Origin of the sequence: Streptomyces sp. S3(2020) (genome assembly GCF_013044505.1) — a bacterium.
Lineage (GTDB): Bacteria > Actinomycetota > Actinomycetes > Streptomycetales > Streptomycetaceae > Streptomyces.
In genome coordinates, this window is record NZ_JABERD010000030.1 from 1 (window position 1) to 55920 (window position 55920).

Genomic DNA, 55920 nt, shown 5'->3' on the forward strand with positions numbered 1-55920 from the left:
CCATGTCGGGCGAGGGCGGGGTGGCCCAGGCGGGGTGCCGAGGGCCGATCCTCGGGCTTACGCCGCGTCGGACCGGGCAGGCCTACCCGGGAGCCGAGCCAGGACGTACCGGATCGCACACCGGGGTTGGCAGGCAAGGGTCCGCTTCGGTGAGGTGCGGGAGGGAGGGCCCGCCCGGACGCCCTTGGGCCCCCGCCTCCTTGGGGCCCCGTACTGTCGCGGGCCCAGCCACACCGCAGGACCGGCCGCACCCCTCTACCCCGCGCATCCAGGCCCTGGCGTGCCCCCAGACCGGCGGAGCACCCCGCGTCCGCTCAGCCCCGTGGCTCGCGCCACATCGGCCACATCTGGGGGCCGGCCGGGAGGTCGAGGGCGGGGCCGATGGGCTGGAAGCCGAGGCGTTCGTACAGGGCACGGCTGCGGGCGCTGCTCGCCTCCAGGTAGGCGGAGAGGCCCTCGCGGTCGCAGCGGTCGAGGACCGAGGCTATGAGCGCGGTGCCCAGTCCCTGGCCCTGGCGCTCCGGTGCCACGCCGATCATCCACAGGTACTCGTGGGCGCGGCCGGCGGGGTGGATGTCCGCCGTCAGCCGGCCGATCAGCTCCACGCGCTCGTTCTCCGGGTCGACCTCCGCGCGCAGCTCGGCGGGGCCGTCGGCGTCCTCCTCGGCCGCGTGCTCACCGTCCGGCACCGGAAGCCACAGGGCGCAGGCCGTACCGTCCTCGGTGACGTCGACGCGCCCCTCGGCCAGCACGATGTCGGTGAAGGCGGCCATGAGCCGAGGATGGGCCGTACGACGGTGCTCGTCCCCCGGGAACACCCACCGGCTGACCGGGTCGTCCTGGAACGCCGTGTCCAACAGTCCGACGACCAGCTCACGATCCTCTTCGCTCGCCGCCCGGATCGCCACACCCATGTTCCGCCGCCCCTCAAGTCAACTGACCTCGACCGTACGGTCGTTGACTCTATCGGGGACCAAGTGGCGCGTGCGCCCGGGAGAAGGGGCGGGGCCCGCACGCCGTGGGGATGTGCGGGACCCGCCTGACCGGAGCCCTTCGGGACCGTGCGGGGTCAGGAGCCGCTCGGCCCCGAGGGCTCCGGGGTCTGGGGTCTAAGGTCTGGGATCTCTGGGGTCTCTGGGGTCTGGGTCGACTGCTTCGGGCTCGCTTCCGCAGAGCAGTACGGCCTGCTGACGCGCTGACGCTCAACTGGTGCGCCGTGTCACGAACTCGGCCAGCGCCAGCAGTCCCCCCGCCGCCGCCGGCTCGGGCACCGCACGGGACAGTTCCCCCATCGCACGGGCCATCCGGTCGGCCGCCTGGACCTGCGCCCAGTCACGTCCACCGGCCCGCTCTACGGCGAGTGCCGTCCGGTCCAGGTCCTCCCCCGCGTACGGAGACGCGTAGAGCTCCGCCAGTTCCGCGCCCGCCGGGGTGCCGGAGGCCAGCGCGGCGACCACCGGCAGGGACTTCTTGCGGACCGCGAGGTCGGCCCCGGCCGGTTTGCCGGTGTGGCGGGGGTCGCCCCATATGCCGATCACGTCGTCGATGAGCTGGAAGGCCAGCCCGGCCTCCCGGCCGAACGCGTCCAGCGCCTCGACGTCCTCCCGCGCCGCGCCCGCGTAGAGCGCGCCCAGTGCGCAGGCGCACCCGAGCAGCGCGCCCGTCTTGGCCTCGGCCATGGCGAGCACCTCGTCGAGGGTGACCTCGTCGGGGCCCTGTGTCTCCATGGCCGTGTCCGCGTGCTGGCCGGCGCACAGCTCGACGACACAGGCCGCGAGCCGGGCGGCGGCGGTCCCGGCCGCCGGGTGCGGGTCCTCGGCGAGCAGCCCGAGGGCCAGCGCCTGGAGGGTGTCCCCGGCGAGGATCGCGTCGGCGTCGCCGAACACCGTCCATGCGGTGGGCCGGTGCCGTCGGGTGGTGTCCCGGTCCATCACGTCGTCGTGCAGCAGCGTGAAGTTGTGGACCAGCTCCACCGCCGCGGCCGCCCGCACGGCCGCCTCCCGTGCCGCCGCTCCCCCCAGTGCGGCGGCCGCGGTGAGGACGAGCGCGGGCCGTATCGCCTTGCCGGGGTGGCCCGCCGCCGGGGTGCCGTCGGCGTGCTCCCAGCCGAAGTGGTAGAGCGCGATCCGGCGCATGGAGCCGGGCAGCGAGTCGATCGCCTCGCGCAGCACGGGGTCGACCGACGCCCGGGCACGCTCCAGAATCACCGCCGCCTCATGCCCGTCGAGCGGCTCGGTCCCGGCGGGGTGCTGTGTCGCCTCCCTCATGAGCTCGTCCATGGGGGTCTCCTCGGAGAGTCCGCGGACGGTGGCGTTTCCGCTGCGACTGGGCGCATACGACCGGGGTGTACCCGCCCGCGGGGGCGGGGACACGGTTCCCAGCTGCGGAAACGTCACCGCCAGCGGCCGATCTCGACGTTCTCCAGCACACCGAGCGCGTCCGGCACGAGCACCGCGGCCGAGTAGTAGGCCGTCACCAGGTACTTGATGATCGCCTGCTCGTTGATGCCCATGAAGCGCACCGACAGGCTCGGCTCGATCTCGTCCGGGATACCGGCCTGCTGCAGACCGATGACACCCTGCTCGGCCTCGCCGGTACGCATCGCGATGATCGAGGTCGTACGGGCCTCGGTGACCGGGATCTTGTTGCACGGGTAGATCGGCACCCCCCGCCAGGTGGGGATGCGGTTGCCGCCCACGTCGATGGTCTCGGGGACGAGTCCGCGCTTGTTGAGCTCACGCCCGATCGCGGAGATGGCCCGCGGATGGGCGAGCAGGAACTTGGTGCCGCGCCGCCTGCTGAGGAGCTCGTCCAGGTCGTCGGGGCTGGGCACACCGTCGTGCGGCTGGAGCCGCTGGTCGTACTCGCAGTTGCTGAGCAGCCCGAACTCCCGGTTGTTGACGAGCTCGTGCTCCTGGCGTTCCTTCAACGCCTCCACGGTCAGCCGAAGTTGCTGCTCGGTCTGGTTCATCGGCTGGTTGTAGAGGTCGGCCACGCGCGAGTGGATGCGCAACACGGTCTGGGCCACGCTCAGTTCGTACTCGCGCGGCCGGGCCTCGTAGTCCACGAAGGTGTGCGGGATGTCCGGCTCGCCGCTGTGGCCGGCCGCGAGGTCGATCGCCTTCTCCCCGTACCTGTTGGTGCTCTGCTCCGGGATCGAGCGCAGCGCCTGGAGGTGCTCGCGCAGGGAGTCGGTGCGCTCCGCGACCTGCTCGACGGCGTTCCGCGGCAGGACGAGCACCGTGCAGGCGGTGACCGCGCGTGCGGTGTACTCCCAGATGGCCTCGGGGTCGAGCAGCGCCTGGTCGCCGAAGTAGGCGCCGTCGGCGAGGACTCCGAGGACGGCGTCGTCGCCGTAGGGGCCCGTGCCGATCGTCTCCACCCTGCCGTGCGCCAGCAGGAAGACCACGTCGGCCTGGCTGCCGAACGAGGCGATCACGTCCCCCGCCGCGAATTCACGCTGCTCACAGCGGCGGGCGAGTTCGGTGAGCACCTCCTCGTCCTCGTACGACCGCAACGCCGGCAGTTCGCACAGCTCCTCCGGGATGACCTCGACCCGGTCGCCCGTCTTCACAAAAGTGACCCGGCCGTCCCCCACGGCGTAGGTCAGCCGCCGGTTCACGCGGTACGTACCGCCTTGAACATTCACCCAGGGCAGCATGCGCAGCAGCCAACGGGAGCTGATCTCCTGCATCTGGGGTGCGGACTTGGTGGTGGTGGCCAGGTTCCGCGCGGCCGCCGTGCCGAGACTCTGCTGCGGCCGGCCCTGCTCGGTGCGGACCTCTTCGCCTACCGACATATGAGAATTGCCCTCCCGGTCATGCCCCGGCGCCGGTCTGCACCGAGGCATCGAACTGCGGACCAGCCTTCCATCACGGAGCGTGCCGGTGCTATTACACGAAAGAGTTGGAATGGATCTTCGATAACTGGGCAATACCGAGATCTCGCACACCGTTCCCGGCCCGTTGTCCGAAACGGCTCGCACACCGTACGAACCAGGTAGTCCCGGTTGTCGGCCTCCGGTACAAGCAGCGGTACGAGCCGATCGCGAAAGGCGGTCGCCGCGCACGCGAAGGAGGCGGCATGGCCCCACCCATGTCCGCGAGCAGGTTCCTCGACGTACTCCAGGACGAGGGCGTCACCGTCGTCCAGGTCGGCGACTGGAGGCATCACAACCGCAACCACAAGGGCCCTTGGGGCCCGGTGCACGGCGTGATGATCCACCACACGGTGACCAAGGGCAGCGAACGCACCGTCGAACTCTGCCGCGACGGCTACGAGGACCTCCCCGGCCCGCTCTGCCACGGTGTGATCACCAAGGACGGCCGCGTCCACCTCGTCGGCTACGGCCGCGCCAACCACGCGGGGCTCGGCGACGACGACGTCCTGCGCGCGGTGATCGCCGAGAAGGCCCTCCCGCCGGACAACGAGGCGAACACCGACGGCAACCGCCACTTCTACGGCTTCGAGTGCGAGAACCTCGGCGACGGCGAGGACCCGTGGCCGGCGGCCCAGCTGGACGCGATCGAGCGGGTCGCCGCCGCGATCTGCCGCCACCACGGCTGGACGGAACGGTCGGTCATCGGCCATCTGGAGTGGCAGCCCGGGAAGGTCGACCCGCGCGGCTTCACGATGGCATCGATGCGGAAACGGATCAGGGACCGTCTGACGTAACGGCACGGATGTTCCGGGGGCGACCACACAGGCGACAATGAGGGTGTGACCAGCACCGACCTCGCCGCCCTGCGCCCCCGGCTCCCGTCGCCGTTGCAGGAGATCGAGGACGACCGGTTCTCCCGCCGGGGCGTGCGGCTGTCGTTGAAACGCGACGACCTGATCCACCCGGACCTGGTCGGCAACAAGTGGCGCAAGCTCGCGCCGAACCTCGCGGCGGCGGCCGGTCGTCCGATCCTCACCTTCGGCGGCGCGTACTCCAACCACCTCCGCGCGACCGCGGCCGCGGGACGCTTGCTGGGCCTGCCGACGATCGGTGTGGTCCGCGGCGACGAACTCGCCGACCGCCCGCTGAACCCCTCCCTCGCCCGCTGCACGGCGGACGGCATGCGCCTGCGTTTCATCGACAGATCGACCTATCGCCGCAAGACCGAGCGGTCGGTGCTGGAGGGGGTACTGCGGGCCGCGGGGGCCGAGGACGCGTACGTCGTACCGGAAGGTGGCAGCAACACGCTCGCGGTACGAGGCTGCCAGGCACTCGGCGAGGAACTACGAGGACAGGCCGACGTGATCGCGGCGGCATGCGGCACGGGCGGCACCTTCGCCGGTCTGACGGCGGGACTGGCGCCGGGTCAGCGGGCGTTGGGAATACCGGTACTCAAGGGCGGTTTCCTGACGGCCGAAATTGAGCGTCTCCAGCGGGAGGCATTCGAGGGCCGTCGCGGCGACTGGACCCTGGACGACCGGTTCCACTTCGGCGGCTACGCACGGACGACACCCGAACTCGACGCCTTCGCGGAGGACTTCGAGGGGCGGCATGGGGTGGGGGTGGAGCGGCTGTATGTCGCCAAGTTGCTGTACGGACTTGTGGCCTTGGCGGAGGAGGGGGCGTTCACGACCGGGTCCAGGCTGGTCGCGGTGATCACCGGCGCTCCGTTTCCCTGCTGATTATCGAGACTTCTTGCGGAAGCCGCGTTTCGTTGCCTTCTTGCCGGTCAGTTTCTGCGCTTGGCGGTGCATTCCCATCCGCCGGTAGACCGTGACCAGGGCGCGAACAGTGAGCTTGGTGTCCTTGTGGTCAGGCCCGAGGATCCGGCGCCGCGCGGCCAGCACCGCCTCGAGCAATACGACCGCTTCCCGGGACATACGCATCTCATGCAGGATGAGAGCAAGGTTGTAGCTGGTACGGAGTGTTTCCGGATGCTCCTCCCCGAATGCGCGACGTCGCCGGTCGAACGCCTCCTCCAGCACACGGCGAGCTTCCCCGAATTCGCGCAGCGCACCAAGAGAGATCGCGAGTTGGTTCATCGTCAGCAGGGTTTCGCCATGATCCGGCCCTAGGATCCGGCGCTCCGTGGCCAGGCTGTCCACGAGCAGACCGCGGGCCGCCTCGACCTCGCGCAGGTCGTGCAGGACGCAGGCGTGGACATACGCCGTCCTCATCGTGTCGGGATGGTCGTCGCCGTGAACACGACGACTCCGTGCGAACGCGTCCTCGACGATGCTCCTGGCCTCGTGACATCTGCCCATGTCCTTGAGCGCGTCACTGAGAGTCCGTGCTGCCGAGATGGTCAAAGGGTGGTCGTCCCCAAGAGTGGTCCGGCAACGTTCCCATGTCTCCTGGACCAGGCGGTGCGCGGCGCTCACCTCATCCACCTGCAAGAGGGAGGCCCCGAGCTGGAGGGCCGATCGGAGGGTTTCGGGGTGGTCGTCCCCGCGCAGGCGACGCCACCCGGCCAGCACGTCCTCCTCCAGTTCACGTGCCGCTACCAGGTCTCCCGCCGCGTGGAGGGACCCGGCAAAGTTGCAGGCCGACTGGAGAGTATCGGCGTGGTCGTCGCCCAGCCGGCAGCGTCGACGGGCAAGGGTGTCCCGGTCCATGTCCATCGCCGCCCGGTACTCGCCGTGTTGAAAGAGGATCGCGGCGAGGTCGTTTGCGGACTGCAGCGTGTCGGGATGATCATCACCCAGTGTCCGGCGGCGACGGGTGTAGGCGTCCTCGATGATCGGCCGGGCAGCCTGGCTGTCACCCAGATCCGACGTCGCGTGACCGAGGTACTGCGTGCAGGTCAGCACATCAGGATGGTCCGCACCGAGCTGGGCGGTCCATGTCTCGCGCAAGCCGGCGGCGAGTTCGGCTGCGGCCCTCGGCCGGGCGCTACGGATCAGGAAATACACCGCGTCACTCAGTGTCGGGCGGAGCTCCGCTCTGTCGACCACGTCGATGTGCTGCGAGACGAGATGCGAGGCCAGGCTCGCCCAGGCCGGCCAGTCGGTCGGCGTCTGCGGATCTCCCGGGTCGGCGGAAGCCAGAACGGCCGCCACGTCGTCGTGGATCGCCTCGATCCGCACCGGGTCGACCTGGTCTCTGAGGACGGCCTGCGTGAGGCGGTGGACCTGAAAAGTCCGGCCGTCGACACGGACGAGGCTGTAGCGGCGCAGAGGTTCGAGAGTGGACCTCATCCACGTCAGCTCGTCCAGGTGGGCCGGGACCGTGGACAACCCGGTGCGGGCGTTCACCATCCAGTCGATGGGGATCGGATCTGGACCGAGGAACGCGGTGAGCCGGAGCAGGGCCGCGGCGTCGGGGTGCTCGTCCGCGAGGTCCCCCGCCGCGATACCCACCGCGGCCGCCAGCGGCACCGGATAGTCCGGGTCCTCCCCCTCCCGCAGGATCCTCGTGTTCTCGCGCAGAAGCCTCAGATAGAGCCCGGCATGCGTGCCCTTCTCGATCATGTCCGCGGCCTGGGCCAACGCCAGCGGAAGATCACCGAGTTCACCGGCCAGCGCGTCGGCCTCGGCCCCGGTCACACTCGGGACACGGTTGTCGAAGTACGCCAATGAGTCCGCCCGCGTGAACACGTCCAGGGCCATCAGCCTTGCGAGCCGGCGCCAGTTGGGGTTGCGGGACGTGATCAGGACGTGCCCAGGGCCCTCCGGCAGCCAGCGTTCGACCTGTTCGGGGTCCTCCGCGTTGTCGAGGATGATCAGCCACCGCCGCCGGTCGCGCAGTGACGTCAGCAGCGTACGGGCGTTGTGCTCGGCGCCCGCCTCCTTCACCGCGACGCCCAGCCGGTCGGCCAGTTCCGTGTAGTGGACGGGGATCTGGTCGGACTGTTCCGCGTCGATCCACCACACCAGGTCGTACGCGTCGGCGAACCGGTACGCGTACTCCAGGGCGATCTGGGACTTGCCGATACCGCCCATCCCGTGCATGGCGATGACGGAGTGCCGGTCGGCGGGCAGAGCGTCGCGGAGTTCGGCGAGCTGGGCCGCACGGCCGGAGAAGTCGAGGTTGCGGCGGCGGCTCAGCTTCCGCACCCCGGGCTCGCCGGTACCGCCGGGCAGCGGCGGCCTCGGGCCATGCGGTACGACCGGCTCCTCAACCGTGTTTCCCGGGAACGCAGGACGTTCCGTAGGCCGCCGGTTCCCGTTCACCGCCGTCCGCAGCGCCTCGACCGCGGCCTTCTCGTCCAGCCCGTGGAGGTTCTTGCGGATCTTCGCGTCGAGCACGGCGGGTACGTCCACGCCGACGAGCGGCTCCACGGCCAGGGGTATCAGCCGGTCCCGCCGGGCGACCACGGCCGACCACTCCTCCTGCGTCCAGCGCCCCCGCTCGAAGTACGACGTGGAGAACAGCGCGACGACCGCGTCCGCCCGCCGCAGCCCCTCGTCCATGCGCTGGACGAAGTCGTCCCCGGTGTCCCAGTCCCACACGTCGAGGACCGTCGCGTGGCCGCTCTCCTCGAGGTGCCACGCCACCCACTCGGCCCACGGCCGGTCCGCTCCCGCGTAACTGATGAAGTAGGTGTCGGCCACTCCGCCCCCCGAGTCACCCCGTGCCGATCGTGTCCCGCCTATGATCCCCCGTCATACCGCCGCGGGAGTACGGAAATCGTCACGCCGCCTCGCGATACGCCGCCGCCTCCTCCAGGTCCAGCCTGCGCAGCAGGGTCCGCAGCATCTCGTCGTCGATGTAGCGCCCGTCCCGCAGCTTCACGAACACCTCACGTTCGGCGCCGATCATCTCGCGGGACAGTCGGCGGTAGGTGTCGTCGACGGTCTCGCCGGTCACCGGGTTGACCGAGCCGAGGCGTTCCCAGACGGCGTTGCGACGGCGTTCCAGGACCGTGCGGAGGCGGTCGGCGAGGGGTTGGGGGAGGGCGTTGCGTTCGTCGGCGAGGAGGTCGTCCAGGCGGCGTTCGGCGGCCCGGGAGGCCTGTGCCTGGGCGTTGGCCTCGGCCAGGGTCTCGGCCTGGGCGTCGCGGCCGGGGAGCTTCAGCATGCGGATGAGCGGGGGGAGCGTGACGCCCTGGACGACCAGGGTGCCGATGACGGTGGTGAAGGTCAGGAAGAGGATGAGGTTGCGGCCGGGGAACGGCTCGCCGCCGTGCATGGTCTCGGGGATCGAGAAGGCGATGGCCAGCGAGACCACGCCGCGCATCCCGGCCCAGGCGATGACGAACGGACCCTTCCAGGTGGGGTTGTCCTCGCGTTCCCTGATCCGCGCGGAGAGCAGCCGCGGAAGGAAGGTAGCGGGGTACACCCAGACGAACCGGGACACGACGACCACGAGGAAGACGGCCACCGCGTACCAGGCGGCGCTGCCGCCCGCGTACTCCCCGAGGCCCTTCACCACGACGCGCAGCTGAAGGCCGATGAGGGCGAACACCGACGACTCCAGGACGAAGGCGACCATCTTCCACACGGCGTCCTCCTGGAGGCGCGTGGCGAAGTCGACCTCCCACGCGCGGTGTCCGAGGAAGAGGGCCACGACGACGACCGCGAGGACTCCGGAGGCGTGGAACTGCTCGGCGGCGGCGTAGGCGACGAAGGGGATCAGCAGGGAGAGGGTGTTCTGGAGGAGGGGTTCCTTGAGGTGGGTGCGCAGCCAGTGGATCGGGACCATCAGCACCAGGCCGACCGCCACTCCGCCCACCGCCGCCAGCAGGAACTCGCCGATGCCGCCCGCCCAGGACGCGCCCTCGCCGACCGCGGCCGCGAGGGCGACCCGGTAGGCGGTGATCGCGGTGGCGTCGTTCACCAGGGACTCGCCCTGGAGGATCGTGGTGATCCGGGACGGCAGCCCCACCCGGCGCGCGACCGCCGTCGCCGCGACCGCGTCCGGCGGTGCCACCACCGCGCCCAGCACGAGTGCGCCGGTCAGCGACAGGCCGGGGACGATCTGGTAGGCGGCCCAGCCGACGACGAAGGTCGCGAAGAGCACGTACCCCACGGACAGCAGCGCCACGGGCCGCAGTTGCGCGCGCAGGTCGAGGTAGGAGCTGTCGGTGGCCGCCGAGTGCAGCAGCGGGGGCAGCACGAGGGGCAGCACGATGTCCGGGTCGAGGGTGTACTCCGGGACCCCCGGGACGTACGAGAACACCAGCCCCACGGCGACCAGCAGCAGGGGTGCCGGCACCGGGGTGCGCCGGGCCGCCGCGGCGACCGCAGCGCTGCCCGCGACCAGCAGCAGCAGTGGCATCACGTCCATGGTCCTCGCCCGCCCTCGTTCATCGTCGTCCGCCCGCCCTCGTTTTTCCGCGCGGCCTTCCGCGCGGCCGTCGTAACCTGGCAATCATGAAACAGTGCACGCACGCCGACGCGCTGCCGCACCCGGAACCCGTCCCGCTGAGCGACACATGTCTCGAGTGTCTGCGCGAGGGCCAGCACCCGGTGCAGCTGCGGCTCTGCCTCGACTGCGGCCACGTCGGCTGCTGCGACTCCTCCCCGGGCAGGCATGCCACCGAGCACCACAAGGAGGCCGGACACCCGATCATGCGCACTTTCGAGCCCGGTGAGAGCTGGCGTTGGTGCTTCGTCGACCATGTTCTCGTGTGAGCCGGGACGACTCCGGTTCTCGACGGTTCGACCGTCTGACGTCTGGGTACGTCAACCCGGCGCGCGTTCTTCCCAATTGGAGCCGCAGACCCCTAGACACGGAGCGTATCCACAGTTTTACTGTGAGTGACGCCGAGGGGTTGGGGTCCTGGGGACAGGAAAGTTGAGAGCGCGATAGCGTCACCGCTGAACCACACTTCGCGTTACCCCGGGGGGCGACCCTCGGCCCCGAAAAGCTTGTACCACCTTGGAGGTGAGGGTGTCCCAGATCGCAGGCGAGCCCGCGACCCAGGACTTCGTGGAAGTCCGGCTGCCGGCTGCGGGTGCCTACCTGTCGGTGCTGCGTACGGCGACTGCCGGCCTCGCGGCCCGTTTGGACTTCACCCTCGACGAGATCGAGGACCTGCGCATCGCGGTGGACGAGGCCTGCGCGATCCTGCTCCAGCAGGCCGTGCCCGGCTCGGTGCTCAGTTGTGTCTTCCGCCTTGTCGACGACTCACTCGAGGTCACCGTCTCGGCGCCGACCACGGACGGTCACGCCCCCGCGCGTGACACCTTCGCCTGGACCGTCCTGTCCGCTCTCGCGGGCAAGGTCTCCTCAGCCGTGGACGACGACAAAACCGTTTCGATCAGCCTCTACAAACAGCGCGGCGCGGGACCCGGGCCGGCGTGAGGACAGGGGACGGGCCGGTGCGTGACGAAGAGCGCGGCACACGGGAGCTGCCGGCCGAGGGCACAGGCGGGTCCCGACGCACAGGGGACGGCGTCAACGGCATCCCCGAACAGGCCCGGCCGCATCCGGAGGACGACTCGCCGGAGGCCGGCGTCCTGGACGACGGGCAGCGGGATCAGGAAGGTGCCGTGCAGAGCGTGCCTCTGGACGGACGGATCGGGGTCTCCCCTGTCCGAGCAGAGACGAGGGCTCGGGGAAGGGCGACGGGCGGGACGATGAGCGAGCACGAGCGAGACGATCAACAGGGCGCGCAGAGCAGGCAGAGCGGGCAGGCCACGCAGCACGACCCTCAGGACCGCAGCGGGGCGCGTGCGCTGTTCATCGAGCTGCGCAAGCTGCAGGACGGCAGCACGGAGTACGCGGACCTGCGCAACCGGCTGGTCCGTATGCACCTGCCGCTCGTCGAGCACCTCGCGCGCCGCTTCCGCAACCGCGGCGAGCCGCTGGACGACCTGACCCAGGTCGCCACCATCGGCCTGATCAAGTCGGTCGACCGCTTCGACCCGGAGCGCGGCGTCGAGTTCTCGACGTACGCGACCCCGACGGTCGTCGGCGAGATCAAGCGGCACTTCCGGGACAAGGGCTGGGCGGTCCGCGTCCCGCGCAGGCTCCAGGAGCTGCGCCTCGCGCTCACCACGGCGACGGCGGAGCTCTCGCAGCTGCACGGCCGCTCCCCCACGGTCCACGAGCTGGCCGAGAAGCTGGGCATCTCGGAGGAGGAGGTCCTGGAGGGCCTGGAGTCCGCCAACGCGTACTCCACGCTGTCCCTGGACGTCCCGGACACCGACGACGAGTCCCCGGCGGTGGCGGACACCCTGGGCGCGGAGGACGAGGCGCTGGAAGGCGTCGAGTACCGCGAGTCGCTCAAGCCGCTGCTTGAGGATCTGCCGCCGCGCGAGAAGCGGATCCTGCTGCTGCGTTTCTTCGGGAACATGACCCAGTCGCAGATCGCGCAGGAGGTCGGTATCTCGCAGATGCATGTCTCCCGGCTGCTGGCACGGACGCTGGCACAGCTGCGGGAGAAGCTCCTGGTGGAGGAGTAGGACCAGCTCCTGGTGGAGGAGCGGCCGAAGGCCGGGAGCAGTCGAGGGCCAGGAGCACTCGTTCGGCTGGGCCCTACTTCTCCGCACCGCCCGCGTTGCCGGGCCCGCGGATTCCGAGGGCCCGGGTCGTCTCCGGGTTGACGAGCAGGACGAGCGCGGTGACCGCGACGACCGCGAGCACGATCCCCGCGGGGATGGCCACGCTGTCGGCCTGGAGCAGGTTGTAGGCCACGGGCAGCGCCAGGATCTGGGTGATGACGGCGGGCCCCCTGCTCCAGCCGCGGCGGGCGAGCAGCCCCCGCGCGGCGAGCAGCGGCAGCAGGGCGAGGATCATCACCGTGATGCCGCCGGTGACACCGGTCGCCCGGTTGTCCGCGTCGCCCGTGAAGGCCGCCACGAGCATCCACACACCCCCGACGAGGAGCGCGAGCCCCTCCAGCGCGGCCAGCGCGGCCGCGTAGGTCAGCCGCCGCGGACGCGGACCGACGGTTTCCTCGGGAACGGGCGTCTGCTCACTGGTCACCCCTGAAGGGTATCGGCCGCCCACGGCTCCCCCATGGCGGGCCCGAGCGTCTCTCCGGCGGATCCGGACCCCGGCCGGCACCCCCTGCCACTCCGCGGCCCCGCTCCCCGGCGGACCCGGAAACTCCTCCGCGGACCCGGGCGCACCCGGCGGACGCGAGTGCCTCCGTGGCGAGGTTCACGTGGCGATCTCTTACTTGATCCCTACCTCGGCCTGTGCCGGGTACCACCCAGTAGGTACCCTGCAACTCATGCGTGCACTTCTCGTGGTCAATCCGGCAGCTACCACCACAAGCGCACGTACGCGCGATGTGCTGATCCACGCGCTCGCGAGCGAGATGAAGCTCGAGGCGGTCACCACCGAGTACCGAGGGCACGCACGCGACCTGGGCAGGCAGGCGGCGGAGAGCCAGGACGTCGACATGGTGGTCGCCCTCGGCGGCGACGGGACGGTCAACGAGGTCGTCAACGGCCTGCTGCACGCCGGACCCGATCCGGAGCGGCTCCCGCGTCTCGCCGTGGTCCCCGGCGGCTCCACCAACGTCTTCGCCCGCGCCCTGGGCCTGCCCAACGACGCCGTGGAGGCGACCGGCGCGATCCTGGACGCACTGCGCGACGGCAGCGAGCGCACGGTCGGCCTGGGCCTGACCTCGGGCACACCCGGCACCGAGGACGAGGCGGTGCCCGCGCGCTGGTTCACCTTCAACGCGGGCCTCGGTTTCGACGCCGGCGTGGTCGGCCGGGTCGAGCAGCAGCGCGAGCGCGGCAGGAAGTCGACGCACGCGCTCTACGTTCGTCAGGCCCTGCGCCAGTTCTTCGGCGAGGCACACCGCCGCCACGGCACGATCACTCTGGAACAGCCCGGCGCCGATCCGGTGACCGATCTGGTGCTGTCCATAGTGTCGAACACCTCTCCGTGGACGTTCCTGGGCAATCACCCGATGTACGCGTCACCTAAGGCGTCGTTCGATAAAGGCCTCGACGTACTCGGTCTCAGCCGGATGACGACGACCGCGATGGCCCGGTATGGCACCCAGTTGCTCACTTCGTCCCCCGAGCGTGGACCGCATGGCAAGCACGCGGTCTCCCTGCACGACCTGGACCGGTTCACCTTGCATTCCAAGGTGCCCCTGCCCCTTCAGATGGACGGCGACCACCTCGGGCTGCGTACGAGCGTGACGTTCACAGGCGTACGCCGGGCACTGCGTGTGATTGTGTGAGCAGAAAGGGCTGAAGTCCTTTCACTCGAACGTTTAGGCCAGGATCCACCCCATGGAAGTACGGCTGTGACCTAGTCGACACCGAGGAATCAAAAAAAACTTTCCGGAAGGGGTTGTATCCGCCGCTGAGGTTTGCGAGTCTCTACGTGGCGATCGGGACAGCCCGCAACACCGGCTCCACAGATCACCGGAACCCCTCTTCAATCACAGGACCTCGTCAGGGAAACCTGACTGGTGGCCCTTCACTTGTTGAGGGATTCGTGAAAGCGTTCACATTCACAAGCAACTTGCACGTAATACCAAGGAGAGGTAGCAGCCATGGACTGGCGTCACAACGCCGTTTGCCGCGAGGAAGACCCCGAGCTCTTCTTCCCCATCGGCAACACCGGTCCTGCGCTGCTGCAGATCGAGGAAGCCAAGGCCGTCTGCCGCCGCTGCCCCGTCATGGAGCAGTGCCTGCAGTGGGCGCTCGAGTCCGGCCAGGACTCCGGCGTCTGGGGTGGTCTCAGCGAGGACGAGCGTCGCGCCATGAAGCGCCGTGCCGCCCGCAACCGGGCCCGTCAGGCTTCTGCCTGATCCACCACCCCGCCTGAGCTTGGCGGCGCGTACAGCGAGTACGCATCTCCCGCCCCCGAGCCGCAGCGCGCAGTACCCCCGATGCGCAGCACAAGCTGGCAACGAGCATTCGAGCCCCGGACCACTTCAGGTCCGGGGCTTCTTGCTGCGCCCGTGCACTGAACACAGCCCGTTTCACTCCTACTTGTTGGCGCGCACCGGAACGTCCAGGATCACCCGGGTGCCCCCCTCCGGCACCGGAACCATGTCGAAGGTTCCGCCCAACTCGCCCTCCACCAGCGTCCGTACGATCTGGAGACCGAGGTTGCCGGCGGTGTGCGGGTCGAAGCCCTCGGGCAGACCGACCCCGTCGTCCTGGACCGTGACGAGGAGGCGGGTCTCCTTCGTCGTACCACCGCGGACGGCCGAGACCTCGACCGTGCCGGTCTCGCCCTCACGAAAGCCGTGTTCCAGGGCGTTCTGGAGGATCTCGGTCAGCACCATCGACAGCGGGGTGGCGACCTCGGCGTCGAGGATGCCGAAGCGGCCGGTGCGCCGGCCGGTGACCTTGCCGGGCGAGATCTCCGCGACCATCGCCAGGACCCGGTCGGCGATCTCGTCGAACTCCACACGCTCGTCCAGGTTCTGAGACAGCGTCTCATGCACGATCGCGATCGATCCGACCCGTCGTACCGCCTCTTCGAGGGCTTCGCGGCCGCGATCGGACTCGATGCGGCGGGCCTGGAGGCGCAGCAGGGCGGCGACCGTCTGGAGGTTGTTCTTCACCCGGTGGTGGATCTCCCGGATGGTGGCGTCCTTGGTGATCAACTCGCGCTCGCGGCGCCGCAGTTCGGTGACATCGCGGAGCAGGACCAGCGAACCGATGCGGGTGCCCTTGGGCTTCAGCGGGATCGCCCTGAACTGGATGACCCCGTCGCCCGACTCGATCTCGAACTCGCGCGGGGCCCAGCCGCTGGCGACCTTGGCCAGTGCCTCGTCCACCGGGCCGCGGGTGGGGGCGAGTTCGGCGGTGGTCATGCCGAGGTGGTGGCCGACCAGGTCGGAGGCGAGGCCGAGGCGGTGGTAGGCGGACAGTGCGTTCGGGGAGGCGTACTGGACGACTCCGTCGGCGTCGAGGCGGATGAGGCCGTCGCCGACGCGGGGGGCGGCGTCCATGTCCATCTGCTGGTTCGCGAACGGGAAGGAGCCTGCCGCGATCATCTGCGCGAGGTCCGACGCGCTCTGGAGATAGGTCAGTTCGAGACGGCTCGGGGTGCGCACGGTGAGCAGGTTGGTGTTGCGCGCGATGACACCGAGGACACGCCCCTCCCGTCGTACGGGGATCGACTCGACCCGTACGGGGACCTCTTCGCGCCACTCCGGGTCGCCCTCGCGCACGATCCGGCCCTCGTCGAGCGCGGCGTCGAGGAGCGGGCGGCGGCCGCGCGGGACGAGGTGGCCGACCATGTCGTCCTGGTAGGAGGTGGGGCCGGTGTTGGGGCGCATCTGCGCCACGGACACATACCGGGCGCCGTCGCGGGTGGGTACCCACAGCACGAGGTCGGCGAAGGAGAGGTCGGAGAGCAGCTGCCACTCCGACACCAGCAGATGGAGCCACTCGAGGTCGGAGTCGTCGAGGGCGGTGTGCTGGCGGACCAGTTCGTTCATGGAGGGCACGGGTGCGAGCGTACCTGGCGGTATGTGGATGGCCTAAAAACGATGGGAGGAGCGTCGACGGCCCTGAAAAACACCCGCGGGCCGCGGCGCCTGAGAGGGACCCTCAACCCTCTCGGCACCGCAGCCCGGAGCAATATCGGCCGCGGGGTGTGCGGTCCCGGTCGGCCGAAGGATGAGGAGCCGGGGCAGTCAGGGCAGAGAGCACCGGTTCCTCGGTCCGCCTTCCTGTGCGGGGAAGACGGAAGTCCGTGTATTCAGTTCGCTACAACTCTTACCAACGCATTGTGGACTAGACCACTCTGTGTGTCCATGCGTTGGAGGCTGTTCGTTGTTGTCAGTTCTCCGAGAGTCCCCGAAGTGGCTCGACCCCCGCTGGAGAACTGATCGGACGCCCTAGCATCCACCACGCAGCCTAACCCGTGTGGGTTCATGTGCGGGGCCAGATGGCCATGGCAATTTCCGCGAGTGCCTCCAACTCCTGCCGGCTCGCCCCGTCCCGCGCCTGTTGGGACATGCCGTTGATGATCGCCCCGGCGTGACGGGCGAGGGCGGCGGCGTCGGCGCCGGGCGGGAGTTCGCCGGTGGCGATGTCCGCCCGGATACGGCTCTCGAAGGCGGCGATGGTGGCGTTGCGCCGGTCGCGCAGGGAGTCCGCGACCTCCGGGGTCGCGCAGTTGACGGCCGCGTGGGCGACGAGACAGCCGTGCGGGTGTTCCGGGTCCGTGTACATGGCGGCGGCTTCCCGCAGGGTCCGTGCCACGACGGCGCGGGCCGTGGGTTCCTCGGCGAGGGCCCGGTCGGCGAAGGCGGCGTAGCGGACGGTGTAGACGCGGACGGCTTCGTCGAAGAGGGAGCGCTTGTCGCCGAAGGCGGCGTAGAGACTCGGGGCGCCGATGTCCATGACCCGGGTGAGGTCGGAGACCGAGGTGGCCTCGTAGCCGTGCTCCCAGAAGGCGAGGATCGCCTTCTCCAGGGCGGTCTCCCGGTCGAAGGAACGGGGCCGGCCGCGGGGCTTGACCACGGGTCCGGCCTTCGCCTTCGTCTCCTCGCTGTTCACCATGGAGTGCATTTTATAGCGGGTGCTAGAGAATTGTCGGCAGGCTGTTGTACGGTCTTTCTGTATCGATCGCTAGGGAATTTCGAGGGGGCGTCGGCATGGGTGGCACGGGTGTGCTCGCGGGCAGGACGGCACTGGTCACGGGGGCGAGCAGGGGGATCGGGCGGGCGGTGGCCGAGCGGCTGGCGCGCGACGGGGCGCGGGTCGCCGTGCACTACGGCAGCGATGAGGCGGCGGCGAAGGAGACGGTCGCCGCGATCGGGGCGGCGGGCGGGAGCGCCTTCGCGATCCGTACCGAGCTGGGCGTGCCCGGTGACGCGGAGTCCTTGTGGGAGGCCTTCGACCGGCATGCGCAGGGGCTGGACATCCTGGTCAACAACGCGGGCATGGCGCTCTTCGCGACCGTCGAGGAGACGGACGAGGAGCTCTACGACCGGACGCAGGCGGTCAACGCCAAGGCACCGTTCTTCATCGCCAAGCACGGCCTGCGGCGACTGCGCGACCAAGGGCGGATCATCAACGTCACGGCGGTGACGGACGCCGCCATCTCCCCCATCGCCGCCACCCACATGGCCAAGGGAGCGGTCACCACCCTGACCCGCTCCCTCGCGGCCGAGCTCGCACCGCGCGGCATCACCGCCAACTCGGTCGGGCCCGGCTTCATCGACACCGACCTGACCAGCGCGGCCCTTGCCGACCCCGCGATACGGGCGCACGCGGAGTCCGTATCGGTCTTCAAGCGCGTCGGCACCACGTCCGACGTGGCCGATGTGGTGGCGTTCCTGGCATCACCGGACTCCCGCTGGGTCACGGGGCAGCACATCGACGCGACCGGGGGGTCCTTGCTGAGCCTGCATTAGTCACTAGTCGGTCGTTACTCGTTACTCGTCACCCGTTACCCGTCACTCGTCACTTGTTACTCGGACGGCGACGGTGCATGCTCCCGAGCCGATCCCGCCCCGCTCCTCACCGCGTCTCGGTCACCTTCGCCAGGGCGCGCGGTGCGTCCGGGTCCTGGCCGCGGGCGATGGTGACCTCGTAAGCGAGTAGTTGCAGCGGGATGATCTCCAGGACGGGCTGGAGCTCCTCGGCGATGCCCTCGGTGGGCAGGACGAAGCCGGCCGAGGCCTGTTCGACCTGGCCGGCGGGGCCGATGACGACCAGGTCCGCGCCGCGGCCGCGCAGCCGGTCCAGGACGGGCTGAAGTGCCTCGCCGCCCTGGCCGTCGGTGACGACCGCGATGACCGGGGAGACGTTGTCGACCATGGCGAGGGGGCCGTGCAGAAGGTCGGCGCCTGAGTAGGAAAGGGCGGGGATGTAGCTGGTCTCCATCAGCTTGAGGGCGGCCTCCTTGGCCGTGGGGTAGCCGTAGCCGCGTGAGGTGATCACCATGCGCTCGGCGAAGCGGTAGCGGGAAGCGAGGGCGCGGACCTCGTCCTGCCGGGCCAGGAGCTGTTCGGCGAGGTCGGGCAGGGTTTTCGCGGCGGCGCCGTCGCCGCCGCGCAGGCCCTCGACGAAGAGATAGAGCGCGAGGAGGGAGGCGGTGTAGGTCTTGGTCGCGGGGAGGGCCTTCTCCGGTCCGGCCATGATGTCGATGTGGTACTCGGAGACGCCGGCCAGCGGTGAGTCGGGGTTGTTGGTGACGGCGAGGGTGATCGCGCCGGCCTCGCGGGCGGCCCGGGTCGAGGCGACGAGGTCCGGGGAGCCGCCGGACTGGCTGACGGTGACGACCAGGACGTCGGTGAGGTCGGGGCGGGCGCCGTAGGCGGTGGTGGTCGACATCGAGGTCAGACCGCAGGGCAGGCCGAGGCGGATCTCCAGGAGGTACTTGGCATAGAGCGCGGCGTTGTCGGAGGTGCCGCGGGCGGTGAGCAGGACGAAGCGCGGGGTGCGGGCGGCGATCTCCTGGGCGACCCGCTGGATGCCGGGGGCGCCCTCCTCCAGGATCCGGCGGAGCACGGCAGGCTGCTCGGCCATCTCGCGGGCCATGATCCGGCCGGGGAGTTCGCTCTGGGGCTCCGGTGTCGTGGCGGTCATACGGGGGTCCTCCTGGGTGGTGCCGTGCGGCTCGTGCTGCGGTGGCGCGATGGGTCGGCGGTTCGGTCGTTCGGCGGTTGGCGGTTCGGCTGCTGGCAGATCGGCGGTTGGCGGTTCGGCGGCCACTCCTATTCCACTCCCCCGGGCTCGGGGACGCCTCTGCGGGGTGCGGATCGGTGCGTCTCGGCGTTCCCGGCGTCTCGTCCACACCTGTTCGTGGCCGCCCTGTAGGGGCCGCTTCACCTGGGCAGGGAATGCTGATTCTGATAAATTGGTCTAAACCACATAGCCCTTTCAGATCGGCAGGCCCAGCGTGGAAGTTGTCATCGTTCCGGACGCCAAGTCGGGCGGCGAGCTCATCGCCGAGGCCATGGCTCAGCTCCTGCGGCGCAAGCCCGACGCGCTGCTCGGCGTGGCCACCGGCTCGACTCCGCTGCCGATCTACCAGGCGCTGACGGCGAAGGTGCGGGCCGGTGCGGTGGACGCCTCGCGGGCGCGGGTCGCCCAGCTCGACGAGTACGTGGGGCTGCCGGCCGAGCATCCGGAGTCGTACCGGTCGGTGCTGCGGCGCGAGGTGCTGGAGCCGCTGGGGATCGGGATGTCCTCCTTCATCGGGCCGGACGGTACGGCGGAGGACGTGCAGGGGGCGTGCGAGGCGTACGACGCGGCGCTGGCCAACGCCGGGGGTGTGGATCTGCAGGTGCTCGGGATCGGCACCGACGGGCACATCGGGTTCAACGAGCCGTGCTCGTCGCTGGTCTCGCGGACCCGGATCAAGACGTTGACCGAGCAGACCCGGGTGGACAATGCGCGGTTCTTCGACGGGGACATCTCGCAGGTGCCGCATCACGTGATCACTCAGGGGATCGGGACGATCCTGGAGGCTCGGCATCTGGTGCTGCTCGCCACGGGTGAGGGGAAGGCGGATGCGGTGGCGGCGACGGTGGAGGGGCCGGTTGCCGCGGTGTGTCCTGCGTCGGCGTTGCAGATGCATCGGCACGCGACGGTTGTCGTCGACGAGGGGGCCGCGTCCAAGTTGAAGCTGGCGGACTATTTCCGGCACACGTTCGCCAACAAGCCGGATTGGCAGGGCATTTAGTCCGGGGGCACAGACAGGCGCCGGTTCCTTCCAACGGAACCGGCGCCTGTCTCGTCGTACCCGCTACTCCCCCGCGATGACCTCCGCCGCCGCCACGCCGCACACCCTGGCCGCGCCGTGGGTCGCGATGTGCAGGGCGCCGCGTGTGGGTGCCTGGGGGACGCCCATCTCGACCACGATCGTGTCGGGGCGGCTGCGCAGAACGCTGTCCAGGGCTGACGTCATCCAGGGGTGGCGGTGTTCGTCGCGGACGACGGCGACGATGCGGCGGCGGCCCGCTGCCGCCAGTGCGGCCATGCCGGCGCCCTCGCCCGCGAAGCTGCCCGTTTCCGTGCCCGGCAGGAGACGGGAGAGTTCCGCGGCCACGCCCCATGGGGTCTCGTCGCCCACCGCGAAGTTCGCGACCGGGGTGAAGGCGGCGACATAGGGCGCCTCGGTGAGGGGGGTGAAGTCTCCTGTCCCCGTCAGCCTGACCGCCCGGCGGGCCGCGCGCAGGCCGACCTCCGGGTCGCCGCGCGTCTCCGTCTCCGCCGCGGAGGCGGCCGCCGTCCAGCGGGCCAGGGAACGGACCCGTTCCGCCGCGTCCGCCAGGCGCTCCTCGGGGAGTTCGCCCGAGTGGACCGCCGACACCAGCGCGTCGCGCAGTCGGCGTACCGTCTCGTCGTCCGCCAGGCCGCCGCCCACGCAGATCGCGTCCGCGCCGGCGGCGATGGCCAGCACGCTGCCGCGTTCGATGCCGTAGGTGCCCGCGATGGCCTGCATCTCCATGCCGTCGGTGACGATCAGGCCGTCGTAGCCGAGTTCGCCGCGCAGAAGGTCCGTCAGCACCTTGTGGGACAGCGTCGCCGGGTGGTCGGGGTCCAGGGCCGGGACCAGGATGTGGGCGCTCATCACCGCGCGGGAGCCGGCGGCGATCGCGGCGCGGAACGGGGAGAGTTCACGGGACATCAGCACCGGGAGGTCCGCGTCGATGCGCGGCAGCGCGTGGTGGGAGTCGATCGCCGTGTCACCGTGGCCCGGGAAGTGCTTGGTGCAGGCGGCCACTCCGGACGACTGGAGGCCGGTGACGTAGGCCGCGGTGTGCCGGGCGACCAGGTCCGCGGTGGCGCCGAAGGAGCGGACGCCGATCACCGGGTTGTCCGGGTCCGAGTTCACGTCGGCCGACGGGGCCCAGTTGAGGTTGACCCCGCAGGCGGCGAGGCGGCGGCCCAGCTCGGAGGCCACCTCGCGCGTCAGGTCCACGTCGTCGACCGCGCCCAGCGCGTGGTTGCCGGGGAAGGAGGACCCTGTCCGCACCTCCAGGCGGGTGACGTCGCCGCCCTCCTCGTCGATGGCGACCAGGACGTCGTCACGCTCGGCGCGCAACTGGGCGGTGAGGGCGGACAGTTGCTCCGGGGAGGTGATGTTGCGGCCGAACAGGCCGACCGAGGCGAGCCCCTCCCCCAGGCGGCGCAGCAGCCAGTCGGGGGCGGTGGTGCCGGTGAAGCCGGGCTGGAGGACGGTCAGGGCGTCGCGGGTCAGTACGTCTTTTGCGTTGGACCCGGTTGTACCGCTGGCGAAAGTCGTCATCGGGTGGCGTTATCCCTTCACCGCGCCGGCGGTCAGGCCCGCGGCCATCTTGCGCTGGACGAGGAGGAACAGGACGACGATCGGCACGGCCATCAGGGTGGATCCGGCCATCATCGGGGCGTATTCGGTGCCGTGCTTGGTGGTGAAGTTGCCCAGCCAGACGGTCGCCGTCTGGTTCTCCTGGCTGAGCAGCATGAGGGCGTAGAGGTACTCGTTCCAGGCCTGGATGAAGCCGTAGACCGAGGTGGCGACCATGCCGGGGGCGAGGAGCGGGAAGACCACGCGCAGGAACGCGGTGGTGCGGGAGCAGCCGTCCACCATCGCCGCCTCCTCCAGTTCCTTGGGGATGTTGACGATGAAGCCGCGCAGCGTCCACACCGTGAAGGGGAGGATGAAGGTCAGATAGGTGAGGACCAGGCCGGACAGCCGGTCGTACTGGCCGAGGTCGTTGAGCAGCAGGAAGACCGGGATGATCATCGCGACCAGCGGGACCATCTGGACCGCCAGGATGCCGACGATCACGATCTTGCGGCCGCGGAAGGCGAACCGGGAGATGGCGAGCGCGGCCAGCAGACCGATGACGATGCCGATCGCCACCACCGACAGCGAGACGATCAGGCTGCGGCCGACCGGGCCCCAGAAGTCCGCGATGTTCAGCGCGCGGTCGAAGTTGGAGAACGTGATGGCGGTCGGCAGCAGGCTCGGGTCCGGGTCGATGGCGTCCTTGGCCGGCTTGAAGGCCGTGTTGAGCATCCAGTAGACGGGGAAGCCGGCGGTGACGAAGACGAGGAGACCGAGGAGGTTCCAGCCGAGCCGGGACCTGCCGCGCCCCCGCGCGGTCGCCGTACTCATGGCACTCATTCGACTTCCCCGATCTTCAGCATCTGACGCATGTAGACCGCGACCACGCCGAGCAGGAGCAGCACGGTGAGCAGGGCGATCGCCGAGCCCTGGGCGTAGTCGTTGACCACGAAGGCACGGTCGTAGGAGTACGTGGTGAGGAGCTGGAACTCGGCTTCCGGATGGCCGTTGCGCATCACGAAGACCTGCGGGAAGACACCCATGTCCCAGATGACCGACAGCGTCGTGAGCATCACGATGATCGGCTTGAGGATGGGGAGGGTGACGAACCGGAAGACGCCCCAGGCGCCCGCGCCGTCGAGGCGGGCCGCCTCCTCCAGCTCGGCCGGGACCTGGGTCAGTCCGGCGCTGAGGGTGATGACGACGAAGGGGACGGCTCCCCAGACCACCAGGAGCATGATCACGGCCAGCCCCTGCGGCCCGCTCGCGAACCAGTTGTGGCCGACCATCTCGACCCCGGGCAACTTGCTGAGCAGCGCGTTGAGGATGCCGTAGTCCGCGTCGAACAGCCACTTGAAGACCGTGGTGGCGACGATGATCGGCATGCCCCAGCTGGCCACGAGGGCGATGTTGACGAGGGTCTTCACCCAGCCGGAGACCCGCTGCAGGAGCAGTGCGATCAGCATGCCGGCGACCATCGTGAAGATGACGCAGCCGGCCGCGAAGACGACCGTGCGCACGACGACCGCCCAGAACTCGCTGTCGCCCAGCACCTTGCTGAAGTTGTCGAACCCGACCGACTCGGCCGGCTTGAAGCCCCACAGCTGGGACTGCCCGAACTCCTGGAAGGACAGGGTGACCAGGCGGACCAGCGGATAGCCGAGCACGAGCGCCAGGATCAGCAGACAGGGGGCGAGCAGCAGCCAGGGGGTGCCGGAGCCGGCCGAAGTCCGGCCTCTGCGCGGCTGTCTGGCGACCGCGGACGGCGGTGGCGCCTGCCGCGGCGGCGGCACCTTGGCAGGGGTGGTGGTGTCTGCGGCACTCATCGCGCGCTCCTCAGCGGTCCTTCAGGTCGTACGAGAAGCAGGGCCCCGTCACTCTCAACGGGGCCCCGCCGATGGTCACTTGGTGTTGATGACCTTGTCGATCGCGGCGTCCGCCTCCTTCGCGGCGTCCTCGACCGACTTCTTGCCGGTACCGATGGACTGCAGCATGGTCTGAAGGACCTGGGCCTTCTCGACCTGGCCCCAGCCGGGCGCCATCGGGACGAACCAGTTGGACTCGGCCGCGGTGGCCGGGACCGCCGTCGCCGGGTCGTTCTTCAGGGTGGCGAGGTCGGTCTTGTTGTTGGGCAGGTTGCCCTTGGCCATCAGGCCCTTCTGGCCGGAGGAGCCCGCGAAGGCGTTGATCCACTCGGCGGCGACGGCCTGTGCGTCGGACTTCACCGGGACGGCGAGGTCGGAGCCGCCCAGGAAGACGGGGAGGTTCTTGCCGGACGGGCCGGGCATCACGAAGTTCTCGACGTTGTTCGCGAGCTTGCCGGTCTTGTCGTTCTCCTTCGCCGCGGCGGTGGCGCCTTCCCAGGCGGGGGCGAAGATCATGCCGGACTTGCCCTGGCCGTAGACGATGTAACGGTCGGACTCGTCCTTGGTCTTGTCGCCGTGCATGTACTTGTCGACGACGTTCTGGAACGCCTTCAGGCCCTTGATGGACTCGGGCGAGGAGAGGTTGGCCTTCCACTGGCCGCCGGACTCGACGGCGATGGAGCCGCCGGCGTCGTAGACGAAGGACATGGCCGCGTACCAGTCACGGGTGGGCTGGTACCAGGCGTTGAACTTGTCGCCCTCCTTCTTCTGGACCTTGTCCAGGGCGGCGGTGAGCTCGTCGTACGTCTTCGGCGTGGACTTGACGCCGACCGAGGCGAAGAGGTCCTTGCGCCAGTTGGCGACGCGGCCGCCGGCGTAGTAGGGGACGCCGTAGGTCTTGCCGTCGTAGCTCACCGAGGCCTTGAGGCCGTCCAGCCAGGCGTCGGAGTTGTCGAACTTCGACGGGTCGACGGGGGCGAAGGCGCCCTTGACCATGTAGCTGAGCATCTCGGTGTTGCCCATCTCGACCACGTCGGGGGCCTTGTCGGTGGCGAGGACCGCGTCGAGCTTGGCGTTCTTGTCCGGCCAGCCGTAGTACTCGTGCTTGATCTTGATGCCGGGGTGCTTCTTCGTCACCGCCGCGTCGGCGGCCTTCACCAGCTCGGGCCAGTTGTTCTGCGCGTCCACGGTGAGCCAGACGGTCAGTTCCTTGGCGTCCGCGCCGCTGTTGTCCGAGCTTCCGCTGTCACTGTCGCCACACGCCGCGATCGAGACCATCATGCCCGCGATACCGATCGCGGCTATCAGCTTGCGCTTCACGCCACCCTCCTCAGGGATGCCCACACCCCCCGCCCATGGAGCTGGGACCTGGACCAATGGTGTAGACCAGTACCGGGAGCTTGGACCAGACCAGGAGGCCTGTCAAGGGTGCGCGAATAGGCTCTGACCAGCCGTTATCCGACCTACATATGCAAGAACCTTTAAGTAAGAAGCCAGCGAAATCAGCACCGCCGGAGTACTGTCTTCCACTAGACCACCTGAGGCTATGGACTAGACCAAAAGACGCGGCGACGGTATACAGAAGGGATCACGATGTGACCCGCATCCGGAGCCGGGAAGGCAGATCATGAGTACCGACGTCAGCAGTGCGGAGAACGAGGGCGGGGCCGGCGTCCGTACCGCGCGCGTGCCCAAGTACTACCGCCTGAAGAAGCATCTGCTCGACATGACGGAGACACAGTCGCCCGGTACGCCGGTCCCGCCCGAGCGCACCCTGGCCGCGGAGTTCGACACCTCGCGCACGACCGTCCGCCAGGCCCTTCAGGAGCTCGTCGTCGAGGGCCGCCTCGAACGCATCCAGGGCAAGGGCACCTTCGTCGCCAAGCCGAAGGTCTCCCAGGCGCTCCAACTCACCTCGTACACCGAGGACATGCGCGCCCAGGGCCTCGAACCCACCTCGCAACTCCTGGACATCGGCTACATCACCGCCGACGACCGGCTCGCCGAGCTCCTCGACATCACGGCCGGCGGCCGGGTGCTGCGCATCGAGCGCCTCCGGATGGCGAACGGCGAGCCGATGGCCATCGAGACGACCCACCTCAGCGCCAAGCGCTTCCCGGCGCTGCGGCGCAGTCTCGTGAAGTACACGTCCCTCTACACCGCGCTCGCCGAGGTCTACGACGTCCATCTCGCCGAGGCCGAGGAGACCATCGAGACCTCGCTGGCCACCCCCCGCGAGGCCGGCCTGCTCGGCACCGACGTGGGCCTGCCGATGCTGATGCTCTCCCGCCACTCCCTGGACCGGAACGGACAGCCGGTGGAGTGGGTGCGGTCGGTGTACCGCGGGGACCGGTACAAGTTCGTGGCGAGGCTCAAGAGGCCTGTCGACTGACGGCATTCGAATACCGCACGTGGTGTAGCGCAACCGCGCATCCTGCTCTACGGTCCTCCCGTCTCCGTACGTCTCCGTATGGACGGGAGGACCGCGCTGTGCGTACCGCGAACGTCCGAACCATCGCCATCTGGACCGTCGTAGCGCTGATCGCCGCCACCGGCTGGGCCGTGCTCGCACTCTCCCGCGGCGAGGACGTCTCCGCCGCCTGGATGGTCGCGGCGGCCCTCGGCTCGTACGCGATCGGCTACCGCTTCTACTCGAAGTTCATCGCGTACAAGGTCCTCAAGGTCGACAGGACCCGCGCCACCCCGGCCGAACGCCTCGACAACGGCATCGACTTCCACCCCACCGACCGGCGCGTCCTGCTCGGCCACCACTTCGCGGCCATCGCCGGCGCCGGACCGCTCGTCGGCCCCGTACTGGCCGCGCAGATGGGCTATCTGCCCGGCACGATCTGGATCATCGTCGGTGTGATCTTCGCGGGCGCCGTCCAGGACATGGTGGTGCTGTTCTTCTCGACCCGGCGCGACGGCCGCTCGCTCGGCCAGATGGCCCGCGAGGAGATCGGCCCGTTCGGCGGCGCGGCGGCGCTCGTCGCCGCGTTCGCCATCATGATCATCCTGCTCGGTGTGCTGGCCCTGGTCATCGTCAACGCCCTCGCGCAGTCGCCCTGGGGCACCTTCTCCATCGCGATGACCATCCCGATCGCCCTGCTCATGGGCTTCTATCTGCGGGTCCTGCGCCCCGGCCGGGTCGCCGAGGTCTCGCTCATCGGGGTCGCGCTGCTGCTGTTCGCCCTGGTCGCGGGGCGCTGGGTCGCGGAGTCCTCGTGGGCCGGCACCTTCACCCTCGCGCCCTCGACGCTGGTCGTCTGGCTGGTGGCGTACGGCTTCATCGCCTCGATCCTGCCGGTGTGGACGCTGCTCGCGCCGCGCGACTACCTGTCCACCTTCATGAAGATCGGCACGATCTTCCTGCTCGCGCTCGGTGTCGTCGTCTCCCTGCCGACCCTGAAGATGGACGCGGTCACCGACTTCGCCTCGCACGGCAACGGCCCCGTCTTCGCGGGGTCGTTGTTCCCCTTCGTCTTCATCACCATCGCCTGCGGAGCCCTGTCCGGCTTCCACTCCCTCATCTCCTCCGGCACCACGCCGAAGATGATCCAGAAGGAGACGCAGGTCCGGATGATCGGCTACGGCTCCATGCTGATGGAGTCATCGGTCGCCGTGATGGCGCTGGTCGCGGCGAGCATCATCGACCCCGGCCTCTACTTCGCGATGAACGCGCCCTCGGGAGCGATCGGCACCACCGTGCAGGAGGCCTCGCGGGTGGTGAGCGGGTGGGGCTACGCGATCTCCCCCGACGATCTGGCCCGCGCGGCCGAACGGGTCGAGGAATCAAGCCTGTTGTCCCGGACCGGCGGAGCGCCCACCCTCGCCGTCGGTGTCTCGGAGATCTTCTCCAAGGTCACCGGCGGAAGCCTGCGGGCCTTCTGGTATCACTTCGCGATCATGTTCGAGGCGCTGTTCATCCTGACCGCGCTGGACGCCGGCACCCGGGTCGGCCGGTTCATGCTCCAGGACATGCTGGGCAACGTCATCAAGCCCTTCAAGAACGTCAGTTGGAAGCCCGGCCTGGTCATCACCAGCGCGATCGTGTGCGGACTGTGGGGGTACTTCCTCTGGGTGGGCGTCCACGAACCCCTCGGCGGGATCAACCAGCTCTTCCCGATCTTCGGTATCTCCAACCAGCTCCTCGCCGCCGTCGCCCTGGCCGTCTGCACCACGCTGCTGGTCAAGTCCGGGCGCCTCAAGTGGGCCTGGATCACCGGGATCCCGCTCGCCTGGGACGCCACGGTCACACTGACCGCGAGCTGGCAGAAGGTGTTCTCCAGCGACCCCAGGGTCGGCTTCTTCAAGCAGCGCCAGATCTTCCAGGACGCGATCGACCGGGGCGAGGTGCTGCCGCCCGCCAAGAACATGGACGACATGCGCACCGTGGTCACCAACTCCACGGTGGACGGCGTACTGACGGCCGTCCTCGCGCTGCTGATCGTGGTGGTGATCGCCGACTCCCTGCGGGTCTGCGTGCGGCACGTACGCCGTCCCGCGCTCTCCACGCTCAGCGAGTCGCCGTACGTCGAGTCGAAGATCGTCGCCCCGGCCGGGCTGTTCCCGACCAAGGAGGAGAAGGAAGAGGAGGCACGCCATGAGGTCGGCACTGCGGCGGGCGGTTAGGGGCGTGCGCTGGTACGTGCGGGAGCTGACCGACGAGTCGGCCTACGACCGCTATGTCGCGCACGTCCGCCGGGACCATCCGCAGGCGGACGTGCCGACCCGGCGGGCGTTCGAACGGATGCGGACGGACCGGCAGGAGGCGGATCCGCGCCAGGGATTCCGCTGCTGCTGACACCGTTGTCGGAGCCGTTGTCAGACCCGTTGTCCGACCTTCACGGAATCGACATACCGATATACGGATGAGCCCTTCCTCTCCTGTCACACCGTGACCTAGATTGCCTGCGCGTTACACGGTGATCAGCGAGGGGATCGGAGCCGCCGCATGTCAACAGATTCACCCGAGGCCGGACCACCGGTGGTGACACCCGTGCGGGTCGTCATCGCCCTGTGCCTGCTGGCACCGTTCGTCGCCATGCTGTGGGTCGGCTCGTACGCCAAGGTGGACCCCACGTTCATCGGCATCCCGTTCTTCTACTGGTACCAGATGCTGTGGGTGCTCATCTCCACCGCGCTGACGATGGTCGCGTACAAGCTGTGGCAGCGTGACCAGCGCGCCCGCCGGGAAGGTGCGTCCACATGAACGACGGCGTGAACGGCGTGGCACTCGCCGTCTTCATCATCTTCTTCCTGGCCGTCACGGTCATGGGCTTCCTCGCCTCGCGCTGGCGCAAGGCCGAGAACGAGCACACCCTGGACGAATGGGGCCTGGGCGGCCGGTCGTTCGGCACCTGGATCACCTGGTTCCTGCTCGGCGGCGACCTCTACACGGCGTATACGTTCGTGGCGGTCCCGGCGGCGATCTACGCGGCGGGCGCGGCCGGCTTCTTCGCGGTGCCGTACACGATCCTCGTCTACCCGCTGATCTTCACCTTCCTGCCCCGCCTCTGGTCGGTCTCCCACAAGCACGGCTATGTGACGACGTCCGACTTCGTGCGCGGCCGGTGGGGTTCCAAGGGCCTGTCGCTGGCGGTGGCCGTCACCGGCATCCTGGCGACGATGCCCTACATCGCCCTCCAACTCGTCGGCATCCAGGCGGTGCTGGACGTGATGGGCGTCGGCGGCGGGGAGGACACCAACTGGTTCGTCAAGGACCTCCCGCTCCTCATCGCCTTCGGTGTGCTGGCGGCGTACACCTACTCCTCGGGCCTTCGCGCCCCCGCGATGATCGCGTTCGTGAAGGACACGCTGATCTACGTCGTCATCGCGGTGGCGATCATCTACATCCCGATCAAGCTGGGCGGGTTCGACGAGATCTTCGGCGCGGCGAACGACAAGTACACCGCCGCCAAGGCGGGCGGCCTGATCCCGCCCGAGGCGGGCCAATGGACCTACGCCACACTCGCGTTGGGCTCCGCGCTCGCGCTGTTCATGTACCCGCACTCGATCACCGCGACGCTCTCGTCCAAGAGCCGTGAGGTGATCCGCCGCAACACCACGATCCTGCCGCTGTACTCGCTGATGCTGGGCCTGCTCGCCCTGCTGGGCTTCATGGCGATCGCCTCCGGAGTCGACGTCACCAACCCGCAGTTGGCGATCCCGCAGCTCTTCGAGGACATGTTCCCGAGCTGGTTCGCGGGCGTGGCCTTCGCGGCGATCGGCATCGGCGCGCTGGTCCCGGCGGCGATCATGTCCATCGCGGCCGCGAACCTCTTCACCCGCAACATCTACAAGGACTTCATCAAGCCGGACGCGACACCGCAGCAGGAGACGAAGGTCTCCAAGCTGGTCTCGCTGCTGGTGAAGGTGGGCGCCCTGGTCTTCGTCCTCACCATGGACAAGACGGTCGCCATCAACTTCCAGCTGCTGGGCGGCATCTGGATCCTCCAGACCTTCCCGGCACTGGTGGGCGGCCTGTTCACCCGCTGGTTCCACCGCTGGGCACTGCTCGCCGGCTGGGCGGTCGGCATGATCTACGGCACGGTCGCGGCGTACGGCGTGGCCTCCCCCACCCAGAAGCACTTCGGCGGCTCGTCGAAGGAGATCCCGGGCATCGGTGAGATCGGCTACATCGGCCTGACGGCGTTCGTGCTCAACGTCGTGGTCACCGTCGTCCTCACCTTCGTCCTGAGGGCCGCGAAGGCCCCCGAGGGCGTCGACGAGACGAGCCCGGCGGACTACACGGCGGACGCGGGCGACCCGGGCGTCGAGGTGGAGCTGCCGCCGGCGACGGCGGGTGCCTCGCACTGAGGGTCACGGTGGTCAGCGGGCCGTCGGAACATCCGGCGGCCCGTTGCCGTACCGGTCGGGCACACTCGCCCTCATGGACATCGAGATCCGGGCGGCGGACCCCGCCGAATACGACACCATCGGCGAGCTCACAGCCCAGGCCTACCTGCTGGACGACCTCCTCACCTTCGGCGAGAGCGACTGGTACCTGGGCGAGTTGAGAGACGTCGCCAAACGGGCCACCGCGGCCGAGGTCCTCGTGGCCGTGCCCGACGGCGGCGAGCCGATCGGCACCGTCACCTACGTCCCCGCCGGCGGCCCCATGGCCGACCTCGCCCGCCCCGGCGAGGCCGAGATCCGCATGCTGGCCGTGTCCCGGGCGGCCCGCGGCAGAGGAGCCGGCGAAGCCCTGGTCCGCGCCTGTGTCGACCGGGCGAAGGCCGCCGACGGCTGCACCGGCATCGTCCTGTCGACCCAGCAGATCATGCACGCCGCCCACCGCATCTACGAACGCCTCGGCTTCGTCCGCGCCCCCGCACGCGACTGGAACCCGATCGAGGGCGACGAGTTCACGCTCCTCACCTACGAGTTGACTCTCTGAAGTCGCCGCGACACAACATCTAGGGGTGCCAACACGACCCGGCACAAGATGTATGCTCATGCTCGCTGTCGCCGCAGGGGAATCCGGTGCGAATCCGGAACTGTCCCGCAACGGTGTACTCATGCGTGCAAACACACCCATGTTCGCGCACATGAGCGTCAGTCCGAGGACCTGTCGACAGTGCGCCCAGGCCGCCGTGGCCCGGGTGCCAAGACGTCCGGGCCTCGTGGAGTGGGCCGGTGGACGCGACGCCCCGTGCGCTCGTGTGCTGCCCCCTGCCCTGCGCAAGGCCCCCGTGCCGAGCGAGGGAGAGCCCCCACGTGACCATCGCGCCAGTCGACCCGGCTTCAGTGACGCAGGCGGAGACCGACGGTCCCGGTACCGCGCTGCTGCGGACCCTGACCGAGCTGACCGCCGACCTCCCCGACGCCGATCCCGGACGGGTCGCCGCCGCCGCGCTGCGCGGCCGGTCCGCGCGGGCCGACGAGTCGGAGCTGCGCGAGCTGGCGACGGAGGCCGCCGCGGGGCTGATCTCCGAGGACCCGGCGTACTCCCGGCTGGCCGCGCGGCTGCTGACGATCAGTATCGCCGCCGAGGCCGCCTCGCAGGGCGTCACGACCTTCACCCAGTCGGTCGCGGTCGGCCACCGCGAGGGCCTGGTCGCGGACCGCACGGCGGAGTTCGTCCGTATCCACGCGGCCCGTCTGGACGCGCTGATCGACCCGGCCGGCGACGACCGCTTCGGCTACTTCGGCCTGCGCACCCTGCACAGCCGCTACCTCCTGAGGCACCCGATCACCCGCCAGGTGATCGAGACGCCCCAGCACTTCATGCTCCGGGTGGCGTCCGGCCTCGCCGAGGACGACACCGCGCGCGCACTCGAAGAAGTCGGGGCCCTCTACGGGCTCATGAGCCGCCTCGACTACCTGCCCTCCTCCCCCACGCTCTTCAACTCCGGCACCCGGCACCCCCAGATGTCGTCCTGCTACCTCCTCGACTCCCCGCTGGACGAGCTGGACTCCATCTACGACCGCTACCACCAGGTCGCCCGTCTCTCGAAGCACGCCGGCGGCATCGGCCTTTCGTACTCCCGTATCCGCAGCCGCGGTTCGCTGATCCGCGGCACCAACGGGCACTCCAACGGCATCGTCCCGTTCCTGAAGACGCTCGACGCCTCGGTCGCCGCGGTGAACCAGGGTGGCCGGCGCAAGGGCGCGGCCGCGGTGTACCTGGAGACCTGGCACTCCGACATCGAGGAGTTCCTGGAGCTGCGGGACAACACCGGTGAGGACGCCCGGCGTACGCACAACCTGAACCTCGCGCACTGGATCCCGGACGAGTTCATGCGCCGCGTGAACGCCGACGAGCAGTGGTCCCTGTTCTCCCCCGCCGACGTGCCCGAGCTGGTCGACCTGTGGGGCGAGGAGTTCGAGGCCGCCTACCGCAAGGCCGAGGCGAACGGGCTGGCCAAGAAGACCATCCCGGCCCGTGACCTGTACGGCCGCATGATGCGCACGCTCGCGCAGACCGGCAACGGCTGGATGACCTTCAAGGACGCCGCCAACCGGACCGCCAACCAGACGGCCGAGGCGGGCAGTGTCGTCCACTCGTCCAACCTGTGCACGGAGATCCTGGAGGTGACCGACGACGGGGAGACGGCGGTCTGCAACCTGGGCTCGGTCAACCTCGGTGCCTTCGTCGACCAGCGGGCCGGCGACATCGACTGGGAGCGGCTGGACGAGACCGTCCGCACGGCCGTCACCTTCCTGGACCGCGTGGTCGACATCAACTTCTACCCGACCGAGCAGGCGGGCCGCTCCAACGCCCGCTGGCGCCCGGTGGGCCTGGGCGCGATGGGCCTCCAGGACGTCTTCTTCAAGCTGCGGCTGCCCTTCGACTCCCCCGCCGCCAAGGCTCTTTCGACCCGCATCGCCGAGCGCATCATGCTCGCCGCGTACGAGGCCTCCGCGGACCTGGCCGAGCGCAACGGCCCGCTGCCGGCCTGGGAGAAGACACGTACCGCGAAGGGTGTCCTGCACCCCGACCACTACGACGTGGAGCTCACCTGGCCGGAGCGCTGGGCGGCGCTGCGCGAGCGGATCGCGACGGTCGGCATGCGCAACAGCCTCCTCCTCGCCATCGCCCCCACGGCCACCATCGCGTCCATCGCGGGCGTGTACGAGTGCATCGAGCCGCAGGTCTCGAACCTCTTCAAGCGCGAGACGCTGTCCGGTGAGTTCCTCCAGGTCAACTCCTACCTGGTGGCCGAGCTGAAGAGGCTCGGCGTCTGGGACGCGCAGACCCGGGAGGCGCTGCGCGAGTCCAACGGCTCGGTGCAGGGCTTCACCTGGGTGCCGCAGGACGTCCGCGACCTGTACCGCACGGCGTGGGAGATCCCGCAGCGCGGTCTGATCGACATGGCGGCGGACCGGACCCCGTTCCTCGACCAGTCCCAGTCCCTGAACCTGTTCCTGGAGACGCCGACCATCGGCAAGCTCTCCTCGATGTACTCGTACGCCTGGAAGCAGGGCCTGAAGACGACGTACTACCTGCGTTCGCGCCCGGCGACGAGGATCGCCCGCGCGGCCCGAGCAACCGTCCCCGTGCAGCAGGTCGTGGACCCCGAAGCGGTCGCCTGCTCCCTTGAGAACCCCGAGTCCTGCGAGGCCTGCCAGTAATGAGTTCCACCGAGAAGAACCTGCTCGACCCGGGCTTCGAGCTGACTCTCCGTCCCATGCGCTACCCGGACTTCTACGAGCGCTACCGGGACGCGATCAAGAACACCTGGACCGTCGAGGAGGTCGACCTCCACTCGGACGTCGCCGACCTGGCGAAGCTGTCCGAGGGTGAGCAGCACATGATCGGCCGGCTGGTCGCGTTCTTCGCGACGGGCGACTCGATCGTGGCGAACAACCTGGTGCTGACCCTCTACAAGCACATCAACTCCCCGGAGGCGCGCCTGTACCTGTCGCGCCAGCTCTTCGAGGAGGCCGTGCACGTCCAGTTCTATCTGACGCTGCTCGACACCTACCTCCCCGACCCCCAGGACCGCGCGGCCGCCTTCGACGCGGTGGAGAACATCCCCTCCATCCGTGAGAAGGCGGAGTTCTGCTTCAAGTGGATCAACGAGGTCGAGAAGCTGGAGAGCCTTCAGACGCAGGCCGACCGCCGCCGCTTCCTCCTCAACCTGATCTGCTTCGCCGCGTGCATCGAGGGCCTGTTCTTCTACGGCGCCTTCGCGTACGTCTACTGGTTCCGCAGCCGGGGTCTGCTGCACGGCCTCGCCACCGGCACCAACTGGGTGTTCCGCGACGAGACCATGCACATGTCCTTCGCGTTCGAGGTCGTCGACACCGTCCGCAAGGAGGAGCCGGAGCTCTTCGACGACCAGCTCGAACAGCAGGTCACCGACATGCTGAAGGAGGCCGTCGAGGCCGAGCTCCAGTTCGGGCGCGACCTGTGCGGTGACGGTCTGCCGGGCATGAACACCGAGTCGATGCGCCAGTACCTCGAGTGCGTCGCCGACCAGCGCCTGACCCGCCTCGGCTTCGCCCCGGTCTACGGCTCCGAGAACCCCTTCTCCTTCATGGAGCTCCAGGGCGTCCAGGAGCTGACCAACTTCTTCGAGCGGCGGCCGTCCGCGTACCAGGTCGCCGTGGAGGGCACGGTCGATCTGGACGAGGACTTCTGACCGGAGTTCATGGATCCCTCCTCGCCGCTGGTACGTCACATCGGTGAGGAGGGATTCTTCATGCGCCGTATCGCGATTCTCACCGTCACGGCCCTGCTGCTGGCCGGGTGCGGAACCCGGACCGGCGGCGACGAGGGTGACAGCGGTGCCTCCGTGTCACCGTCGCCCACCGGCTGTACGTCCGTGGCGGAACTCCACGCCGCCGACAGTGGCCGCACGGTGTGCCTGGCGGTCGGCGGCACGGTCCGGGTCGCCCTGGACGGGGCGGAGAACCGACCGTGGGCGCCGGTCACCGCCGAGGGCGGCGGCCTGGAGGCCGCCAACAGCGGCATCGTGCTGCTGCCGGGCGACGCGAACGCGGCGTTCCCGGCGGTCTCGGCGGGCCGCACGGAACTCACTTCCTCGCGACCGCTGTGCGCCGCCGAGACCGGCAAGGTGTCCTGCAAGGGCCTTCAGGACTGGTCGGTCACCGTGGTGGTCACTTCAACGTGACCGCGTCCCCCGCCGACACGATCCGCGCGGTCGTCGTCGTACCGGGGAAGTACCAGCGCCAGCTGCCGGCCGTGCTGTGGTGGGCAGCGCCGGCCGGGCGGTACTGGAGCTTGACCTCCTGGCCGGTGAAACCGTGGTATTTGAGGTCCTCCCAGTCGGCACGGTCCGTGATCTTCCTGACGCCCGAGTCGTCCTTGATGGTGATCACGATCGGGTACTCGACGGTCTTCGCGGTACCGACGATGACGTTCTTGCCGTCGTTCACGACCGTCTTCGTGACCCGGATGTCGCCCTTGCTAGACGGTGCGGGCCACCCGGCGTGAGGTGCCCCTGTGCTGCTGTGCCTCCTTGATCTGGCGGTCGATGCGCCGGTCGCGGACGATGCCGGTCACGGCGGGGGCGACCAGCAGGACCAGGATGGCGAGAACGATGAGCATTCCGATCAGTCCTTCTGTCTGTGCGGTAGTCATGACACCACTGTCGCGCCGGACACTCCTTACGAACAGTGGCAGGACTGCCGTACAACCTCGATTTACTGCCACTTCCGAGGCATACTGAGTACATGCTGAAAAACGTGGCTGCCGTACTGCTCGACGGCGTGCACCCCTTCGAACTCGGGGTGATCTGCGAGGTGTTCGGCATCGACCGCAGCGACGAGGGACTGCCGACGTACGACTTCGCGGTCGCCTCGGCCGAGGGCCCGTCGCTCACCACCCATGTCGGCGGCCTCACCGTGGGCACGCCGTACGGCCTCGAACGGCTGGAGGAGGCCGACCTGATCGCGGTACCGGCGGGGGCGGACTACGTCGTGCGCGACTACCCGCCCGAGCTGCTCGACGCGCTCAGAAGGGCCGTCGACCGGGGCTCCCGGGTGCTCAGCGTCTGCTCCGGCGTCTTCGTGCTCGGCGCCGCCGGACTGCTCGACGGGCGGCGGTGCAGTGTGCACTGGCGGCAGGCGGACGAGCTCGCCGTACGCAACCCGCGCGCGGTCATCGAGCCCGACGTCCTGTACGTCGACGAGGACCCGGTGATCACCTCCGCGGGGACCGCCGCCGGCATCGACGCCTGTCTGCACATCGTCCGCAAGGAACAGGGCCCCGAGGTCGCCAACAAGATCGCCCGGCGCATGGTCGTACCGCCGCACCGGGACGGCGGACAGGCGCAGTACATCGAACGGCCCCTGCCGAAGGACTCGTGTGACACCGTCGGCGAGGTGCTGGTGTGGATGGAGCAGCACCTCGACGAGGACGTCACCGTCGAGCAGCTCGCCGACCGCGCCCACATGTCCCCGCGCACCTTCGCCCGCCGCTTCCAGCAGGAGACGGGCACCACCCCCTACCGCTGGATCCTGCGCCAACGCGTCCTGCTGGCCCAGGGACTGCTGGAGGGCACCGACGAGACGGTGGACGCGGTCGCGGGCCGAACGGGGTTCGGCACCGCGGCCGCGCTGCGCCACCAGTTCGTGCGGGCGCTCGGGACCACCCCGAACGCCTACCGCCGGGCGTTCAGGGGACCGGAAGCGGCCTGAGCCTCACCTCGCGACCGGCCGCAGCAGCAGCTTGTGCGGACGGAGCGTGATGCCCACCCGCGTCCCGTCGTCGGAGCCCGACACCTGCTCGAAGCGGTACTTCGTCGAGACCGCCGCCGTGATCAGCGACAGCTGCGCCATCGAGAAGTGGTCGCTCGGGCACTTGCGGTTGCCCACGCTGAACGGGCTCATGGCGTATTTCGGCACCTCCTTGACCCGCCCCGGAAGCCAGCGGTCGGGGTCGAACTCCAGGTTGCCCTCGTACGACTTCGCATCGCGCTGGATCGCGTACGGGCTGTACACGATGTCGGCACCGGCCGGAATGCGATACCCACCGAGTTCGGTGTCGGCGACCGCCCGGCGCGTCAATATCCACACGGCGGGGCGCAAACGCATGGCCTCGACGACGACATTGTTCGTGTGGGTGAGCGCCCGGACATCCTCGAATGCGACAGGACGGCCGCCCGTTACGGATTGAACCTCCTCGCGCACCCTGTCCGCGTGTTCCGGATGTTCCGCGAGCACTTGGAGCAGCCACATGATCGTGGAGGCCACTGTTTCGCTGCCCGGGGTGAGTATGGCGACCACCTGGTCGTGGATCTCCTGTTCCCCGATGGGGTCGCCATTGTCGTCCTTCGCCTCCAGCAATGCCGTCAGCAAATCGTCCGGCTTTTGACCAGATGCGCGGCGCTCGGCGACGATCTCGTCGACGAGCAGATGCAAATCGGCCAGGGCCGCGTTGAATTTGCGGTTGGGCGGCAGGGGCAGGTTGTACAGCGGTCCGAGCGGGACCACCATCCGCCGGTACATACCGCGGAAGACGGTGGCGAGCGCGACGCACAGCCGCTCGGCCCGCTCGTCCATGAAGTCGCCGCGCAGCAGACAGCGGGCCGCGATGCGCACCGCCACCCGGAAGGACTCGGAGGTGCAGTCGATGGTCTCGCCGGGCCGCCAGCGCGTCGTCAGCGCGTGCGCCTCCTCCTCCATGATCGGCCCGTATCCGGGGATCGCGTCCAGCCGGAACGCGGGCTGGATGGTGCGCCGCTGACGCCGGTGGCGCGGACCGTTGGCGGTGGCCACGCCCTCCTTGCCGAGCAGGCCCTCCAGGGACTGCCACAGCGGTCCGTCGATGACGTAGTCGGGGTTGAGGGCCATGGCCCCGGTGAGGGCCGGTGTGGTGACGGCGTACACCGTCTTGGGGCCGAGCTTGAGCCGTACGACATCGCCGTGGTCACGCAGCTGGGACATGAAGGCCAGCGGATCCCGCAGCAGCTTCAGCCCGTGCCCGAGGACCGGAACGGCCCCTCCCGCGAGGACCGGCTCACGCAGCCCTGGCACCGGTGTCAGCGGGGCCTCGGGCTTCACAGACTCGACGGTCATTTCTCACCTGCCGCTTCGTTGTCGACGTACGGGGGTGTGGACCGGTCGTCCCAGCTGTCGACCATGTAACGGCCGGACTCGTGGTGGAACCAGTAGACGGTGCTGAACCAGTTGCGCATATTGCCGACACAGGCCCGCACGGTGGCGCTCAGGTCTTTTCCGCACAGGGTTCCGTCGTCGAGCGACGCGGCGAAACGCAGGGCCGACTTCTCGGCGACGAGGAATTCACTGATGCATTCCTCGACCCTCCGCCGGACTTCCCTTATGGCCTCTTCGAGTGTCAGCCCCTCGTGTTTGATGAGGCTGATTCCGAGATTGTGGACCTCGTCGCCCGCTATTTCCTTCGGCAGCGAACAGAGGTCGTTGTACCAGGCGGCGAATTCCTGGCTCAGGAGTGCCGCCCGCCGATATGCCGGGTGTTTCCGCACCCGGTCCGGGAGTTCCCGGCCCGCGCTCGGCTCCAGCAGATCGGTCCAGATCCAGTGCGCGAAAGTGAGGCGCCGGAGCGCGAGGTATTCCTCGACGGTCGGCACGACACCTTCGGTGCGGTTGTGGAATTCCCGGTCGTAGGCCTCGATCACCGAGTGGAAGTGCCGGGCGAACCGCGCGTTCCAGGTGCCGGGCAGGAACCCGCGCAGCCGCACCATGGTGTCGGCGAACGCGGCGACCAGGGGATCCTCGTGGTGCAGGTGCTCCTCGGGGGAGTCGAGTGCCGCGTGCAGCCGGTACCTGAGCCGCCGCCAGGCCCCGCGCCGGTGGTGGACGATGTCGCGGTCGTGCCGGTCGTCCCAGACGAAGAACCACGCGCTGTAGTCCGCTATCGCCTGGAGGACCTCGTCCGGGGCGCCCAGGTAGTAGCCCGCCATGAGGTCCGTGTAGCAAAGACCGTCGGCATATTCCTCCACCTTGTCCGCCGGCATGAGCCGCTTTTCCAGCAGCCAGGTACGTGTCTTCTCCTGGAGCTGGGGCCAATACGAGTGGAGTTGCCGGGGAAACGCCGCCTCGATCACCGGAAGAGAGAGCGACGGTGGGACCGCGATCGCTGTCGGTGTCGATGTGGTGCCGTGTGAGAAAGCATGCACGAACTAACCCCTCTCAGCCGCCAGTTGCGCACGCCCTCCCGCTGTGCCGGGCGTGCGCCGTTGCGTATCCCCGCACTTCCCATTCAGCACCACAACTGACCGATCTGGGAACGGATTTGCACCCTTCACTACCCCACAGTGCCGAGAATCTCCCCTTGTGTGACTGAATCTGGATCACTAAGGGAGCACATACGATCGAACGTGCGACGGACAGACGAACGGCGCCTGGTCAGGGAGGTGAACCCGAACAGACGCCGTGCGCAAGGGATCTGTGTGATCCCGAGAGGTCTCAGTCGTTGGCGACCACGGGGTAGCGGGGCTCGTTCTCGGCCATCTGCCGCAGCGCGTCCTTGCGCTCCCGCTTGGAGAGCCGGTCGATGTAGAGGTACCCGTAGAGATGATCGGTCTCATGCTGCAAACACCGAGCGAAGTACCCGGTGCCGCGGACCTTGATCGGGTTGCCCTTCTCGTCCTGCCCGGTCAGCTCGGCGTAGTCGGGGCGGGCGAGCGGCGCGTACGCGGTCGGCACGGACAGGCAGCCCTCGTTGCTGTCGTCCAGGACGCGCCGGTCGGCGGGCAGGTCGACGAGCTTAGGGTTGCAGACCACGCCGACGTGCCGCTTGCCCTCGTCGTCCATGCAGTCGTACACGAAGACCTTCAGGTCGACACCGATCTGGTTGGCGGCCAGGCCCACGCCCTCGGCGGTGCGCTGCGAGGCGAACATGTCCGCCACCAGCTGGTCCAGCTCCGCGCCGAACTCGGTGACGTCCTTGCACTCCTTGTGCAGCACCGGGTTGCCGACGACGGTGATGGGCCGCGAGGTCCCACGCTCCCGCCAGCCGTTCTCCCGCTCCTCGGCCTCCCCGGTGTCGATGACGAAGCCCTCGTCGTCCACGGGAAGCACGCCCGCGTGCTGCTGATCGGTGTCCTGCTGCGCCATGACCGACGTATGCCTTCCTAAACCAAAACAAGGTGGAGTTGCTGATACAGAGTAAGGGGAGGCGCCCCTTTAGGGGCGCGGGGCAGTGTCCGATATGCGGCTCCGCCGCGTGGGCGCGACCAGCCACAACGAACCGGCAGCCGAAAACGGACCTAGCAGACCTCTTCCAAATCCCGCCAGTCCCGGGAATCAGGGCTGTCGGCAACCCACCCGTCCAGCAACCCCCGCACCAGCCCAGCCGGCGCAGCCACCCCGCACTCCCGCTCCGGCACCCACAGCTGCCCGTCCGTCCGATGCCCCAGCGGCCCCGGATGCCCCGGCTCACTGTGATCGTGCGGATCCAGATGCTCCCCGTCCCCCTCGTCCGACGGCATCCGCGACTCCGAACACATCCGGCACAGCAGCCGCACCGAAGAAGACCAGTCCTCCGCCGCGAACCCCGCGTCGGCCGCGAGCTGCTCCAGCGCGTCCCGGTCCGCCTCGGTCGCCGCCTCCAGCAGCACCACCCACGTCGGCACCGGCGACGGCGCCCACAGCTCGATCTCGTCGAACACGGGATACGAGTGCCCGGCGGCGGTGGTCCGCTCCCCGTGCGGCACCCCGTCGTGGAGCACGACCTCACCCCAGCGCCGCCCGGAGGACGGCAACGGAATCGACAGGACCTCGATGCGCGCCGGATCCAGCCGCCGGCCCCACACCACCTCGGCCTCCCCCTCCGGGGACAGCCGTACGGCAGCGCTGCCGAGGTCCATGCCGACGGGCTCCCCGGGGTCCGCGGCGCCGCCCGGCACCCGCAGCCCGTAGGCCTGCCAGGCCCGCCGGGCCAGCGGCCAGTCCTGGAGCGCGGTGGCCGCGATGCCGACGTTCCACCAGTCGGGTGCGCCCGTCTCCCGGTCGAGCAGCGCGACGGCCCTGAGGCCCGCCGCCCGCGCCTGCTCCCAGTCGTGCCGGAACTTGTGCAGCAGGGCGAGGTTGAACCAGGACTCGGACAGCCACGGCTCCAGGTCGGCGGCCCGCGTCAGCAGCGCGCCCGCGTCCTCGTACCGGCCGTCGCCGATCAGCGTGAACGCGCGGTCTGTGGCCTGCCGCCAGGAGGCGGAGGGCCGGTGCCGTCCCTTGCCGAAGATCCTCACGATTCCCGCCTGCCAGTTCCGTTCAGTGGGCTGGCCACTGCCCCCGGACGCCCTCATTCTCGGGTCTTCCTTCGCATCCAACCATGCGCGGCTGGAAGGGCGCTCATTACCCATGGGTTACCCAACCGAGGGCAGGGTAAGACAGTCCCTCGCCAGCACCCGGGCCAGCGCCTCCACGACCTCGGGCGCGTAGTCCCCCGCGGTGGCGAGCCGCAGCTCCTCCAGCGCGGTGAGGGGCCCGCCGGGCCCGGCGTCCCGTGCCTTCTCCTCGTAGGCGTTCACCGCCCGCACGATCCGCGCGGCGACGGGCTGCTGCCGATAGGGGTCGGCCTGCCGCTCCACGACCACGGCCACCGTGCCGTCCACCCCCGTCTGCCGTACGACGGCCCCGCCGAGCAGGGCGATCCGCCGCTGCTCCTCGGTGGGCAGCCCCGCGGTGGCCCCCGCCGGCACCGGATCGATCAGGCTGAGCTGTCCGATGTCGTGCATGAGGGCGGCGTACTCCAGGACGGTGAGATCGGGCCCGGTCAGCCCCAGGTCCCGCCCCACGGCCTTGCTGAGCTCGGCGACGCGGCGGGCGTGGCCCGCAGGGGTGTACCCGGCGATCTCGGTGGCCCGGGCGAGCGAGGCGATGGTCTGCCGGTAGGTGGTCCGTACGGCGGCGTACCGCCGGAAGGCCAGCTGGGTGAGGAGCAGCGGCACGGAGAAGACGGGCAGCGCCCACAGCCCGGCGACGGCGACCGCGAGGGCCATCACCGCGCCGGTCGCGCAGACGGCGGACCCGATGCCGAGCAGGGCCCGCAGTTCGTGCCTCAGCAGCGGGGCGAAGGGCCAGCGGGTGCGGGAGTGCGCGAGCGCGGCGGCGAGCACGGCGTCGCAGAGCGCGGTGAGGGCGAGGAGCGCGATCAGCACGAGGGCGTACGCCGGTCCGCCCCAGGTGTCGAGGACGCCCCGGTTGTAGAGGGGCTGGAAGCAGACGGCGCAGAACGCGGTGCTGAGCAGGCGGCGCGAGAGATGGTCGACCATCGGGCCCTGCCCGCGCGCGATGTGCGGCACGCTACCGAGGAGCGCTGCGGCGAGCACGACGGCGACCACCTGGAGGACCCCGTGCGTGGTGGGCCGTCCGGCGTCCGCCCCGAGCAGCGCGTACGCCAGCGCCCCGGCGGCCCCGAGCGGAGCGGCCTCCCGGACCCGGGCGCCGGTCCACCGCGCGAGCTCACCGACGGTGATCAGCACCCCGAAGGCCAGCGCGGCCCCGCGCTCCTCCAGGCCCGTCCAGAGGATGACGGCGAGCGAGACGAGGGCGAGCAGCCCCGCCGAGCCGTGCACGAGCAGCCGGGGCCATCTCATCGGCGCGCTCCGGAACGGCCGGCGACCGGTCGCCGGGGCCCCGGCGGGCGCTCCTCGTCCGCGGTCACGGCGGGGTGCCAGCCGTGCCTGCCCAACGCCTGGACGAGAGCCGTGACCATGCGGGGATCGAACTGCGACCCGGCACAGCGCTCCAGCTCCTCCAGAGCGGCGGAGACCGGCCGCGCCCGCCGGTACGACCGCGTCGACGTCATGGCGTCGAAGGCGTCGGCGACCGCCACCACCCGTGCGGACTCGGGGATCTGGCTCCCCATCAGCCCGTACGGATACCCGCTCCCGTCCAGCCGCTCGTGATGATGCAGTACGGCCGCCCGCGCCTCCCCCAGGAACGAGATCCCCCGCACCATCTCGTGCCCGTACTCGGGATGCAGTTCGATGACGCGCCGCTCCTGCGGAGTCAGCGGGCCGTCCTTGCGCAGCAGCCGCGTGGGCACGCCCAGTTTGCCGACGTCATGCAGGATCCCGGCGAACCGGAGCACCTCGGTGCGGCCCTCGTCCATGCCGAGCTCGCGGGCGATCATCATCGAGGCCTGTCCGACGCGCTCACTGTGCCCGCGGGTGTACTCGTCCTTGATGTCGACGGCCTGCACCAGTGCGCGGATCGTGGCCTGATGGGCGGCCTGCTCGCGGTGGTACTGGGCGAAGGCCCACCAGGACACACACATCGGCAGCAGCACGAGCAGCGCGGCGACGGGCCCGTACGGGCTGCGCCACAGCACGGCCATCATCAGCCCGGCGAGCCCGTGCACGGCGATCGGTGCGAGGGAACGCAGGAACAGACCGCGCCAGGCCAGTCGTAGGGGCACCCGCTCGGCAAGCGCCAGGATGCCGCCGTCCAGGACCGTCAGCACCAGACAGAAGGCGATGACGGCCGCCCCGGCCGGGACGAGCACATAGGGAAAGTCCGGGGCCACGACGGCGTCCCGGCCGCCCAGCGCCCAGTGCACCCGCGATGCCGCCCAGACGGCGACGGCGAGTTGGGCGGCCCGCCAGATCCGGCGGATCGAGCGCGGCCTCTGCGTGACCGGGGAGAGCAGCGCCCCCGGCAGCGCGACGAGCGCGGCGGCGGGGGGCGGCAGCAGGAAGGCCCCGGCGAGCAGCACGGGATAGAAGGTGCCGGAGAGCCGCTCGCCCCCGGCGTAGAGGGCGGCGAGCAGGGCCACCGCCCACCAGGGGGCGGTCACCGCCGGCAGCGCGTGCACGCAGTACAGGGCAGCGAGGACGACACCGACCACGTACACGCGTGCCCGTGCCGCTGTCCCCTCCATGACGCCCCTTTGAGATCTCCCGAGCCGGCTCAGCTTCGGAGCCTAGGAGGGCGGGAGGGGGTTCCGCGGGCCGATTACCCGCGGATTAGCACGTTCGAGTGACGACAGCCCGTTCCCAGAAGGGAGTTCAGGCCTCCTGGACCGGTGCCGCGGTGATGTCGTGCTCGGGCACCGCCTGTCCGGAGCGGATCAGGTCGAGCCGCCCCAGGACCTTGGAACGCAGGTCGCTGGGCACGTCGTCATGGCCGCAGCACCGCTTGACCAGCTTCTTCACGGCCTCTTCCAGGCCGTACTTCTCCAGGCACGGCGAGCACTCCGTGAAGTGCTGCTTGAACTTGTCGCGGTCGACGTCCGGCATCTCACTGTCGAGGAACTCGTAGAGATGATCGAGTACCTCACTGCAGTCCGTCTCGTGCGGCTCTCCGCAGCTCATGAGCCCGAACCTTTCGCTTCGTTCGACTCTCCGGCGCCGGCCGGGACCAGCCCGCGCTCACGGGCGTAGTCCTCGAGCATGCCGCGCAGTTGGCGACGGCCCCGGTGCAGCCGGGACATCACCGTACCGATGGGTGTCCCCATGATGTCCGCGATCTCCTTGTACGCAAAGCCCTCGACGTCCGCCAGATAGACGGCGATGCGGAATTCCTCGGGGATCGCCTGGAGCGCTTCCTTCACGTCCGAGTCGGGCAGGTGGTCGAGCGCCTGCGACTCGGCGGAGCGCAGACCGGTCGACATGTGCGACTCGGCGCGCGCGAGCTGCCAGTCCTCGATCTCCTCGGCCGCGGAGCGCTGGGGTTCGCGCTGCTTCTTGCGGTACGAGTTGATGAACGTGTTGGTCAGGATCCGGTACAGCCAGGCCTTCAGGTTGGTGCCCTCGCGGAACTGGTGGAAGGACGCGTACGCCTTGGCGTACGTCTCCTGCACCAGGTCCTCGGCGTCGGCCGGGTTGCGCGTCATGCGCAGGGCGGCCGAGTACATCTGGTCGAGGAATTCGAGCGCGTCCCGCTCGAAGCGCGCGCTGCGCTGCGAGGTGGTCTCCGTGCTCGTGCCCTGGCCCTCGGGCTGCTCCGCCTGGCCGTGATCGGTCCCTGCGTCGGTACCGGGAACCGGACCCACCTCCTCAAGATCGCGGGCAGGACCGAAACCGATCCCACCAGAATCGGAGGATAGAACACGATCCGGTCCGCCCGCCGCCCGAATAGGGCCGGTCTTGGCAGCGTGCAGCACCGACCAGTCCAGGTCAGCACGGCTGCTGCGGCTCGGGCAGATGGTCGAACCCATGCGGCGGACTTCCTCTCCATGACGGTCGGTGCCGGTTCTTCAGCACTTCTGTCCGCCACAACAGAGCTCCGGGGCTCAGCATTCCCGAGCCGTTACCCGAGTGACCCGGCCCACTCCACCACCGCGTCGGTGACGATCGTCACGGCCTGCTCCTGGCCGATCCCCGCCTTCTTCGGCACGGCGAACCCATGGTCGCCGTACGCCACCTCGACCAGCTCATGAGCACCGTCCGGGAACTCGTCCGGCTTCCCGAAGGGGTCGTTGCCGCCCTGTACGACCAGCGTGGGCACCCCGGAGCCGAGCAGTTCGTCGGCGCGGGACTTCTCGGGCCTGCCGGGCGGATGCAGCGGGAAGCTGAGGGCGAGCACCGCGGCGGCGCCCAGCTCGACGGCGGTACGGCAGGCGACCCGTGCCCCGGCGCTGCGCCCGCCGGAGATCACGGGCGGTCCCGGCTTCGCGACCGCGGGCCAGATCCCGCGCCACCCGATGTCGAGGGTCTTCGGCGCGGGCGCCATCTTCTTGCCCGCCACCCGCCAGGGCTGCTCGACGAGGGCGACCGTCACGCCGTGCGCGGGCAGCACCCGGGCGAGTGCCTGGAGGTCCCGCGCCTCGATGCCGCCCCCGGCGCCATGGCCGACGGCGAGGACGAGCCGCGCCTTCTTCGCCCTGTGCCAGGTGATGCGGGCGTCACCGGCGTCCGTGCTGACGATCTCAGTGGTGGTCACGTCAGAAGAGTGTGCCCTCTTCGGGTCCCTCCAGCTCGGTCAGCAGCTCCGGTCCGTTGTTGCGGACGTTGCTGACGGCGGTGGAGACGGGGTAGGCGCGCATGAGCCCCTCGGGCGGGGGCGCGAGCAGCGAGCGAAGGTCCTCGGTGTCCGTGCGGGAGGGGTCCAGCCAGGAGTCCCAGCGGTCCGGGGTGAGCATCAGCGGCATCCGGGGGTGGATGTCGGCCAGCGCGTGCGGTCCGTCGGCGGGGGCCACGGCGAGCGGGGTCGTCTCGGCCTCGGTGGTGATGACCGAGCAGGTGACCCACCAGGCCTGCGGGTGGTCGTCGGGGAGGGTGCGGTCGCGCCAGAACTCGTACAGCCCGGCCATCGCGAAGACGGACCCGTCGGCCGGCAGCACGAAGTACGGCTGCTTCCGCGGCCGCTTCTTCTTCCCCTCGACCTCCAGCTCCCGCTCGGCGGCGGCGGTGACCCACTCGTAGTAGCCGTCGGCGGGGATGATGCAGCGGCGGGAGGAGAAGGCCCGCTTGAACGACGGCTTCTCGTGGACGGTCTCGGCGCGCGCGTTGATCATCCGGGCACCGCCCTCGGGGGTCTTCGACCAGCTCGGCACCAGTCCCCACCTGAGCGTGCGCAGCTGGCGAACCGGGCTCGGATCATCCGCGTCCTTAAGAGGACGGTCGAGGACGGCGTAGACCTGCTTGGTCGGGGCCACGTTGTAGTCGGGGGCCAATGTCTCCTCGGGCTCCCACTTCTCGATCTCAAAGATTCCTGCGAGATCCTCGGGCCTACGACTCGCTGCATACCGTCCGCACATACGTGCCACACTGCCAGACTCCGTACGACCAGAGGGAGCCACCGCCGAACATGGACACCAGCACAGCGACCTCTCTCTGGGACGAGCTGATCGGCACCCAGCCCGACCCCGACCTGTGGGTGGTCCTGGCCACCTCGGTCGCGGCGCTCGCCCTCGTGGTCCCGCACAGCCTGTGGCGGGTCTCGCGCAACGCGATCACCATCGCCCACGAGGGCGGCCACGGTCTGATCGCCCTGCTCACCGGCCGCCAGCTCACCGGTATCCGGCTGCACTCCGACACCAGCGGGCTCACGGTCAGCCGGGGCAAGCCGCACGGCATCGGCATGATCCTCACCGCGGCGGCCGGTTACACCGCTCCCCCCTTGCTGGGCCTGGGCGGCGCGGCCCTCCTCGCCGCGGGCCGCATCACGCTGCTGCTGTGGCTGGCGACGGCCCTGCTCATCGCGATGCTGGTGATGATCCGCAACGCGTACGGCGCCCTGACGGTGGTCGTCACCGGCGGCACGTTCGTGGTGGTGTCGTGGCTGGCGGGTCCCCAGGTGCAGGCGGCGTTCGCGTACGCGGTGGTGTGGTTCCTGCTGCTGGGCGGCGTCCGTCCCGCTTTCGAGTTGCAGGCGAAGAGGGTGCGGGGAGGCGCGGGCGACTCGGACGCGGACCAGCTGTCCCGCCTGACGCATGTACCGGCGGGCTTGTGGTTGTTCCTGTTCCACGCGGTGAGCCTGTGCTCCCTGATAGGCGGCGGCAGGTGGATGTTGGAGGTGTGACGCCGGCCCGAAGGGCCGCGTCACACAGGGGCGCGGGGCTGTATCGATCAGCGGCTCCGCCGCGGGGCGCGACCAGCCACAACGCTGCCGCACCCGAAACTCAACCCCCTACTAAAGTGGACCCATGGCTTTGAACCCCTCAGAAACCACCCTCTGGCCCGCCCCCCACGCGAGCGGAGCCGTAGACGCAACGGTCCACGTCCCGGGGTCGAAGTCAGTCACCAACCGCGCCCTCGTCCTCGCGGCCCTCGCCAGCGAGCCCGGCTGGCTCCGCCGCCCTCTCCGCTCCCGTGACACCCTCCTCATGGCAGCCGCCCTCCGCGAGATGGGCGTGGGCATCGAGGAGGGCGTGGGTCCCGACGGCACGGGCGAGACCTGGCGCGTCCTCCCGGCAGGGCTCCGCGGCCCCGCCACGGTGCACGTGGGCAACGCCGGCACCGTCATGCGCTTCCTCCCCCCCGTCGCCGCCCTCGCCGACGGCGAGATCCGTTTCGACGGCGACCCGAGGTCGTACGAGCGCCCCCTGAACGGTGTCATCGACGCCCTGCGCGTCCTCGGCGCCCGTATCGACGACGACGGCCGCGGCGCGCTGCCGCTGACGGTCCACGGCGGCGGCGCGCTGGACGGCGGCCCGGTGGAGATCGACGCTTCGAGCTCTTCCCAGTTCGTGAGCGCCCTCCTCCTGTCCGGCCCCCGCTTCAACCAGGGCGTGGAGGTCCGTCACGTGGGCTCCACCCTCCCCTCGCTCCCCCACATCCGCATGACGGTCGACATGCTGCGCGCGGTCGGCGCCCAGGTCGACACCCCGGAGTCGGGCGGCGAGCCGAATGTCTGGCGGGTCACGCCGGGCGCGCTGCTCGGCCGGGACCTGACGATCGAGCCGGACCTGTCCAACGCCCAGCCGTTCCTGGCGGCGGCCCTGGTGACCGGTGGCAAGGTCGTCGTCCCGGACTGGCCGAGCCGCACCACCCAGCCCGGTGACAAGCTGCGGGAGATCTTCACCGAGATGGGCGGTTCCTGTGAACTCACCGAGTACGGCCTGGTGTTCACCGGCTCGGGCGCGATCCACGGCATCGACGTGGACCTGAGCGAGGTCGGCGAGCTGACCCCCGGCATCGCGGCGGTGGCGGCGCTGGCCGACTCCCCCTCGACGCTGCGCGGCGTGGCCCATCTGCGCCTGCACGAGACGGACCGGCTGGCCGCGCTCACCAAGGAGATCAATGAGCTCGGCGGTGATGTGACCGAGACGGCCGACGGACTGCACATCCGCCCGCGCCGTCTGCACGGCGGGATCTTCCACACGTACGAGGACCACCGTATGGCGACGGCCGGCGCGATCATCGGTCTCGCGGTGGAGGGTGTGCAGATCGAGAACGTGGCGACGACGGCGAAGACGCTGCCGGACTTCCCCGACCTGTGGACCGGGATGCTCGGGAGCGGTGGGGCGTAGGGGACTCACGCCATGCGTCGCTACGGCAAGCACACCGACGAGGACGACATCCGCAGCCGCCCGAACCGCAAGGGCAACCGGCCGCGGACACACATCCGTCCCAAGCACGAGGAAGCGGTCGAGGGCATGGTCCTCACCGTCGACCGGGGCCGTCTGACCTGTCTGGTCGAGGACCGGGTCGTGATGGCGATGAAGGCCCGGGAACTGGGCCGCAAGGCCGCCGTCGTCGGGGACCGGGTGGCCATCGTCGGCGACCTGTCCGGCCAGAAGGACACCCTGGCCCGTATCGTCCGCATCGAGCCGCGCGTCTCGGTCCTGCGCCGTACCGCGGACGACGACGACCCGTACGAGCGGGTGGTCGTCGCCAACGCCGACCAGTTGGCGATCGTCACGGCCCTCGCCGACCCCGAACCCCGCCCGCGCCTCATCGACCGCTGTCTGGTCGCGGCGTTCGACGGCGGTCTGAGCCCCCTCCTGGTCCTGACGAAGTCGGACCTCGCCCAGCCCGACAAACTCCTTGAGCTCTACGGCCACCTGGACATCCCGTACGTCGTCACCAGCCGCGAGGAGCTGGAGAACGGCGACGCGGCGGGCCGGGTGCGCGAGCAACTCGACGGCAGGATCACGGCGTTCGTCGGGCACTCGGGCGTCGGCAAGACGACATTGGTCAACGCACTGGTGCCGGAGGACCGCCGCCGGGTGACGGGCCATGTGAACGCGGTGACCGGCCGCGGCCGCCACACCACGACCTCGGCGCTGGCGCTGCCCCTGGCGGGCGACGACGGCTGGGTGATCGACACTCCGGGCGTACGGTCGTTCGGTCTGCACCACGTCGACCCGTCCCGCGTGATCCTCGCGTTCCCCGACCTGGTGCCGGGAACCGAAGGCTGTCCCCGTGCGTGCAGTCATGATGAGCCGGACTGCGCGCTGGACGAGTGGGTAGCAGAAGGGCACGCGGACCCGGCACGCCTGTACTCGCTCCGCCGTCTGTTGGCGACCAGGGAACGCAAGGAAGGCGACTGACCTCAGCGTTGTTTGTCTCCGTACAGGTGAGGTAAAGGCATAATCGCACCGAGCCGGACATACGGGAGGACAGCACATGGCGTGGCTGCTGGTGGTGGTCGCCGGGTTGTTGGAGACCGGTTTCGCCGTGTGCCTCAAGCTTTCGCACGGTTTCACTCGACTGTGGCCCACGGTCGCGTTCTGCATCTTCGCGCTGGGCAGCTTCGGTCTGCTGACCCTGGCGCTGAGGAAGCTCGACGTGGGCCCGGCGTACGCGGTGTGGACCGGCATCGGCGCGGCGGGCACCGCGATCTACGGCATGGTCTTCCTCGGCGACCTGGTGTCGACGCTGAAGCTCGTCTCGATCAGCCTGGTCATCGTGGGCGTGATCGGCCTCCAGCTGTCCGGCTCGGCGCACTGAGCGCTCCGCTGGACGAGCGGTGATGTGCCGTCGTTCGGCTGCGGCGCCGTCGTGGCCGGTCGCGCCCGCGCGGCGGTGGCCGCACATCGATACGGCCCCACGCCCCTTCGGGACGCGCCCGACCCGCTTGGACCTGCGGCGGTCGACTCACACCTGCTGCCGGTGCAGTGCGCTGCGCACCAGGTCCGCGACCCCGCCCTCACCCGGCGGGGCCGCCACGCAGGACAGCGCGATCCGCACGGTCAGCTCGCAGGAGCGGGCGAGGTCGGCGAGGTCCGACTTGTTGTGCGCACCGGGTCCGGCGAGCACCGCCACGGCCCGGTCGCGGACCATTGCCACGAAGTCGCCGGGCGACGGCAGCGGTCCGTCCGCCCGGCGCTGTGCCGGTACGGCCGAGGAGGACGGCACCGCGGACAACGTCGGGGAGGGCAGCCGTTCGCTCCAGCAGCCGGTGAGCATGGCCCGTACGAGCGCGTTGTCCTTGGCGGTGACGGCGGTCCACTCGGCGGTCGCGGTCAGCCGCTCACGCGCGTCGCTGTGCGTGGCGAGGGCGCGCTCGACGCCGGCGAGAAATCCGTCGGCCTCCCTTCTCACCAGCGCGCGGGCCAGCCCTTCCTTGCTCCCGAACTCGTTGTAAAGCGTCTGCCGGGACACTCCTGCCGCCGCGGCGACATCCACCATCCGCACGGTGGACCACGGCCGGCGGGCCAGCGCCGTGTACGCGGCGTCCAGCAGGGATTCCCTCGCTGCAGGCATCATCGCCTCCTAGGGGCGAGCGGCTCTGGGCCCAGATTTGACGCGCGTGAGGGCACTGTCAAGGGTTCGCGAAGGCATCGGGGGGCGCCCTTGATCCACCGCACGCCGTCCGCGCCGGGGCCGTCCGCGCCTTGGTCCCGTGTAGCCCCGCACCGACCACGGCAGATACCGTTCGCCCCATGCCGGACTACCTTGACGACCTCCGCTTCGCCCACGTCCTCGCGGACGCGGCCGACGCCACCACCATGGACCGCTTCAAGGCGCTGGACCTCAAGGTCGAGACGAAGCCGGACATGACCCCGGTGAGCGAGGCGGACAAGGCGGCGGAGGAAATCATCCGCACCCACCTCCAGCGCGCCCGCCCGCGGGACGCGATCCTCGGCGAGGAGTACGGCGTCCAGGGCACCGGCCCCCGCCGCTGGGTGATCGACCCGATCGACGGCACCAAGAACTACGTCCGCGGCGTCCCCGTCTGGGCCACCCTGATCTCCCTGATGGAGGCGGCGGAGGGCGGCTACCGGCCCGTCGTCGGCGTCGTCTCCGCCCCCGCGCTCAACCGCCGCTGGTGGGCCGCGAAGGGGCACGGCGCCTTCACCGGGCGCAGCCTCACCTCGGCCTCGCGGCTGCGTGTCTCCCGTGTCTCGAAGATGGCGGACGCGTCCTTCGCGTACTCCTCCCTGAGCGGCTGGGAGGAGCAGAGCCGCCTCAACGGCTTCCTGGACCTGACCCGCGATGTGTGGCGCACGCGCGCGTACGGCGACTTCTGGCCCTACATGCTGGTCGCCGAGGGCGCGGTGGACCTCTGCGCCGAACCGGAGCTCTCCCTCTGGGACATGGCCGCCAACGCGATCATCGTGACGGAGGCCGGCGGCTCCTTCACCGGCCTCGACGGCCGTCCCGGCCCGCACAGCGGCAACGCGGCCGCCTCCAACGGGCTGCTCCACGACGAGATGCTGGGATACCTCAACCAGCGGTACTGATCGCGCACGCCCTCAATCGGCCCCGCGCGCCCTCTTGTTGACCCTCGCTTTACCTGCGACTCTGAGGGGACCCTCATTTGTGAACTTGTGAATCCTCGAACTATCCCGGGGATTCGTAGGAGGTGACTCCGCACCCATGCTCGTCCGTGACGCCATGAGCACAGTGGTCCTCACCATCGGCCCCGCCCACACCCTCCGCCAAGCCGCCGCACTGATGTCCGCCCGGCGCGTCGGCGCGGCCGTGATCCTCGACCCCGATGCCGGCGGCATCGGCATCCTCACCGAACGCGACGTCCTCAACGCCGTGGGACTGGGCCAGAGTCCGGACACGGAACGCGTCCACGACCACACCACCACCGACGTCGTCTTCGCGGCACCGTCCTGGACCCTGGAGGAGGCGGCCCGGGCCATGGCCCACGGCGGCTTCCGGCACCTCATCGTCCTGGACCGCGGCGAGCCGGTCGGCATCGTCTCGGTCCGCGACATCATCCGCTGCTGGGCACCGGCCAGACAGCACGTCCCCGCCTGAACACACGGATGGGCCGGACTCCTCACGCAGGGGTCCGGCCCATCTGTTCACGGCAAGCGGTCCAGTGCCGGGGTGGCCGCACAGGGCCTGGACGGCGACCTCCCGGCCACTTGCCGCAGCTTTCGTCACTCCGGGCACTTGGCCAAGAGCATGCTCGATCCTACAATGGACTATGTCTAAGTCAAGCAAGGCTCTAAAATCACACCTCTTCGGGACCTTGGTCCCCCTGCTGTTAAGGTGACCCCTATGAGTGACCTTCTGGAACGACTGCGCGGCCGCGGATGGCGAATGACCGCGCAGCGGCGCGTCGTGGCCGAGGTCCTCGACGGCGATCACGTCCACCTGACGGCCGACGAGGTCCACGCCCGGGCCGTCGTCAAGCTGCCCGAGATCTCCCGCGCGACCGTCTACAACACGCTGGGCGAACTGGTCTCCCTGGGCGAGGTGCTCGAGGTCGCCACCGACAAGCGCGCCAAGCGGTACGACCCGAACGCGCACCGTCCGCACCACCACCTGGTCTGCGCCCAGTGCGGCGCGATCCGCGACGTCCACCCGAGCGGCGACCCGCTCACCGACCTCCCCGACTCGGAGCGCTTCGGCTTCGCGGTCTCGGGCGTCGAGGTCACGTACCGCGGCATCTGCCCGAACTGCGCGGCGGCATAAGCCTGTTCCCCCGAGCCCCGGCCCCTCTTGGGCGCCGGGGCTCTGCGCTGCCCGCGCACAACGGACGACAGAGCACACACCACGGACAAACACCGAGGGCCGGAACCCTTTCGGATTCCGGCCCTCGGCCTTCAGTAGCGGGGACAGGATTTGAACCTGCGACCTCTGGGTTATGAGCCCAGCGAGCTACCGAGCTGCTCCACCCCGCGTCGGTGAAATGAACACTACGTCAACGGGGAGGACGGAAGCAAATCGCTTGTCCGGCGCCTGCGCCGCGCGACCCCACCGTCAAGCCGACAGTTCCTGCCGCAGCGCGTCCCGCAGCCGAGCCGCCCGCTCCGACACCTCTCCCGGCCCCAGCGTCACCGCCAGGTCGGCCCACCGCTGCCCCTCCGCGAGCTCCCCACGACGCGCGTAGACCAGGGCCAGCCGCAACGCCGCCCGCCCGTGCCCCGCATCGGCCGCACGAGTCCACCACACGGCCGCCTCGGGCTCGCTGCCCTCCCGGGCCAGCAGCAGCCCGAGATTGAAGGCGCCGTTCCGGGACCCGGCCTCGGCCGCCTCCCGGTACCAGCGAGCCGCCTCGACGACATCCCCGCGCGCGGCGGCCAGCATCCCCACCCGCACCTGCGCCCGCCGGTGCCCCTGGGAAGCCGCCCGCTCGTACCACTCCTCACACTCGCTCTTGGACAGGTGCACGGGCTCCCCCAGCTCATGGGCGGGCGCGGGCGGGCGCCGGGCGTCCAGCACGGTCGCCAGCCGATACGCCGCCTCCGCACTGCCACCCCCCGCCGCACACCGCAGATGCCGCTCCGCCGCGGCCTCGTCCCCGTCCCGCAACCGCGCGATCCCGACCTGGAGCGCCGCCTCGGTGTGCCCGGCCGCCGCGGCCCGCTCGTACCACCGCAGCGCGACCACGTCCTCACCCCGCCCGGCGAAGAGAATCCCGAGGTTGAACGCCGCGTCCACGCTCCCGGCCTCGGCCGCCTTGGAGAACCACGGCTCGGACCCGGCGGTGTCCCCGCCCTGCAACAGCAGGATCGCCAGCGCGTTCGCCGCCTCACGGTGCCCGGCGTACGCCGCCCGCCGGTACCACTGCTCGGCCTGCGCGGTCCGGGCCTGCTCGGCACAGAGCAGCCCGAGGTTGTACGCGCCGTTGACATCACCGGCGTCCATCGCGGCCCGGTACCAGCGCTCGGCGGTCTGCGTCTCGCCCCGCTCGGCGTGCAGCGCGCCCAGCGCGTTCGCCGCGTTGCCGTCGCCGTCCTGCGCGGCCCGCAGCCACCAGAGGGCGGCGCTCTCGACGTCTCCCGCGTCACGCAGCAGGAACCCGAGCGCACAGGCGGCCCGCGCCTCGCCGTCCTTGGCGGAGGTCAGGTACCAGCGCCCGGCCTCCTTGAGCTCACCGCGCCGCTCCAGGATCGCACCGAGCTGCAGCGCGGCCCGCCGGTGTCCGCGCGCGGCGGCCTGCCGGTACCACTGCTCGGCGTCCTGGGAGACACCGTTGTCGGCCCCGGCGTCCCCCTCGGCCGGCGTCTCGCGGTCGAGAGCGCGCGCCAGTCGGTAGGCCGCCTCGCGGTGCCCCCGCTCGGCCGCGGCCCGCATCCACTGCCCGGCCGCCGCGTCCCCGCGGTGCTCCAGCAGATCGGCGAGCGCGTACGCGCCGAGGGCGTGTCCCTGCTCGGCGGACTGGCGCAGCCAGTACTCGGCGGCGGGCTCGTCGCCCTTCTCCCGGCGGTGACGCCCCAGCGCGTGCGCGGCCGCGGCGGACCCGGCGACGGCGGCGATCCGCCACCATCCGGCGGCCTCGTCGGCGTATCCGCGCTGGTGCAGAAGGACACCCAGGTTGTTGGCGGCGGCCCGGTCGCCCGCGGCGGTGGCAGCACGCAGCAGGGGTTCGGCTCCGTCGAGATCACCGCGGCGCAGCAGCATGGCCCCGAGGACGCTCATCGCCTCGACATCGCCGGCTTCCGCGGCGAGCCGCTGCCTTGCTTCCTCGGCGGCCTCACCGGTCTCGTCCCGGTCGGAAGGCTGCACAAGATCGGCAGACTGCACAAAGTCAGCAGACTGCTCAAACCGCCCTGTCTCCAACAGAGTTGCCTTGTCCCCCATAACGTCCATCGTCGCACCACCTGCAACCTGGGTACACCTGGTATACCGCAGCCAGTGAGGTCACTTCAGCGTTTTGTCGACATGCCCACAGAGAGACAAGTCAAACACAGTTCCCCCAACTCCCCACGGCGGCACGTCCATCCCTCCCCCGGCACATGCGTTCGCACATCACGAAGGCCCGGATCCTTGATCAGGATCCGGGCCTTCGTTTTCAGTAGCGGGGACAGGA

General features: G+C 69.8%; 53 protein-coding genes, 2 tRNA genes and 1 riboswitch (1 of these 56 only partly in view). Of the genes, 26 read left to right on the forward strand and 29 right to left on the reverse strand.

Features of this window, described 5'->3' with window-relative positions:
• Window positions 1-314: 314 nt before the first annotated feature.
• The 3 genes from HLK59_RS12750 to HLK59_RS12760 all read right to left on the reverse strand — a co-directional run bounded on the left by HLK59_RS12750 (window position 315) and on the right by HLK59_RS12760 (window position 3799).
• Entirely contained in the window at window positions 315-914 is a 600-nt protein-coding gene (locus HLK59_RS12750; RefSeq protein ID WP_171141491.1) for a GNAT family N-acetyltransferase, read from the reverse strand.
• A gap of 288 nt (window positions 915-1202) precedes the next feature.
• Window positions 1203-2279, reverse strand: coding sequence for a family 2 encapsulin nanocompartment cargo protein polyprenyl transferase (locus tag HLK59_RS12755; RefSeq protein ID WP_171141492.1), 1077 nt, complete (start codon window positions 2277-2279; stop codon window positions 1203-1205).
• A gap of 113 nt (window positions 2280-2392) precedes the next feature.
• Window positions 2393-3799 carry a family 2B encapsulin nanocompartment shell protein gene (locus tag HLK59_RS12760; RefSeq protein ID WP_171141493.1) on the reverse strand — a complete coding sequence of 469 codons (1407 nt, stop codon included), beginning with the start codon at window positions 3797-3799 and terminating at the stop codon, window positions 2393-2395.
• 284 nt (window positions 3800-4083) lie between these two features.
• Between HLK59_RS12760 and HLK59_RS12765 the strand changes: the two genes are divergently transcribed.
• Both HLK59_RS12765 and HLK59_RS12770 read left to right on the forward strand, forming a co-directional pair.
• Window positions 4084-4674 carry an N-acetylmuramoyl-L-alanine amidase gene (locus tag HLK59_RS12765; RefSeq protein WP_171141494.1) on the forward strand — a complete coding sequence of 197 codons (591 nt, stop codon included), beginning with the start codon at window positions 4084-4086 and terminating at the stop codon, window positions 4672-4674.
• Window positions 4675-4719: 45 nt separating this feature from the next.
• Window positions 4720-5622: a pyridoxal-phosphate dependent enzyme gene (locus HLK59_RS12770; RefSeq protein ID WP_171141495.1), complete on the forward strand. Its 903-nt coding sequence runs from the start codon at window positions 4720-4722 to the stop codon at window positions 5620-5622.
• Here the strand turns inward: HLK59_RS12770 and fxsT are convergent, their stop codons facing one another.
• Complete coding sequence (gene fxsT, locus HLK59_RS12775) at window positions 5623-8493, reverse strand: FxSxx-COOH system tetratricopeptide repeat protein (protein ID WP_171141496.1); 2871 nt, start codon at window positions 8491-8493, stop codon at window positions 5623-5625.
• A 79-nt stretch (window positions 8494-8572) separates the two neighbouring features.
• Window positions 8573-10168 carry a Na+/H+ antiporter gene (locus HLK59_RS12780; RefSeq protein WP_171141497.1) on the reverse strand — a complete coding sequence of 532 codons (1596 nt, stop codon included), beginning with the start codon at window positions 10166-10168 and terminating at the stop codon, window positions 8573-8575.
• A gap of 86 nt (window positions 10169-10254) precedes the next feature.
• Between HLK59_RS12780 and HLK59_RS12785 the strand changes: the two genes are divergently transcribed.
• The 3 genes from HLK59_RS12785 to HLK59_RS12795 all read left to right on the forward strand — a co-directional run bounded on the left by HLK59_RS12785 (window position 10255) and on the right by HLK59_RS12795 (window position 12291).
• The gene (locus HLK59_RS12785; protein WP_171141498.1) at window positions 10255-10515 is read left to right on the forward strand and encodes a UBP-type zinc finger domain-containing protein; all 261 of its coding nucleotides are present in this window, start codon (window positions 10255-10257) and stop codon (window positions 10513-10515) included.
• Window positions 10516-10774: 259 nt separating this feature from the next.
• Window positions 10775-11188: an anti-sigma regulatory factor gene (locus HLK59_RS12790; protein ID WP_030784224.1), complete on the forward strand. Its 414-nt coding sequence runs from the start codon at window positions 10775-10777 to the stop codon at window positions 11186-11188.
• 17 nt (window positions 11189-11205) lie between these two features.
• Window positions 11206-12291 carry an RNA polymerase sigma factor SigF gene (locus HLK59_RS12795; RefSeq protein WP_346779718.1) on the forward strand — a complete coding sequence of 362 codons (1086 nt, stop codon included), beginning with the start codon at window positions 11206-11208 and terminating at the stop codon, window positions 12289-12291.
• Between the two features lie 73 nt (window positions 12292-12364).
• On the opposite strand, the gene HLK59_RS12800 is transcribed toward HLK59_RS12795, so the two are convergent.
• Window positions 12365-12814 carry a hypothetical protein gene (locus HLK59_RS12800; RefSeq protein WP_171141500.1) on the reverse strand — a complete coding sequence of 150 codons (450 nt, stop codon included), beginning with the start codon at window positions 12812-12814 and terminating at the stop codon, window positions 12365-12367.
• 250 nt (window positions 12815-13064) lie between these two features.
• Between HLK59_RS12800 and HLK59_RS12805 the strand changes: the two genes are divergently transcribed.
• Complete coding sequence (locus HLK59_RS12805; protein WP_171141501.1) at window positions 13065-14033, forward strand: diacylglycerol kinase family protein; 969 nt, start codon at window positions 13065-13067, stop codon at window positions 14031-14033.
• A 318-nt stretch (window positions 14034-14351) separates the two neighbouring features.
• Complete coding sequence (locus HLK59_RS12810) at window positions 14352-14609, forward strand: WhiB family transcriptional regulator (protein ID WP_016639615.1); 258 nt, start codon at window positions 14352-14354, stop codon at window positions 14607-14609.
• 180 nt (window positions 14610-14789) lie between these two features.
• Here HLK59_RS12810 and HLK59_RS12815 read toward each other — a convergent pair whose 3' ends face one another.
• Both HLK59_RS12815 and HLK59_RS12820 read right to left on the reverse strand, forming a co-directional pair.
• On the reverse strand, window positions 14790-16256 hold the full coding sequence (locus HLK59_RS12815) for a PAS domain-containing sensor histidine kinase (protein ID WP_171141548.1): 1467 nt from the start codon (window positions 16254-16256) through the stop codon (window positions 14790-14792).
• Window positions 16257-16692: 436 nt separating this feature from the next.
• Window positions 16693-17325 carry a TetR/AcrR family transcriptional regulator gene (locus HLK59_RS12820; RefSeq protein ID WP_171141502.1) on the reverse strand — a complete coding sequence of 211 codons (633 nt, stop codon included), beginning with the start codon at window positions 17323-17325 and terminating at the stop codon, window positions 16693-16695.
• A 95-nt stretch (window positions 17326-17420) separates the two neighbouring features.
• On the opposite strand from HLK59_RS12820, the gene HLK59_RS12825 reads away from it, so the two are divergent.
• On the forward strand, window positions 17421-18182 hold the full coding sequence (locus HLK59_RS12825; protein ID WP_171141503.1) for an SDR family oxidoreductase: 762 nt from the start codon (window positions 17421-17423) through the stop codon (window positions 18180-18182).
• A gap of 106 nt (window positions 18183-18288) precedes the next feature.
• On the opposite strand, the gene HLK59_RS12830 is transcribed toward HLK59_RS12825, so the two are convergent.
• Entirely contained in the window at window positions 18289-19359 is a 1071-nt protein-coding gene (locus HLK59_RS12830; RefSeq protein ID WP_171141504.1) for an SIS domain-containing protein, read from the reverse strand.
• A 313-nt stretch (window positions 19360-19672) separates the two neighbouring features.
• Between HLK59_RS12830 and nagB the strand changes: the two genes are divergently transcribed.
• A complete protein-coding gene (gene nagB / locus HLK59_RS12835) occupies window positions 19673-20458 on the forward strand; it encodes a glucosamine-6-phosphate deaminase (protein ID WP_171141505.1) in 786 nt (261 codons plus the stop codon).
• A gap of 63 nt (window positions 20459-20521) precedes the next feature.
• On the opposite strand, the gene HLK59_RS12840 is transcribed toward nagB, so the two are convergent.
• From HLK59_RS12840 to HLK59_RS12855, 4 genes are all read right to left on the reverse strand, one after another.
• Window positions 20522-22027: a glycoside hydrolase family 3 protein gene (locus tag HLK59_RS12840; RefSeq protein WP_171141506.1), complete on the reverse strand. Its 1506-nt coding sequence runs from the start codon at window positions 22025-22027 to the stop codon at window positions 20522-20524.
• A 9-nt stretch (window positions 22028-22036) separates the two neighbouring features.
• On the reverse strand, window positions 22037-22888 hold the full coding sequence (locus tag HLK59_RS12845; protein ID WP_171141507.1) for a carbohydrate ABC transporter permease: 852 nt from the start codon (window positions 22886-22888) through the stop codon (window positions 22037-22039).
• On the reverse strand, window positions 22885-23874 hold the full coding sequence (locus tag HLK59_RS12850) for a sugar ABC transporter permease (RefSeq protein ID WP_171141508.1): 990 nt from the start codon (window positions 23872-23874) through the stop codon (window positions 22885-22887). Before HLK59_RS12850 ends, HLK59_RS12845 begins: the two co-directional genes overlap by 4 nt.
• 75 nt (window positions 23875-23949) lie before the next feature.
• Entirely contained in the window at window positions 23950-25233 is a 1284-nt protein-coding gene (locus HLK59_RS12855; RefSeq protein WP_171141509.1) for an extracellular solute-binding protein, read from the reverse strand.
• 307 nt (window positions 25234-25540) lie between these two features.
• Between HLK59_RS12855 and HLK59_RS12860 the strand changes: the two genes are divergently transcribed.
• From HLK59_RS12860 to HLK59_RS12900, 9 genes are all read left to right on the forward strand, one after another.
• Window positions 25541-26305 carry a GntR family transcriptional regulator gene (locus HLK59_RS12860; protein ID WP_171141510.1) on the forward strand — a complete coding sequence of 255 codons (765 nt, stop codon included), beginning with the start codon at window positions 25541-25543 and terminating at the stop codon, window positions 26303-26305.
• A 98-nt stretch (window positions 26306-26403) separates the two neighbouring features.
• Window positions 26404-28545, forward strand: a complete 2142-nt coding sequence (locus tag HLK59_RS12865; protein ID WP_171141511.1) for a carbon starvation CstA family protein — start codon at window positions 26404-26406, stop codon at window positions 28543-28545.
• Window positions 28517-28717 (forward strand): YbdD/YjiX family protein, encoded by a 201-nt coding sequence (locus tag HLK59_RS12870; protein ID WP_171141512.1) that lies wholly within the window; start codon window positions 28517-28519, stop codon window positions 28715-28717. The genes HLK59_RS12865 and HLK59_RS12870 overlap by 29 nt, the downstream gene beginning before the upstream one ends.
• 150 nt (window positions 28718-28867) lie before the next feature.
• Complete coding sequence (locus tag HLK59_RS12875) at window positions 28868-29125, forward strand: DUF3311 domain-containing protein (protein ID WP_171141513.1); 258 nt, start codon at window positions 28868-28870, stop codon at window positions 29123-29125.
• Window positions 29122-30732 carry a sodium:solute symporter family protein gene (locus HLK59_RS12880; protein ID WP_171141514.1) on the forward strand — a complete coding sequence of 537 codons (1611 nt, stop codon included), beginning with the start codon at window positions 29122-29124 and terminating at the stop codon, window positions 30730-30732. Before HLK59_RS12875 ends, HLK59_RS12880 begins: the two co-directional genes overlap by 4 nt.
• 73 nt (window positions 30733-30805) lie before the next feature.
• The gene (locus tag HLK59_RS12885; RefSeq protein WP_171141515.1) at window positions 30806-31312 is read left to right on the forward strand and encodes a GNAT family N-acetyltransferase; all 507 of its coding nucleotides are present in this window, start codon (window positions 30806-30808) and stop codon (window positions 31310-31312) included.
• Window positions 31313-31389: 77 nt separating this feature from the next.
• Window positions 31390-31484, forward strand: a riboswitch (cobalamin riboswitch).
• 148 nt (window positions 31485-31632) lie between these two features.
• Window positions 31633-33990 (forward strand): ribonucleoside-diphosphate reductase subunit alpha, encoded by a 2358-nt coding sequence (locus HLK59_RS12890; protein ID WP_171141516.1) that lies wholly within the window; start codon window positions 31633-31635, stop codon window positions 33988-33990.
• Entirely contained in the window at window positions 33990-35003 is a 1014-nt protein-coding gene (locus HLK59_RS12895) for a ribonucleotide-diphosphate reductase subunit beta (RefSeq protein WP_171141517.1), read from the forward strand. The genes HLK59_RS12890 and HLK59_RS12895 overlap by 1 nt, the downstream gene beginning before the upstream one ends.
• A gap of 60 nt (window positions 35004-35063) precedes the next feature.
• Window positions 35064-35495 (forward strand): hypothetical protein, encoded by a 432-nt coding sequence (locus tag HLK59_RS12900; protein WP_171141518.1) that lies wholly within the window; start codon window positions 35064-35066, stop codon window positions 35493-35495.
• Here HLK59_RS12900 and HLK59_RS12905 read toward each other — a convergent pair.
• Complete coding sequence (locus HLK59_RS12905; RefSeq protein WP_346779719.1) at window positions 35482-35760, reverse strand: hypothetical protein; 279 nt, start codon at window positions 35758-35760, stop codon at window positions 35482-35484. The two genes, HLK59_RS12900 and HLK59_RS12905, sit on opposite strands and share 14 nt — an antisense overlap.
• Window positions 35761-35791: 31 nt before the next feature.
• Window positions 35792-35965, reverse strand: a complete 174-nt coding sequence (locus tag HLK59_RS12910; RefSeq protein WP_171141489.1) for a hypothetical protein — start codon at window positions 35963-35965, stop codon at window positions 35792-35794.
• A 92-nt stretch (window positions 35966-36057) separates the two neighbouring features.
• Between HLK59_RS12910 and HLK59_RS12915 the strand changes: the two genes are divergently transcribed.
• Window positions 36058-37023, forward strand: coding sequence for a helix-turn-helix domain-containing protein (locus HLK59_RS12915; RefSeq protein ID WP_171141519.1), 966 nt, complete (start codon window positions 36058-36060; stop codon window positions 37021-37023).
• A gap of 3 nt (window positions 37024-37026) precedes the next feature.
• Here HLK59_RS12915 and HLK59_RS12920 read toward each other — a convergent pair whose 3' ends face one another.
• The 10 genes from HLK59_RS12920 to HLK59_RS12965 all read right to left on the reverse strand — a co-directional run bounded on the left by HLK59_RS12920 (window position 37027) and on the right by HLK59_RS12965 (window position 47014).
• Window positions 37027-38403 carry a cytochrome P450 gene (locus HLK59_RS12920; RefSeq protein ID WP_171141520.1) on the reverse strand — a complete coding sequence of 459 codons (1377 nt, stop codon included), beginning with the start codon at window positions 38401-38403 and terminating at the stop codon, window positions 37027-37029.
• Complete coding sequence (cyc1, locus tag HLK59_RS12925) at window positions 38400-39485, reverse strand: epi-isozizaene synthase (RefSeq protein ID WP_171141521.1); 1086 nt, start codon at window positions 39483-39485, stop codon at window positions 38400-38402. The genes HLK59_RS12920 and cyc1 overlap by 4 nt, the downstream gene beginning before the upstream one ends.
• A 289-nt stretch (window positions 39486-39774) precedes the next feature.
• Window positions 39775-40425: a peptide deformylase gene (gene def, locus HLK59_RS12930; protein ID WP_171141522.1), complete on the reverse strand. Its 651-nt coding sequence runs from the start codon at window positions 40423-40425 to the stop codon at window positions 39775-39777.
• Window positions 40426-40577: 152 nt separating this feature from the next.
• A complete protein-coding gene (locus HLK59_RS12935) occupies window positions 40578-41558 on the reverse strand; it encodes a hypothetical protein (protein ID WP_171141523.1) in 981 nt (326 codons plus the stop codon).
• A 117-nt stretch (window positions 41559-41675) separates the two neighbouring features.
• Complete coding sequence (locus HLK59_RS12940; protein WP_171141524.1) at window positions 41676-42908, reverse strand: HD domain-containing protein; 1233 nt, start codon at window positions 42906-42908, stop codon at window positions 41676-41678.
• Window positions 42905-44194 (reverse strand): HD-GYP domain-containing protein, encoded by a 1290-nt coding sequence (locus tag HLK59_RS12945; RefSeq protein WP_171141525.1) that lies wholly within the window; start codon window positions 44192-44194, stop codon window positions 42905-42907. Before HLK59_RS12945 ends, HLK59_RS12940 begins: the two co-directional genes overlap by 4 nt.
• A gap of 127 nt (window positions 44195-44321) precedes the next feature.
• Window positions 44322-44627 carry a mycothiol system anti-sigma-R factor gene (gene rsrA, locus HLK59_RS12950; protein ID WP_171141526.1) on the reverse strand — a complete coding sequence of 102 codons (306 nt, stop codon included), beginning with the start codon at window positions 44625-44627 and terminating at the stop codon, window positions 44322-44324.
• Complete coding sequence (gene sigR / locus HLK59_RS12955) at window positions 44624-45307, reverse strand: RNA polymerase sigma factor SigR (protein ID WP_346779720.1); 684 nt, start codon at window positions 45305-45307, stop codon at window positions 44624-44626. The genes rsrA and sigR overlap by 4 nt, the downstream gene beginning before the upstream one ends.
• A 257-nt stretch (window positions 45308-45564) precedes the next feature.
• Window positions 45565-46197, reverse strand: coding sequence for an alpha/beta family hydrolase (locus HLK59_RS12960; RefSeq protein WP_171141528.1), 633 nt, complete (start codon window positions 46195-46197; stop codon window positions 45565-45567).
• A 1-nt stretch (window position 46198) separates the two neighbouring features.
• Complete coding sequence (locus HLK59_RS12965; protein ID WP_171141529.1) at window positions 46199-47014, reverse strand: SOS response-associated peptidase; 816 nt, start codon at window positions 47012-47014, stop codon at window positions 46199-46201.
• A 50-nt stretch (window positions 47015-47064) separates the two neighbouring features.
• Between HLK59_RS12965 and HLK59_RS12970 the strand changes: the two genes are divergently transcribed.
• The 4 genes from HLK59_RS12970 to HLK59_RS12985 all read left to right on the forward strand — a co-directional run bounded on the left by HLK59_RS12970 (window position 47065) and on the right by HLK59_RS12985 (window position 50651).
• Window positions 47065-47778, forward strand: a complete 714-nt coding sequence (locus HLK59_RS12970) for a M50 family metallopeptidase (RefSeq protein ID WP_171141530.1) — start codon at window positions 47065-47067, stop codon at window positions 47776-47778.
• A 124-nt stretch (window positions 47779-47902) separates the two neighbouring features.
• The gene (aroA, locus tag HLK59_RS12975) at window positions 47903-49228 is read left to right on the forward strand and encodes a 3-phosphoshikimate 1-carboxyvinyltransferase (RefSeq protein WP_171141531.1); all 1326 of its coding nucleotides are present in this window, start codon (window positions 47903-47905) and stop codon (window positions 49226-49228) included.
• A 12-nt stretch (window positions 49229-49240) separates the two neighbouring features.
• Window positions 49241-50251 carry a ribosome small subunit-dependent GTPase A gene (rsgA, locus tag HLK59_RS12980; protein ID WP_171141532.1) on the forward strand — a complete coding sequence of 337 codons (1011 nt, stop codon included), beginning with the start codon at window positions 49241-49243 and terminating at the stop codon, window positions 50249-50251.
• Between the two features lie 76 nt (window positions 50252-50327).
• On the forward strand, window positions 50328-50651 hold the full coding sequence (locus tag HLK59_RS12985; protein WP_171141533.1) for a multidrug efflux SMR transporter: 324 nt from the start codon (window positions 50328-50330) through the stop codon (window positions 50649-50651).
• A gap of 147 nt (window positions 50652-50798) precedes the next feature.
• Here the strand turns inward: HLK59_RS12985 and HLK59_RS12990 are convergent, their stop codons facing one another.
• Entirely contained in the window at window positions 50799-51407 is a 609-nt protein-coding gene (locus HLK59_RS12990) for a TetR/AcrR family transcriptional regulator (protein WP_171141534.1), read from the reverse strand.
• Window positions 51408-51586: 179 nt separating this feature from the next.
• Here HLK59_RS12990 and hisN point away from each other — a divergent pair, with 179 nt between their 5' ends.
• The 3 genes from hisN (at window position 51587) to HLK59_RS13005 (ending at window position 53579) form a co-directional block, all read left to right on the forward strand.
• Window positions 51587-52387, forward strand: coding sequence for a histidinol-phosphatase (gene hisN / locus HLK59_RS12995; protein ID WP_171141535.1), 801 nt, complete (start codon window positions 51587-51589; stop codon window positions 52385-52387).
• 136 nt (window positions 52388-52523) lie between these two features.
• On the forward strand, window positions 52524-52916 hold the full coding sequence (locus HLK59_RS13000; protein WP_171141536.1) for a CBS domain-containing protein: 393 nt from the start codon (window positions 52524-52526) through the stop codon (window positions 52914-52916).
• Between the two features lie 246 nt (window positions 52917-53162).
• Complete coding sequence (locus HLK59_RS13005; protein WP_171141537.1) at window positions 53163-53579, forward strand: Fur family transcriptional regulator; 417 nt, start codon at window positions 53163-53165, stop codon at window positions 53577-53579.
• 135 nt (window positions 53580-53714) lie between these two features.
• On the opposite strand, the gene HLK59_RS13010 is transcribed toward HLK59_RS13005, so the two are convergent.
• From HLK59_RS13010 to HLK59_RS13020, 3 genes are all read right to left on the reverse strand, one after another.
• Window positions 53715-53788: transfer RNA gene (locus HLK59_RS13010), tRNA-Met, on the reverse strand.
• 79 nt (window positions 53789-53867) lie between these two features.
• The gene (locus HLK59_RS13015; RefSeq protein ID WP_171141538.1) at window positions 53868-55700 is read right to left on the reverse strand and encodes a tetratricopeptide repeat protein; all 1833 of its coding nucleotides are present in this window, start codon (window positions 55698-55700) and stop codon (window positions 53868-53870) included.
• A 206-nt stretch (window positions 55701-55906) separates the two neighbouring features.
• Window positions 55907-55920: transfer RNA gene (locus HLK59_RS13020), tRNA-Met, on the reverse strand; it runs 60 nt beyond the window's last position.

Coding starts and splice junctions, on each gene's coding strand:
- HLK59_RS12820 (WP_171141502.1), bottom strand. CDS start 17,325: ATGGTGAACAGCGAGGAGACGAAGGCGAAGGCCGGACCCGTGGTCAAG.
- HLK59_RS12850 (WP_171141508.1), bottom strand. CDS start 23,874: ATGAGTGCCGCAGACACCACCACCCCTGCCAAGGTGCCGCCGCCGCGG.
- HLK59_RS13005 (WP_171141537.1), top strand. CDS start 53,163: ATGAGTGACCTTCTGGAACGACTGCGCGGCCGCGGATGGCGAATGACC.
- HLK59_RS12915 (WP_171141519.1), top strand. CDS start 36,058: ATGCTGAAAAACGTGGCTGCCGTACTGCTCGACGGCGTGCACCCCTTC.
- HLK59_RS12875 (WP_171141513.1), top strand. CDS start 28,868: ATGTCAACAGATTCACCCGAGGCCGGACCACCGGTGGTGACACCCGTG.
- rsgA (WP_171141532.1), top strand. CDS start 49,241: ATGCGTCGCTACGGCAAGCACACCGACGAGGACGACATCCGCAGCCGC.
- HLK59_RS12910 (WP_171141489.1), bottom strand. CDS start 35,965: ATGACTACCGCACAGACAGAAGGACTGATCGGAATGCTCATCGTTCTC.
- HLK59_RS12785 (WP_171141498.1), top strand. CDS start 10,255: ATGAAACAGTGCACGCACGCCGACGCGCTGCCGCACCCGGAACCCGTC.
- HLK59_RS12750 (WP_171141491.1), bottom strand. CDS start 914: ATGGGTGTGGCGATCCGGGCGGCGAGCGAAGAGGATCGTGAGCTGGTC.
- HLK59_RS12940 (WP_171141524.1), bottom strand. CDS start 42,908: ATGAGATGGCCCCGGCTGCTCGTGCACGGCTCGGCGGGGCTGCTCGCC.
- HLK59_RS12885 (WP_171141515.1), top strand. CDS start 30,806: ATGGACATCGAGATCCGGGCGGCGGACCCCGCCGAATACGACACCATC.
- HLK59_RS12900 (WP_171141518.1), top strand. CDS start 35,064: ATGCGCCGTATCGCGATTCTCACCGTCACGGCCCTGCTGCTGGCCGGG.
- HLK59_RS12840 (WP_171141506.1), bottom strand. CDS start 22,027: ATGACGACTTTCGCCAGCGGTACAACCGGGTCCAACGCAAAAGACGTA.
- HLK59_RS12810 (WP_016639615.1), top strand. CDS start 14,352: ATGGACTGGCGTCACAACGCCGTTTGCCGCGAGGAAGACCCCGAGCTC.
- def (WP_171141522.1), bottom strand. CDS start 40,425: ATGGCGCAGCAGGACACCGATCAGCAGCACGCGGGCGTGCTTCCCGTG.
- HLK59_RS13015 (WP_171141538.1), bottom strand. CDS start 55,700: ATGGACGTTATGGGGGACAAGGCAACTCTGTTGGAGACAGGGCGGTTT.
- HLK59_RS12780 (WP_171141497.1), bottom strand. CDS start 10,168: ATGGACGTGATGCCACTGCTGCTGCTGGTCGCGGGCAGCGCTGCGGTC.
- aroA (WP_171141531.1), top strand. CDS start 47,903: ATGGCTTTGAACCCCTCAGAAACCACCCTCTGGCCCGCCCCCCACGCG.
- HLK59_RS12825 (WP_171141503.1), top strand. CDS start 17,421: ATGGGTGGCACGGGTGTGCTCGCGGGCAGGACGGCACTGGTCACGGGG.
- HLK59_RS12985 (WP_171141533.1), top strand. CDS start 50,328: ATGGCGTGGCTGCTGGTGGTGGTCGCCGGGTTGTTGGAGACCGGTTTC.
- HLK59_RS12895 (WP_171141517.1), top strand. CDS start 33,990: ATGAGTTCCACCGAGAAGAACCTGCTCGACCCGGGCTTCGAGCTGACT.
- rsrA (WP_171141526.1), bottom strand. CDS start 44,627: ATGAGCTGCGGAGAGCCGCACGAGACGGACTGCAGTGAGGTACTCGAT.
- HLK59_RS12845 (WP_171141507.1), bottom strand. CDS start 22,888: ATGAGTGCCATGAGTACGGCGACCGCGCGGGGGCGCGGCAGGTCCCGG.
- HLK59_RS12870 (WP_171141512.1), top strand. CDS start 28,517: ATGAGGTCGGCACTGCGGCGGGCGGTTAGGGGCGTGCGCTGGTACGTG.
- HLK59_RS13000 (WP_171141536.1), top strand. CDS start 52,524: ATGCTCGTCCGTGACGCCATGAGCACAGTGGTCCTCACCATCGGCCCC.
- HLK59_RS12815 (WP_171141548.1), bottom strand. CDS start 16,256: ATGAACGAACTGGTCCGCCAGCACACCGCCCTCGACGACTCCGACCTC.
- HLK59_RS12755 (WP_171141492.1), bottom strand. CDS start 2,279: ATGGACGAGCTCATGAGGGAGGCGACACAGCACCCCGCCGGGACCGAG.
- HLK59_RS12830 (WP_171141504.1), bottom strand. CDS start 19,359: ATGACCGCCACGACACCGGAGCCCCAGAGCGAACTCCCCGGCCGGATC.
- hisN (WP_171141535.1), top strand. CDS start 51,587: ATGCCGGACTACCTTGACGACCTCCGCTTCGCCCACGTCCTCGCGGAC.
- HLK59_RS12945 (WP_171141525.1), bottom strand. CDS start 44,194: ATGGAGGGGACAGCGGCACGGGCACGCGTGTACGTGGTCGGTGTCGTC.
- HLK59_RS12860 (WP_171141510.1), top strand. CDS start 25,541: ATGAGTACCGACGTCAGCAGTGCGGAGAACGAGGGCGGGGCCGGCGTC.
- HLK59_RS12765 (WP_171141494.1), top strand. CDS start 4,084: ATGGCCCCACCCATGTCCGCGAGCAGGTTCCTCGACGTACTCCAGGAC.
- HLK59_RS12880 (WP_171141514.1), top strand. CDS start 29,122: ATGAACGACGGCGTGAACGGCGTGGCACTCGCCGTCTTCATCATCTTC.
- HLK59_RS12920 (WP_171141520.1), bottom strand. CDS start 38,403: ATGACCGTCGAGTCTGTGAAGCCCGAGGCCCCGCTGACACCGGTGCCA.
- HLK59_RS12760 (WP_171141493.1), bottom strand. CDS start 3,799: ATGTCGGTAGGCGAAGAGGTCCGCACCGAGCAGGGCCGGCCGCAGCAG.
- HLK59_RS12805 (WP_171141501.1), top strand. CDS start 13,065: ATGCGTGCACTTCTCGTGGTCAATCCGGCAGCTACCACCACAAGCGCA.
- HLK59_RS12990 (WP_171141534.1), bottom strand. CDS start 51,407: ATGCCTGCAGCGAGGGAATCCCTGCTGGACGCCGCGTACACGGCGCTG.
- HLK59_RS12970 (WP_171141530.1), top strand. CDS start 47,065: ATGGACACCAGCACAGCGACCTCTCTCTGGGACGAGCTGATCGGCACC.
- HLK59_RS12965 (WP_171141529.1), bottom strand. CDS start 47,014: ATGTGCGGACGGTATGCAGCGAGTCGTAGGCCCGAGGATCTCGCAGGA.